We start from the raw sequence: 57,150 nt of genomic DNA, 5'->3' as shown, positions 1-57,150 counted from the left end.
CTCGGGGGAGTAGGACGAGATGCCGACGTAGAGTGCCTTGCCCTGGCGGACGAGAGTGTCGAGCGCTCCGATGGTCTCCTCGAGCGGGACGTCGGGGGTGGGGCGGTGCGAGTAGAAGATGTCGACGTAGTCGAGGCCCAAGCGCTTGAGTGAGGCTTCGGCCGAGGACAGGAGGTACTTGCGCGAGCCCCCGTTGCCATAGGGGCCCGGCCACATGTCATACCCGGCCTTCGAGGAGACGATGAGCTCGTCGCGGTACGGGGCGAAGTCTTTGGCCATCATGCGGCCGAAGTTCTCCTCGGCGCTTCCGTACGGCGGACCGTAGTTATTGGCCAGGTCGAAGTGAGTGATGCCGTGGTCGAACGCGTGCCGCAGGATCTGGCGCTGGGTGTCGAACGGGCGATTGTCGCCGAAATTCCACCACAGTCCCAGGCTCAGCGGCGGCAGGACCAACCCCGAGCGGCCCACGGCGCGGTAGGCGATCGAGTCGTAGCGGTCCTCGGCTGCCACGTAGGGCCGATGCGTTTCGTGCGTGCGGTCGATGCGGTGCTCGGTCACGTGTCCTCCTGGGTGCGGCGCGTATTCATCATGCTATCGGGCGGCGGTGCGGGTCGGCTCAGGTGCCGCGGTGTTAAAAGATCGAAGCACCGACCGCTGCGGACAAGGAGGCGATAAAACCGCCGCGGTCGGTGCTTCGTGATCACTCGCACCTTGAGAAGGTGAATTCAGCTTATGGCCCCTACCTTGAGTTCACCTGAACGCAAGGTAGGAGGCAACTGGGGTTCGAGCGAACTTCAGGTGAATGCTAGTAATTCGAGGGAGGATCCGAGGCCGGAAAGGATTCGTCTTCCCATTCTTCGACCATCTCGTCTTCATGATCGTGCTTCTTCTTGGCAATCTCCTCGTCGGTCCCCTGGGGTGACTCGGCGCTCGTGCCATTGCCGGATTCGTTGGCCGTCATGACTCTGCTCCTCTCGGATCGGGTACCCCTAGTCTGCTTCGTCGCGGTCGCTTTGGCTAGCACCGGCTCGGGAGCTGCTGGAGTCGTTAAACGACGAGCACCGGTCGGCGACTTGGGGGAAAGCCGTTGCTCCGACCGGTGCTCTCATCACTCGCACCTCCATGAGGTACTTAAAAACCTAAGGGGCCAAGCTGTGCCGGGACTGTGCCGGCGCTTCGGCCCCCGTAGGAATCCGCTGGGAGGGCTGCGCGGTGGGCACCTTAACGAGATGAGCACCGGTCGGCGGCTTGGGGGGATAGCCGTGGCCCGACCGGTGCTCTCATCACTCGCACCTTCAAGAGGTGGTTAAAACACTAGAACTGCAACCTGAAAACAGTCTGCGTAGTGCCCATGGGGCGGGTGTGAATTCGAGCCTATGCGGCGAAGGCCGAGTGTCCCGTGATCGAGCGCCCGATGATGAGGGCCTGGACGGTCTCGGTGCCTTCGTAGGTGTGGATCGCCTCGACGTCTGCGAAGTGGCGGGCGACGCGGTGCTCGAGCAGGATGCCGTTGCCGCCGAGCAGGTCGCGCGCCTCGGCCGCGACCCGGCGGGCCGCCCGGGTGCATGTGTACTTGGCCAGCGAAGCCTGCTCGGGGGTCAGCGTTCCGGCCTCGGCGCGGGTCGTCATCTGGCGGGCCATGAGCTGCATCGAGACCAGCTCGGACTGCATGCGGGTCAGGCGTTCCTGAACGATCTGGCTCGCCGCGAGAGGCCGCCCGAATTGCGTGCGCTGGCCTGCGTACTGGACCGCGGTCTCGTAGCAGGCGGTCGCGTGCCCGACGGCCGACCAGGCGACGCCGAGCCGCGTGGCGAAGAGGACCCGGGCGGTGTCCTTGAACGTGGAGGAGCGCTCGAGCACGTGGCTGTCCGGCACGAACACGTTGTCCATCCGGATGTGGGCCTGCCAGATGGCGCGCAGGCTGAGCTTGTTCTCGATGGTCGTTGCCCGGTAGCCCTCCCACTCCTGCTGCACGATGAAGCCGCGCACGTTGCCGTCGTGCTCGCCGCCCTCGACTCGTGCCCAGACGACGGTGATGCCGCCCTCCTCGGTATCGCCCAGCGAGGCGTTGCCGATCCACTTCTTCTCGCCGCTGAGCCGGTAGCCGCCCTCGACCGGGGTCGCCTTCGTCTCCAGGGAGACGGAATCCGAACCGTGCGTGGGCTCGGTGAGTGCGAACGCGCCCCAGACCTCGGCGCGCGAGAGCTTCGGGACCCACGTGTCGATCTGCTCCGGCGTGCCGCAGAGGGCGATCGAGCGCAGCGCGAGCCCCGCCTGCACGCCGCAGATCGTGCCGACCGAGCCGTCTGCCCGGGAAAGCTCCATGTTGACGAGCCCGGCGGCGAGCGTGCTCATGGGCTCGGCACCCTCGATCTCGACGCCGTCGCGCAGCAGGTCCAGCTCCCCGAGGCGACGGCCGAGGTGCAGCGGGTAGTCAGCGCGGTTCCAGTAGTCGGCGATGACCGGGGCGACCTCGTCGCGGCCGAAGGCGCGGGCCCGGTCCCAGTAGGCGCGGTCCGCGTCGGGCACGTCGTCGAAGATGCCCGCGGGGTCCACGTCGACGTCCCCCCACACCTCGTAGGCGGGTGCGGTGACGCCGTCGGGGAAGCTCGCAGCGGAATTCTCGGTCTGGGCGTGGGCAGGCATGGGTGACTCCCGGGTGTCGAGGCGGGTCTGTTGGACACCACTATGGTCTGAAACTCAGTCCCACGTCAAGAAACCGAGTCCCAAAGCGGTCTATTCGCCCCGAGCCCCGTCCTCGAGTTCGCGCACGATATCGAGGTGGCCGGCGTGTCGGGCGTACTCCTGCAGGACGTGGAACCCGATCCACGCGAGCCGCGGCGCCGGTTCCTCGGTGAAGCGCCCGCCGAGCCGGCCGCGGGTCTCGAGCGGCGTGGAGCCGAGGATCTCGGTGGTCCGGCGCCCGATCTCGTGCAGGCGGTGGATCAGCGCGTCGGCCTCTGCGCGCCCGGCGTCCGCCGGCACCGCCCAGGGTCCTGTGGCCGCGCCGCCGGCGTGGTCTCCCCACGGCGCCTCGACGTCTTCTGCGAGGAAGCCCCACACGAACCACCGCTGCTCCATGTGTACGAGATGCGCGAGCAGTTCGATCGGCGTCCACCCTGATGGCAGCCGCGACGTCCGCAGCGCCGCGTCGTCGAGCCCGGCCAGCTTCCCCTCGACCGACGCACGGTAGTAGTCCAGATAGGCGGCGAGCTGGACCGCCGCGTCCGGAGAGTCCAGTCGCGGCTCCCGGCCCCCGACCGCCATCAGGCGCTCGCCCCGCGCCCGTGCGCGCGCAGCTGCGCCCGTACGGCGTCCAGAATCGCGGATTCGTCCGCTCCGGCGTCCGCCACGGCGACGACGACGGCGCCGCCGGCCTGCGCGTTCGGGCCCGCGCTCGTCGTCGTGCCGGTGGGGGAGAGAGCGTCCGCGTAGCGCTCGGAGAGCCGGCGCACGTCGGCCTCGAGGGCGGCCCGCGGGGCCGGCCCGGGGGCGGCGAGCCAGCGGCGCAGGTGGTAGTTGTGCACCCCGACGACGGCGGCGCTGTAGGCGATCCCGGTGCTCGGGTCGCGCTCGAAGATTTCGGCGAGCCCGTGTCGGAAGGCGGATTCGAAGCGGTGGGTGCTCACGAGCTCGCGGTCGCGCAGCGCCGGGACGGCCGACAGCAACTGGTGACGCAGCTCCGCGCGCTCAGCGTCGGCAGTGAGGTGGTCGAAGACGCCCAGGGCGGCGCGCACGACGGCGTCCGCGGTCGGGCCGCGGCCGCGCTCGCCGAGGCGCTCGGAGACTGAGTCGATGACACGCTCCATGTCGGCGAAGACCATGCCCTCCTTGGAGCCGAAGCGCCGGAAGAAGGTGCTGCGGCTCATGCCGGCGGCGGTGGCCAGCTCGTCCACGCTGGTCGCGTCGAAGCCCTGCGTGACCAGCAGGCGGAGGGCGTCGACGGGGATCGAAGAGGTCGTCATGGCCGCGAATCTAGCACGTCGGGCTCGCTCTCGAGGTGGTGGGCGGAGCGACGGAAGCCGAGGCTGAGGGCGCCGCCGAGCAGCGCGACCGCGCCCGGCAGCAGCAGCGCTTCACCCAGCCCCCACGAGGTGGCCGAGCGGATGAGTTCGGGCACGTGGCCGGCCATGACGTCGCTCAGGCCGCCGGCCGCGCTCGCCTGCGTGCCGGACGCGTCGACGTGCGCGGCGATGCGGGCCTCGATGAGCACCGCCATCATCGCTGAGCCGAGAACGGCGCCGATCTGGCGGGTCGCGTTGTAGACACCTGAGCCCGCGCCAGCGTTGGCGGGCCCCAGATCGCGCGTGGCGGTCAATGAGACGGCCGGCCACACGAACGCGCTCGAGGCGCCCATGAGGGCCGCGGGCAACAGGAGCCAGAGCAGCGGTGGTTGGGCGGGCAGGAGCAGGCCGTAGGCGATGATCGTGACGCCGAAGCCGAAGAAGCCGAGCGCGGACTGGCCGCGCGGGTCGCGCCGGTTGACGCGGGCCCCCGCGTACTTCGCGAGGAGGGCCCCGAACAGCGCCATCGGCGCGATGAGCAGCGCCGCCTGGGTGGGGGTGAGCCCGCGGACCGACTGCAGGTAGAACATGATGGGGATGTTTAGCGTGGTGATGACGAGGCCCATGCACGCGATCGCGCTCGTGGCCAGGGCGAAGTTGCGGTCGGCGAAGAGGCCCAGCGGCAGCAGCGGTTCCGTGCGGGTGAACCGCTGGACGAGCACGAACGCGATCATCACGAGCACGCCGGCGACGATCATGTGCCAGATGCCGAACCAGCCGATCACCGGCCCCCAATCGAACGTCTCGGCCTCCTGCACGCCGAAGACGATCAGGAAGATGCCGACGGCGGAGAGGACGACGCCCGGGATGTCGAACCTGCGCGCGTGCGTGGGCAGCGCCGGGACGGCGGCGACGACGCGCCAGAACGCGATCGCCCCGATGGGCACGTTCACGAAGAAAATCCATTCCCAGCCGAGCGAATCGGTCAGGACGCCGCCCAGCAGCGGTCCGGTCAGCGCCGCGATCCCGCCCGCGGCACCCCAGATGCCCATGGCGGCGCCGCGCCGGTGGGCCGGGAAGAGGCGGGTGATGAACGTCATCGACTGCGGCGTCATGATCGCGGCGCCGAACCCCTGGGCGACGCGGGCGGCGACGAGGCTCCCGAGATCCGTGGCGAGCCCGCACCACAGCGAGGCAAGTGTGAAGACGGCCAGACCGATCAGGTACAGGTTCTTCGGGCCGAACCGGTCGCCCATGCGGCCGGTGATCAGGAGCGGGACGACGAAGGCGAGCAGGTAGGAGCTGTGCACCCAGACGACGCCGGAGACGCCCGTGTCCAGCCCGGTCATGATCGCGGGCATCGCCGTCGTGACGATCGTCGAGTCGACGAGGATCATGAAGAACCCGATCACGAGCGCCCAGAGCGCCGCCCAGGCCTGCCGGTCCTCGGGTTCGGCCGTCGTCGTGGGCCCAGCCACGGGTTAAGGGACCAGGACGGTGCCGTCGATGCAGGTGACCGCGTGGCCGGCGATCCACACGCCGTCGTCGTCGAGGCTCGCGAACACGTCGCCAGCGCGGCCCACGCGCGTGCCCTGGCGCACCGTGTAGTTCGGCTCGGCGATCTTCTCGGAGATCAGCCAGCGGGCGAAGCCGGCGTTGAGGCTGCCCGTCACCGGGTCCTCCGGCATGGCCTCACCCGGGCAGAAGGCGCGGACCTCGTAGTCGGCTGGCGCCTGGGCGATCGCCGCAGCGAACGCACCCATGCTGATGGCCCCGGTGTCCGGCAGCGGCTCGAGCTCGGCGCGGGCGCCCTCGGGGCGCTTGGCCTCGTCGCGCGGGTCGCGACCGGTCAGGATGTTGCCCGACGGCGTCTGGAGGTGCGGTCCGATGACGCCGACCTCGAGCCCCTCGAGGGAGGGGAAATCGGGCTCGATCCGCAGGACGGTCTCCGCGTCGCGCAGCAGCAGGCCGGCCCAGTTCGGTCCGTTCACGAGCCACTGGTGGTCGACGACGTCGTCAGGTTCCAGCCCCAGCGCCGTGATGGCCCACTCGAGCACGTCGGCCTCGAGGGGACCGGTACGGGTCAGCTCGGGCGCCTTGAGCGCGAGGCGCGGCGCGACGCCGTCGTTCTCGTCGATCCGGATCTCGATCAGCCCCGCGCCGCACTCCTGCACGACGACGTCGCTGCTCGCGGGCACCCCGCCGCCCTCGAGCCACGCGTGCGCGGTGCCGAGGGTCGGGTGGCCGGCGAAGGGGAGCTCCGTCGTCGACGTGAAGATCCGGACGCGGTAGTCGGCACCGGGCTGCGTCGGCGGGAGGACGAACGTGGTCTCCGCCAGGTTGGTCCACTGGGCGAACGCCTGCATGGACTCCGTGTCCAGGCCCGTCGCGTCGAGAACCACCGCCAGCGCGTTGCCGCGGTAGGGGACGGTGGAGAACACGTCGACTTGCTTGAACGGAACACGGATTGCAGAGACTTCGGCCATGGTTGAATCGTGACACATTCGGGGCCTTGGAGGGGTGAATCCGCGCGAACGTGACCAGATGTTGAGGCTGGGCACCCCACAGGAGGCTGGTCTACGGATCTGGTCTTCAGTGAAGGATCGCGACCGGTGATGAGCCTTGCCCAATGCTCAGCGTGCGTCCGGACGTAGTGCGAGGATGGCTTCGACCTCGTCGTGGACGCTGTCGTGGCTGAAGGGTCGGAACCCCAGACCGTCCGCGATGCGCCTCCCGAGTCTGGCGAACAAGGCGATGGATGTGCGGAGGGCCCTGGCTGAGTCCGCAGCGTCGAAGCGCGCCCAGCACTGTTCAAGCGACTGCTGTATGTCTGCGTCCATCCATTGCCGCATTCGGGAGCCCAGGAAGCGTACGTCGTGCCCGAGCCCGTAGCGCACGTGATGATCCCACTCGACAAGGCTCAGCAGGGATGCTTTCAGATCAGTGTCACGTATCTTGCTTGACCATGGCTCGTCCCGGACGATCGATTTGGCACACATCAGTGCGGCGGCGTAGCCCAAGTTGAGTTGCTCCTGGAATGCTGCCTCGTCAGGCAGAGACGTCCCTGCCGCTGCCAGGCGTAGTGAGCGGGAATGGCCGTCCTTGTCGACGAGGACGGTGAATGGCCGCTCGTAGCGGATGGTGGGCAGCACATCAGCCCTCACAACCGTCAGATCCAGCTTGCCGCCGACGTAGTACACCAGGCGGGCCGGATGCCAGCCGGGGATGGCCAAGCGCTCGACGACAAGCACCGTCCCGAGCTGATTCCACCAGGAATCATCTGCAAGCAGTGGGGCAGGGTCCGTGGCATAGATCTCGATATCGCGATCTGACAGGGAGTGCGTCTCATGTGCGGCGGCTGAACCAGTCATCACCATTGCGCGGACGTTCTCACAGTTCTGCGCCCACGCGGTCAGCGTCTCGATCGACTTGTCGTAGTCCACGGCGCAAGCCTCCCACATGTGATGCTGTCCAGCAGTGTCACCGTCTGCAGCCGAATTGTTCTCGAACAGTGACCGGTCAGGCTAGATCCGCCGTGATCGCCATGATGGCCTCGTGCACTGACGGGAACGCCCGTGTCGGGCTGAATGAGGCGTGCGGCCAGCGACGCCCTCGCATGATCCACGCCGTGTTGAGTCCTGCCTCGCGCGCACCGGACACATCGGACTCGGGGTGGTCGCCGATCATCCAGCCGCCGTCGAGGGTGGCGCCCGCGCGGTGAGCAGCAATGCGGAAGAGGCGGGGATCCGGCTTCGAGATGCCCTCGGCCTCCGAGATGACGATGGCGTTGAAGAAACGCGCCAGATCCAACTGGTCGACCTTCCGTTGCTGTTGTTCGACCGTGCCGTTGGTGATGAGCCCGAGGCTGTGGCCGGAGGATGCTGCCGAATCTAGAGCAGTCGTCGTCGCTGATTCCACCGTGAGGAAGGACAGATGGTCGAAGAGGAGCAGGCCGACGACGGCGTCCACCGATTGGTTCAGCGCGAAGCGGTCCTTCATGGCTTGGGCCACTGCCGAACGATCTGCGTATCCGTCGCGGTCCACTTCGACAAGCCATTCGACGTCGGCTGGATCGCCGTTGATGGAATGGACAAACGCTTCGGCCCACGCGGTGAATCCAGCGCTTCGATCGATCAGAGTGTTGTCGAGGTCCACGAGTATCAGCACGGTCCTAGGCTAGCGGCGCAGTGCGCGACGGCACAGGCGATCCTCTCAGCAGGCGCCCGGTGTGCTGTGGCAGTCTGGGTGCATGCGTTCTCTTGTGTTCACCGCTGCGAGCGAATCCCCCTCGACCGCCGATCCCGTGCCGATGGACGGGGGCATGGGCGAACTGACCGAGTCGGCCGTGCGCGACATGCCCGAGTACCTGCAGCCGTGGGTCGGCGCCGGGATCGCCGTCGTCGTGGCTTTCGTCGTCACCTGGATCGGCGCTGCGCTGGTCAACCGCGTCCTGCGCCGCCGGCCCGAGCTGCGCGATGACATCGGGCGCTCGCGCTGGCCCATCTTCGTGGTCCTCTCCTCCGTGGGGACCGTCGGCTCGCTCGAGGTCACCGCCCCGGAGGCCGAGTGGCGCGGCGCCTCGAATCTGCTGCTGCTCGCCGTGACGATCGCCGCCATCGCCTGGCTCATCGTGGTGCTGCTGCACTTGGTGGAATCGGCACTGTTGTCGAAGTACCGCTCCGAGAACTCGGTGGACGCCCGCCGCATGGCGAAACTGCGGACCCAGGTGGGACTCCTGCGCCGGGTCGCCGTCGCCGTCGTGCTGGTGCTCGCGGTCGCCGGCATCCTGCTGCTGATCCCCGAGGTGCGTGCGCTCGGCGCCGGAATCCTGGCCTCCGCCGGCCTGATCTCCGTCATCGCCGGTATGGCCGTGCAGTCGACCCTCTCCAACGTGATCGCCGGCCTGCAGATCGCGTTCACCGACTCCCTGCGCGTCGAGGACACCGTGTTCGTCGAGGGAGCCCGAGGGAACGTCGAGGAGATCACGCTCACGTACGTCGTCGTGCGCTTGATCGACGACGTCCGCCTGATCCTGCCCTCGACCTACTTCACGACGACGCCCTTCCGGAACTACTCGCGCGGCACCAGCGAGGTCTCCGGCGGGATCTCCCTCGAGCTCACCTGGAAGGCGCCGGTCGAGGTGCTGCGCGCCAAGCTCGAGGAGGAGCTGCAGCAGAACGAATACTGGGACGGGCGCTCCTCGGACCTTTCCGTCACCGACGCCAAGGGCGGGCTGATGACCGTGTACATCTGGCTCAGCGCGCGCAACGCCGGCGACCTCTGGAGCCTGCACAACTCCGTGCGGGAGGCGCTCGTGACAGAGTTGCAGCAGAACTACCCGGACGCGCTGCCCAAACCGGTCATCCAGGCCGCGGGGGAGTAGGTCCGACCGCGGATCCGGGCCTCGGCGGCGCCGCCTGCCGGGGATCGGGCCCGCCCATGGGGCAGAATGGTCGGGTGCCATTCGACGAAACCGCCCCGCAGGGACCCGCCCGCCCGACGGGGGACGGCGCTGCCGGCGTCGTCCCGGGCATCGCCCTGCGGCCGGAGCCGGCCGAGCACCGGTGCATGGGCCGGGTCGTCGCGGATTCGAGCGATCGCGTGAACTGGCTGCGGGCGCGGACCCGCGGCATCACCGCGACCGACGTCGCGAAACTCTCCACCCCGCGCAGCATCGAGGCCGCCGCCGACTCGAAGCTCAACGGCTCCGGGTTCGCGGGCAACCCCTATACCGAATACGGGCGCCGGCGCGAGCCCGTGATCGCCGCCTGGGTGCGCGAGCAGTTCGGCATCGAGCCGAGCTCTTTGCTCTTCCACTCCGCGGACGAGGTGCGGCACCTGGCCACCCCGGACGGCATCGCGCTGCGGCCCGACGGGCGGGTCGAGCTGGCCGAGATCAAGACCACCAACAAGGCGTGGGGGAAGATCCCCAAGCACTATCTGCGTCAGGTCTGGTGGCAGCAGTACGTCATCGGGGCCGAGCGCACGCTCATGGTCTGGGAGGAGCATCGCGACTTCCGTCCGCTGCACGACGTCCCGAAACACGTCTGGGTTGACCGGGACGACGCCGCGATCGCCGACCTCATCGACAACGCGAACCGGCTCATCGACCTGCTGCACTCCAAGACGCAGGCGGCGCGAGTACGCGCCGAGCGGCGGGCGGACTACGGGCCGGCGGCCCTCAACTACTGACCCGCGGCGTAGGCCAGCGCCTCACCGTTCACGCCGACCGCGATGTCGGCGTCGTGGTCCGGGGCCTCGGCCGCCGGAACGAGGGCGGACACCGCCGTCCCGGTCGGCAGCTCGACCGTGAGGACGGCGTCGTACCCGGTGAAGCGCAATGAGGTGACCCGGCCGCGTACGCCTTCTGCACGCGGGACCACCTGTGCGGGCCGGACCATGAGCCGCACCGTCTCGCCGGACGACGGCGGCACCGCACCCATCCAGCGAGCCGGGACCTCGCCGAGTTCGCTGGTGGTTCTCAGAACCGGGTCGTGCCCGGCGCCCGCGGATCGCACGACCGCGTCGAGGAAGACGGCGTCGCCGACGAACCCGGCCACCCAGGGCGTCACCGGGCGCGAGAACAGGGTCCGGGGGGACGCCTGCTGGAGCACTTCGCCGTCGCGCATGACGGCCACATGGTCGGCGACGGAGAGCGCCTCCGACTGGTCGTGGGTGACGAGCACACCCGTCACGGATTCGGCGCGGAGCCACGCGCGGGTCGAGTCGCGCAACTGCTGGCGCAGCAGCGGATCGAGGGCGCCGAAGGGTTCGTCGAGCAGCACGAGGTCGGGGCCCGCGGCCAGTGCCCGCGCGAGCGCGACCCGCTGCGCCTGACCGCCGGAGAGCTGCGCCGGAAGCCTGTCCGCGTGGTAGGCGAGCCCGACGAGATCGATCAGCCGGCGCACCTCGGGGTCCGCGGCCCGGCGCTTGGCCGAGTGCCGCGAGCCACCCGTGCCCTTGAGGCCGAACGCGACATTCTGCGCGACGGTCAGGTGCGGGAAGAGGGTGGCGCTCTGCGGGACCCAGCCGATGCGCCGCTGTTCGGGTCGGACGTGGCGGGTCGCATCGGCGAGCACGCGCCCGCCGACGGTGATCGTGCCGGCGCCGGCGCGCTCGAGGCCGGCGATGGTGCGCAACGCCGTCGTCTTGCCGCACCCGCTCGGCCCGACGAGCGCCAGCAGGTCCCCGGCGGGAACCGACAGGTCGATGCCGCGCAGGACGCGCGTGGATCCGTATCCGACCTCGAGATCGGTGACTCTCAGCTCGCTGATGGGGTGGCTCCTGTCGGGTGGGAGGCGCGGGGGCGCTGTTGGGAGAGGATGAACGCGGGCACAGCGGCCACGGCCAGCAGTGCGAGCGCGTAGGGTGCGGAGGCGCCGTAGGCGGCGATATCGGTGCGGGACCACAGCTCCGTGGCGAGGGTGTTGGTGCCGGTTGGGCGCAGCATCAGGGTCGCGGGAAGCTCCTTCATGGCGGTGACGGCGACGAGGAGCGCGGCGGCGGCGGCTCCGGGCGAGGCGAGCCGCGCGGTGACCTCCCACCAGACGCGGGCCCGCGAGCCGCCGAGGCTGCGCGCGACGTCCTCGAGCTCGGTCGGCACCTGCGCGACGGCGCTGCGCACGCCGCCGATGGCCTTGGGCAGGAAGAGGACGCCGTACGCGAAGGCCAGCACTCCGGCCGACTGGTACCACCACGGGACGATCTTCAGCGAGACGAAGACCAGCGACAGCCCGACGACGATGCCGGGGAGTCCCAGCGGGAGCGCGCCGAGGACCTCGAGCAGTCGCACGCGGCGGCCGGAGTGGCGGGCGGAGAGGATGGCGATCGGGGTGGCCAGTCCGAGCGCGATGAGCGCCCCGCCGGCCGAGAGAGCGACGGTATTACCGAGGGCGGCGGCGAATCGCGCGGGGTCGATCGCGGCCATGTCGGCGGCCTGAACCCACCGCACGACCAATGCCGCAACCGGCACCCCCGCCGTGAGGAGCGGCACGACGACGAGGCCGGCGCACACGGGGACCGTCCACGCACCGAGGCGGACCGGGGCGGAGCGGCGGTGGGATCCGTTGTTCCCGTGCCGGGACTGCCGGCGGGTGAGCTGCTCGCCGACGACGATCAACAGGGCGACGAGCATGAGGATCGTCGCGAGGATGGCGGCGTAGTCGCGGTCGAAGCTGGCCGCGTAGGCGCGGTGGATAGCGGTCGTGAAGACCTGGAAGCGGAAGAGGGCGACGCCGCCGAAGTCACTGAGCGTGTAGAGCGCCACGAGCAGTGCGCCGGAGAGGACCGCCGGGCGGATCTGCGGCAGGGTGCCGGCCACGAAGGCTCCCAGGGGGCCTCGGCCGAGCGAGCGGGCGACGTCGTCGAGGTCGGTGGTCGCGGAGCGCAGGGCCGCCGTCGCGGGCAGGACAACGTAGGGGATTCCCACGAGGGACAACACGAACCACGCGGCCCAGAAGCCGGTCATCGCGGGGAACGCAGCCAGCCAGCCGTAGGCTGCGACGTAGGACGGCACGGCGAGCGGCAGGGCGGCCAGCGCGGCCCACCCGTTGCGCCAAGGCAGGCGGGCGCGCGCGAGCGCCCACGCGATGGGGACGCCGATGACGACGGCGGTCGCGGTGACCGCCGTCGTCAGCAGCAGGGAGTTGAGCAGCAGGTCGGGCAGGCGAGGCCGCGAGAGCGTGGCGGCCAGGCTCTCGGGCCCCGCGGTCGCGACCCTGACCACGAGGTAGATCAGGGGCACGGCCGCGAGCAGACCGCAGCCGGCCGCCGCGAGCGTCAGGGCGCGCGGCAGCCGGCGGGAAGTACCTCGGGGCATCGGCAGGACGGGCTAGAGCAGTCCGGCGTCGGCCAGCATGGACTGGCTCTCCTCGAGCGAGTCGAGGTCGCTCAGGTCGAGCTCCGGGTTGGTCAGCTCGTCGAGGGCCGGGAGGCCTTCCGGGGCAGGGGAACCGGGCACCAGCGGGTACTCGAAGGTCTCTTCCGCGAAGTAGGTCTGCGCGGAGTCGGCGAGCAGGAACTCGACGAAGGCGAGCGCGTTCTCATCCTCACCCGAGCCGGCGAGCACGGCCGCGCCGGTGACGTTGACGATGCCGCCGGCGTCGCCCGGGAGGAACTTCAGCTCCGCGCGCATGTTCTCGGCGCCCTGCTCGGCGGCGAGCTGGTACCAGTAGTAGTGGTTGATGAGGCCGAGGTCGAGCTGGCCGTTGTTGACCATCTCGAGGGTCGGGCCGTTCTTCTCGGTCAGGACCGGGTCGTTTCCGGCCAGGGCCTCGAGCCAGGTAGCGGCGGCGTCTTCACCCTCGAGCACGCGCAGCGCGGTCACGAAGGACTGGAAGCTGGCGTTGCCGGGCGGGAAGCCGACGCGGCCCTTCCATTCGTCCTCCACGAGTGCGTCCACGGTGTCGGGGACCTCGTCGGCGCTGAGCTTGTCGCCGTCGAACGCGATGACACGGGCGCGGCCGGTCAGGCCAACCCACGAACCGTCGGTCGAGGTCAGCTCAGCGGGGACCTGGGAGGCGAGGTTCTCCGGCAGCTCGGCCAGCAGATCCGCCTTGGCCAACGAGCCGAGCGCGCCGGCGTCCTGGGAGAGGAAGACGTCGGCCGGGGTGGCGTCGCCCTCCTCGAGGAGCAGCGCGTTCATCTCGGGGGTGCCGGCGTAGCGGACCTCGACCTCGATGCCCGTCTCGTCGGTGAACTGCTCGACGAGCGGGGCGATGAGCTCTTCGTCGCGGCCCGAGTACAGGACCAGCGACTCGTCGGAGGCCGGCTCGGCGGCGACGGCGGTGTCGTCGGCTTCCGGGGAAGATCCGTTGGAACCGCAGGCGCTCAGAGCTGCGAGTGCGACGAGGGCCGATGCGGCGGTGATCGCCTTCGATAGATTCTTCATGTGCCTCTCCAGAGGTGACAGGTGCGATGTGAGGGGCCCGGCGCATTACGCAACAAGCATCTTGCGTAATGACGAGGGCCACGCTGAATCTATAGCAAGGCTAGCCTCACCTCAAAGTCGCGATCAGGCGGCTGAGGTGGATGGCGGATTGAGATTCGCAGGCGCAATTCATGGCGCCGACCACGGGGGTGCCCGGTGACCGCGCAGAACGAGCCGAGGACGCCGTCGTCTCCTTGGGAGCACGCGGAGCATAATCCCGTTCGGCGATGCGTTCGGGCCGCCGACCTATTGAGTCATGGACTCTACTCAGAGGCTGAAGATTGCGGTGCGGCGGCCTTCGATCTCGTGCACTCGCACGCCGGTGTCGAAGACGTCCGTGAGCACGTCGTCGCGCATGATCTCTTCCGGCGTGCCGGAGTGTGCGATGCGGCCCTCGCGCAGCGCGACGATGTGATCGGAGTAGGCGGCGGCGAAGTTGATGTCGTGGATGACGATCACGATGGTCTTGCCGAGCTCGTCGGCCGCGCGGCGCAGCTGGCGCATCATCAGCACGGCGTGCTTCATGTCGAGGTTGTTGAGCGGTTCGTCGAGCAGCACGTACTCGGTGTCCTGGGCCAGCACCATGGCGACGAAGGCGCGCTGGCGTTGGCCGCCGGAGAGCTGGTCCACGAATCGATCCTGCAGGCCCGTGAGGTTGAGGAAGTCGAGAGCGGAGTCGATGGCGGCGTGGCAGGCGTCGGTGAGCCGGCCCTTGGAATGCGGGTAGCGTCCGAATCCCACGAGGTCGCGGACCGTCAGCCGCGCGGTCATGTGGTTCTCCTGACGCAGGATCGACATCAGCTTCGCCAGGTCTGAGCTTTTCGTCGTGGCGATGTCGTGGTCCTTGACCGTAATGCGGCCGGCCGTCGGGTCCAGGAGGCGCCCGATGATGGTCAGTAGCGTCGACTTGCCGGCGCCATTGGGGCCGATGAGCGCTGTGATCCCGCCCGCGGCGATCCGGCCCGTGACGGGGCCGAGGACGGTGGTGTCGTTGTAGGACTTGTGGACCTCGGTGAAGGCGATCACATCTTGCCCTTTCGGAGCAGGATCAGCAGGAAGAGGGCCCCGCCGACGAATTCGATGATGACGGTCAGGAAGCCGGAGGCGTAGAAGACGTGCTGGAGCACGAACTGACCGGCGACGAGCGTGAACAGGCCCAGCAGGAACGCCATCGGCATGACGTACCGGTGCTCGTGGGTTCCGGTGAGCTGGTAGGCGAGCGTTGCGACGATGAATCCGAAGAACGTCATGGGGCCCGCGAGCGCGGTGGAGAAGGCGACCATGACCGCGATGACGATCAGCATCGCCGTCAGCTCGCGCTTGTGGTTGATGCCGAGGCCCTGGGCGGCATCGCGGCCGAGCAGCAGGACGTCGAGCCGGAATCGCCGGCTCCACAGGACCCACCCGACGGCGGCGCAGACCGCGAACGCCCACGGCAGGTACGTCGCGTCGACCGAGCTCATGCGGCCCATCAGCTCGACCGAGAGCATGTCGTAGTCGGTCGGGTTCAGCAGGCGCTGCAGGAAGATCGAGATCGAGTCGAAGGCCATGCCGAAGACGACGCCGACGAGCAGCAGGATGTAGAGGCTGCCGAACTTTCCGGAGAACAGCCAGCGGTAGAGCACCGTGGCGAACAGGACCATGGCCGCCGTCTGGCCCAGCAGCATCGGGACACCGTCGGCATTGACGAGGAACAGCCCGCCGAACACCGAGACGAGCACGGTCTGCATGAGCGTGTAGATCGAGTCGAACCCCATGATCGAGGGCGTGAGGATCCGGTTGTGCGTGACGGTGTGGAACACGACGGTGCCGACGCCCTGGGTGAACGCGACGACGATCATCGTCCCCCACATCGTCAGGCGTCGCTCGAAGGCGAACTCGAACGATCCGCGGATGAACATCAGCAGGAAGCACGCGGAGGCGACGGCCACGAGCGCGGCGATGATCGCGATCCGCGCGCCGGGCGTGAGCCGCCGCCTGGCCCGCGCGGCGGGAGGTGCGGTGCTGGGGGCCGGGCGCGCCGTCGTCGTGGATGCGGCGGGGCTGGGACTAAGCGTTGACATGCTTGCGCTGCCTGAGAACGAGGGAGATGAACGCGACGGCGCCGACGACGCCGAGGATGACGGAGGCGGGCAGCTCCATCGGTGCGATGATGGTGCGGCCGATGAGGTCGCACGCGAGCAGGAAGACGACGCCGAGCGCGGCGACCCACGGCAGGTTGCGGCGCAGGTCGTCGCCCAGGATCATCGACACGAGGTTCGGCACGATCAGTCCGAGGAACGGGATGAATCCGACAACGACGGTGGTCACCCCCGTCGCGAGCGCCACCATCGTGACGCCGAGGAAGACGACCCGCCCGTAGTGCAGGCCCACGTTGGTCGCGACGTCCCTGCCGAGCCCGGCGACCGTGAAGCGGTCGGCGACGAAGTAGGCCGCGACGCAGACGACGGCGGCCAGCCAGAGCGGCTCGTAGAAGCCCTCCACGATGCCGCTGAACCCGCCCGATCGCCACGCCGACATGGTCTGTAGCAAGTCGAACGTGCCGGCGAGGAACGTCGAGAACGAACCGACGACCGCGCCGAGCATGATCCCGACGAGCGGGACCACCAGAGAGTTCTTCACGCGCACCCGGTTCAGGAACGCGATGAAAACCCACGTGCCGGCGAAGGCGAAGGCGATCGCGACGGCCATCTTGGCCATCGGCGCCGCGCCGGGGTCAACGATGAGGATCGCGAGCATGCCCAGTCCCGCCCACTGGGCGGTCCCGGCCGTGGTCGGCTCGACGAACTTGTTCTGCGTGATCAGCTGCATGATCACCCCGCACACGCTCATCGCCGCCGCGGCGAAGATGAGCGCGAGCGTGCGCGGGATGCGCGAGACGAAGAACATGTGTTGCGCGGCGGGATCGTGCAGCAGCTTCTCGAAGGTGATGCTGTACCCGCCGACGAGCAGCGAGGCCGCGGTCAGCCCGACCGCCGCCAGGACGACGGCGGCCGGGAAGTACCGGGTAGGGAGGTTGCGCATGGCGGGAGGTGTGCTCGGGACTAGTTGGCGGAGAAGGCTTCGGAGATCTGCTCGTAGGCCTCGGTGTAGGCCTGGATGCCCTCGGTCTTGTAGAAGTCGGTGTTGAGGTAGATGATCTGGTCTCCGGCGAAGAACGTCGTCTCGCCCCAGACGTTCTCGAGCGCGGCGACGAGCGACTGCGCCGGGGTGAACTCGTCCTCGGCGGTCGAGACGGCGGCGTCGCGGTCCATCACGATCATCCAGTCAGGGTCGGCTTCGGCGACGGTCTCCGGGGCCAGCCCGGAATCGTTGTGCACCGATTCGCCGTCGAGGTCCTCGCTGGCGAAGACGTCCTCAAGGTTGACGCCCTCGAGCAGGCGCCCGATGCGGCCGGCGCCGTTGTCGATCTTTCCACCCGAGGCGTTGGCGAGGAAGACGGTCTCGCCGTCGGTGGCTTCCTCAGCGGCGGTCTGAGCCGCGTCGAAGTCGGCGACGATTTCGGCCGCCTGCTCCTCGGCGCCGAAGACGGTGCCGAGCGTTTCGGTCTGCGTGCGCAAGCCGTCCAGCCAGGCGCCGGGAGTCTCGGCATCCGGGGTGACGTCGAGGACCGGAGCGATCTTCGCCAGGTCGTCGGTGTACTCGGAGAACCGATAGCCGCCGACGATCAGGTCCGGGGCCGCCTCGTTGAGCGCCTCGAGATTCGGCTCGCGGTGGGTGCCGACGTCGGCGATCGCCTCGTCATCCCGCCAGTCCTCGAAGCCGTTGTTTGGGAGCAGCTGCTTCGGCGCGGCCACGGGCTCGACGCCGAGGGCCTTTAGGGTCGCGAACGAGGTGTTGTCCAGGGCGACGACGCGCTCAGCGTCCGCGGGGACCTCGACGGGGCCGTTGTTGGTCTCGACGGTGATCGTCTCCGCCGGGGTATCGGTGCCTGCCTCGGCCGCGTCGGTGCTGCCGCCGCAGGCCGTCAGCCCCAGAAGTGCAACGGCGGCGAGGCCGCCGATCGATGCGGACGTGCGGGAAAGCTTCATGTTCTTCTCCAGTCTCAGTGGCGGGTGACCTCGATGACCCACGCCAATTAGCGAACGAAACCATTACGAAAATAGGTGTCGGAGTCGAAGCTATAGGAAGGCTTACCTAATCTCAAATCGAACTTCGATGCTTGATTCCGGATCAATTGGGTAACACAAGTTTTGCGTAATCCGGCCCGCTGAGGCTAGCCTTACTTCGTTGGCCCATTGGCCGCGTCACGAATCAACTAGAGACCCCTCAAGGACTTCCCATGGCCTTTTCCCGCCGCGTCGGCCTGCTCGCAGCAGCAGCCGCCACTGTTCTCGCCGCCTCCGCCTGCTCGGGCGCTGCGACGGGCTCCTCCGATTCCTCCGAAGCCGCGACCGGCGCGTTCCCCGTGACCGTCGACAGCATCCACGGGGAGAGCGTGATCCCGGAGCAGCCGGAGCGCGTCGTCACCGTCTCCTGGAGCAACGCCGATACCGCCCTGGCGCTCGGCGTCGTTCCGGTCGGCATGCCGGCCGATGCGTGGGGCGGTGGCGAGGACGGGACCACCGCCTGGGTGGACGACAAGCTCGAGGAGCTGGGCGCCCCGCTCGGATCGGACGGTGCGCCGGAGCTCTACAGCGAGGTCGACGGCGTGAACTTCGAGGCCATCGCCGCACTGGAGCCGGACGTCATCCTCGCGGGCTACTCCGGCCTGACCAAGGAGGAGTTCGACAAGCTCTCCAAGATCGCCCCCGTCGTCGGGCCGCAGGAGGAGAACTACCAGGCTCCGTGGCAGGACGTGGCGAAGGTCACGGGCGAGGCCCTCGGCAAGCCCGATGAGGCCGATCAGCTGGTCTCCGACATCGAGTCCGACTTCGCGGCCATCGCCGAGGATCACCCGGGTATCGAGGACCTGACCTTCATCGCCGCGAACCTGGACCTCGCAGAGAACACGATCAACGTCTACGCCGGCGGCGACACGCGCCAGCGCCTCTTCGAGACGCTCGGCATGACGTCGGCCCCGGTCGTCGAGGAGAACACCGAGGAGGGAGCCTTCTTCTTCGAGTGGTCGGTCGAGCGCGCTGACGAGCTGGACTCCGACATCCTCTACACCTTCATCCCGGAGGGCAACGAGATGTCGGACGTTACCGAGGACGACCTCTACTCGCAGATCCCGGCCGTCGCGAACGGCGGCCTCGTGGCCACACGCTCCAACGAGGAGACGATGTCCATCTCCGCGGCCAACGTCCTGGGTCTGCCGTGGGCGCTCGAGAACGTCATCCCGGACTTCGTCGAGACCGCCGACGGACTGATCAAGTAGCCCTGAAACGCTACCGGTGATCCTCGCCGTGAAGGTACGCCAGCTGGGCGGCGACGGAGTGCTCCGCAGCCGACCGGACCGAGGGGTCGACGTCCGCGTAGACGACGTCGGCCACCTCGGCCACGGTCGCCGCTGCGGGGCCTTCGGCGCCCGCGCGCCCGCCCTCGATCAGTTCGACGGCGGCGCGCACCTGGGCGATCCGCTCCTCGCGGTGGGCACGGTAGGCGCAGGCGATCGACGCGAGGGACGGCAGCGTCCCGCCATGGGCGGGCAGGACCTTCGCGTCCCCGAACCCGGACAGCGTCTCGAGGGTCTCGAGGTAGTCGCCGAGGGTTCCATCCGGGAAGTCGAGGATCGTCGTCCCGCGCCCGAGGATCGTGTCGCCGGTGATCATCGCGCCGTGCGCCCCGTCGTCGGGCAGGAAGAAGCTCATCGAGTCCGAGGTGTGTCCGGGCGTGGCCAGGACCTTGATCTGAACCCCGGCCGCTTCGATCACTTCGCCGTGTCGCAGTGTCCGGCCGGCGTCCGTGCCGTGGGCGGGGTGGCCGGTCGCGGCGGGTCGGCAGAACTCGGCCGCCGCGGCCCGGACGGGCGCACCGGTCAGGTCGTGCAGTCGATCGATGCCCGCCGTGTGGTCGGGGTGATGGTGCGTGATCAAGACCAGGGCGACGTCGCCGAGCGCGGCCAGCGCGGTCAGGTGCGCGTCGTCGGCGGGCCCCGGATCGACCACCACGACGGAGTCGTGACCCGGGAACCGCACGGCGTAGGATTGCGTGCCGTCGAGGGTCATCGGGCCCGGGTTGGGTGCGAGCAGCATCGAGGCGAACGCGGAAACGGGCGTCGGCTGAGAAGAATCGACCATTTGACCAGTCTAGAGAGACGATGAGGAAGAGCGCATGACCGAGACGTTGCGCACCGGGGACGAGGTCACGACGGCGGCCAGCACGTCCGTCGCGGCGAAGCCGGTCCCCGTGGGCCGTGCCCTGGCGACGGGACTCGTGCTGGTCGCGGCCGTCGTCGTCCTCTCCGGGATCTCCCTGGCCGTGGGCGCGCGCGCGACGAGCCTGCCCGTCGTGTGGCAGGCGCTGACCGCCTATGACCCGACGATCACTGACCACGTGGTCATCCAGGCGCGCATCCCGCGAACGGTGACGGGGCTCGTCGTGGGTGCGGCCCTCGCCCTGGCGGGCGCCGCGATGCAGGGCATCACCCGCAACCCGCTGGCCGACCCGGGCATCCTCGGCCTGAACGCCGGAGCCGCGCTCGCGGTCGTCCTCGGCATCCACCTGTTCGGGATCACGAGCGTCTCCGGATACTCCTGGTTCGCCTTCGCCGGTGCCGCCTTCGCCGCGGTCGTCATCTACCTGGTCGCCAGTCTGGGTCGCGAGGGTGCCACCCCGGTCAAGCTCGCGCTCGCCGGCGCCGCGCTGGCTGCCGGGCTGGCGTCGATCATGCACGCGGTCCTGCTCATGGACCAGACGGCGCTCGACGGGTTCCGCTTCTGGCAGGTCGGCGTGCTCGGCGCCCGCAGCGTCGCCGAGGTGGCGACCATGGTGCCGTTCATCGCTGTCGGGACGGTGCTCGCGCTGGCCTCGACGCGCCTGTTCAATGCGCTGGCCCTCGGCGACGACGCCGCGACCGGGCTCGGCGTGCGCGTCGGGCGCGGCCGTATCGTCTCGGGGCTCGGCGTCGTGCTGCTCGCCGGCGGCGCGACGGCGCTGGCCGGGCCGATCGCGTTCCTCGGCCTCGTCGTCCCGCACGCCCTCCGGCTCCTGGTCGGCGCCGACTACCGGCATCTGCTGCCTCTGAGCATCCTCGCCGGCCCGGTGCTGCTGCTCGGCGCAGACGTGCTCGGCCGCGTCGTCCTGCCGCCGAGCGAGGTGCAGGTCGGCGTCATGACCGCGGTGATCGGCGCCCCCGTCTTCATCTGGCTCATCCGGACCCGGAAGCAGGTGACTCTCTAGTGCTCAAGCGTGCAGAAAGCGCTCCGGCGCCCGCGGACGCCCACGCGAGCGGCGGTGTTCTCCCGAGCGCTGCGCGCAGTTCGGCGCGCCGCGTGCGCCGGGTGGCGGCGATCCTCGCGGGCGTCGTCGTCGTGCTCTTCATCGCCCGGGTGATGCTCGGCAGCCCGTTCGTCTACGTCGACGAGCTCGTGCGCATCTTCGCCGGCGAGACCTTGCCGGGGCTGAGCTTCATCGTGCTGGAGCACCGGCTGCCCGCCGCGACGGTCGGCGCGATGGCCGGGGCCGCGCTGGGCCTCTCCGGCACCGTATTCCAGACCCTGCTGCGCAACCCGCTGGCCAGCCCGGACGTCATCGGTGTCGGCTACGGAGCGGCGACGGCGGCGGTGACCGGCATGCTCGTGTTCGGTCTGGCCGGCCCGTTGCTGAGCCTCGTGGCGTTCGCCGGCGGCCTCGTCGTGGCCCTCTTCGTGTACTTCATGGCCGACTCCGGCAAGCACACCGGCGGTCGTTTCATCCTCATCGGCATCGGCGTCGCCGCGATGCTGCAGGCGGTCATGAACTACCTGCTCACGCGCACCGACGTCCGCGCCGCGGGCGACGCCCTGCACTGGCTCGTCGGTTCACTCTCGACGAGCACGTGGGAACGGGCGGGAACGATGCTCGTGAGCCTCGTCGTGCTCGTGCCGCTGACCGCGCTGGCCGTTTCCAAGCTGCAGATCCTCGAGCTCGGCGACGACGCCGCCAGCGGGCTCGGCCTCGACGTCCGCCGCACCCGCGCCGGGCTCGTCGTCCTTGGCGTCGCCCTCAGCGCGTGCACGATCGCGGTGACCGGCCCGATCGCGTTCGTGGCGTTCCTCGCGGGCCCGCTCGCGAGGCTGCTCGTCGGCCGCACCAATTTCGCCTGCTCGGCGCTCGTGGGCGCGGTCCTCGTCCTCGCCGCCGACTTCGCGGGCGCCAACCTCTTCGGCGATATCAGCCTCCCCGCGGGAGTGATCACGGGCGCCCTCGGCGCACCGTTCCTGCTCTGGCTGCTGGTGCGCTCCAACAAACAAGGAATGGGAGGCTGACATGGCCCAACTTACTGCCCGGTCGCTGAGCCTGGGATACGACAAGTCCACCATCGTCGCCAACCTGTCGCTGGATCTGCCGGCCGGTGAGGTCACGATGATCGTCGGCGCGAACGGCTGCGGGAAGTCCACGCTGCTGCGCGGCATGTCCCGCCTGCTCAAGCCCTCCGGCGGCTCCGTTGTGCTCGACGGCAAAGACATCCACTCCCAGCCCGCCCGCGAGATCGCCAAGGTGCTCGGCCTGCTGCCGCAGACGCCCGTCGCCCCCGACGGCATCACCGTGCGCGAGCTGGTCGGCCGCGGCCGCTACCCGCACCAGGGCTGGTTCCGCCGCTGGTCCGCGGAGGACGACGACGCCGTCGCACGCGCCATGCACGCAACCGGCACCGAGGAACTCGCCGACCGCGCGATCGACGAGCTCTCCGGCGGCCAGCGCCAGCGCGTGTGGATCGCGATGGCGCTCGCCCAGGAGACGGACCTGCTGCTGCTCGACGAGCCGACCACCTACCTCGACGTCGCCCACCAGCTCGAGGTGCTCGACGTCGTCGCCGACCTCAACCGCCGTCGCGGCACCACGGTGGCGATCGTCTTGCACGACCTCAACCTCGCGGCGCGCTACGCCGACCACCTGATCGCCCTCAAGAGCGGGGAGATCTACGCGCAGGGCCACCCGGCCGCCGTCGTGACCGAGAAGATGGTGCAGGAGGTGTTCGGCATGCCGAGTCGCGTCATTCCCGACCCGGTCGCCGGGACGCCGCTCGTGTTGCCGATCGGGCGCAACCGGGTCGTGCGCGACGTCAACCACGACGAGAACGCCTCGCGCGCCGCGGCCGGCCGGCCGACGGGGACGCTGCCCTCCGTTGCCTCCGCGCCCCAGGGGGGCGACGACGTCGCACCGACAGGCGGGCTGCGCCCGGCCCTCGAAGCCTGCCCCACGCTGGCGTTCACCCTGCGCGCCGTGGCGACGACGACGCTGAGCCCGAGCTACCGCCGGGTCACGTTTACCGGCGAGGACCTCGCGCACTTCGGCACCGGCGGGCACCCGCTGGATCTGCGCATCAAGCTCGTCATCCCGGGTGACAGCGGGGGAGTGGACCACTTCGCCGCGCTGCGCCCCGACGGGCAGATCGACGACGCGGACGTCACGGCGTGGTACCGGACCTGGCTGCAGATCGAGCCGGCCGAGCGCGGCTGGCTGCGCACGTATTCGATCCGCTCGTACCGGCCCGCGGGGCACCCGGGGAACCTGGGCGAGTACCCGGAGATCGACGTCGATTTCGTCCTGCACGTCGAGCGCGTCGACGGCGAACTCGTCGGCGGCCCGGCCTCGGTGTGGGCGGCGACGGCCGAGCCCGGGCAGACGATCACGATGCTCGGACCGAACGCCGCGCTGTGCGGGACGGACTACGCGGGCATCGAGTTCCGCCCGGGAACCGCCCGGCGCATCCTGCTCGCCGGCGACGAGACGGCGGCTCCGGCGATCTGCTCGATCCTGGAGACGCTGCCGCCCGGCATGACGGGCAACGCGTTCATCGAGGTCCCGTCGGTCGACGACATCCAGGGGTCCTTCACGCGCTCCGGGGTCTCCGTGCAGTGGCTGCCGCGCGGGTCTCGGCCTCACGGCGAGCTCCTGGAGACGGCCGTGCGCTCGGCTGTGGCGATCCCGGCGGCCGGCGCGGTCGTCGCGGGCCGCGAGCCGGAGGACATCGACGTCGACGAGACGATCCTGTGGGAGACGGCCGGCGGTGGAAACCAGCCGTTCTACGCGTGGCTGGCCGGCGAGGCGGGGACCATCAAGGAGTTGCGCCGGTACCTCGTGCGCGACGCCGGCATGAACCGCAAGCAGGTCTCGTTCATGGGCTACTGGCGGCGCGGCAAGTCCGAGATGTAGCAGCGCACTCCCGGCGCGTCAGCGGGTGCTGGACCAACCCTCCGGCCCCTGCGAGCCGGCAGGGTAGGTCTCCAGCGGGACGTCGTCGCGCGACCACGCGGCGAGTACCGGTTCGACGATCCGCCAGCACTCCTCCGCAGCATCCCCGCGCACGGCGAGGCGCGGATTGCAGTCCAGCATCGAGGAGAGCACCTCGCCGTAAGGTTCGAGCTGGCTGCCACCGAGCGCGCCGACCAGGTCCGTCCTGCCGAGCGTGAACGCGTCGCCCGAGCCGTTGGTCGTCAGGGACAGCGTGAACGTGTCCGGGCGCAGGTCGATCGTCAGGGTGTCCGGGGTGTCGCGGCCGAGGAGGCCGTCGGGGATGTGCGCCGGCGGCTTGAAGTGCACCACCACCTGCTTGCGGACCGCGGCGAACGACTTGCCGCTGCGCAGGATGAAGGGGACCCCGGCCCACCGCTGGTTCGCGACCTCGACCTCCACCTCGGCGAGGGTTTCGGTGCCGAGCTCCGGGTCGACGCCCTCCTCCGCCGCGTAGTCGGGCACCGCGCGCTCGCCGATCGACCCGGCCGTGTAGCGGGCGCGCCGCGAATCGGCGACGGGATCGACGACCCGGGCGGCCCGCAGCACCTGTCCGATCGCGTCGCGGAGGTCCCGTTCGCCGACGCTCGCGGGCGGTTCCATCGCGACGACGGCCATGACCTGCAAGAGGTGCGACTGGATCATGTCCCGCAAGGCGCCGGCCCGGTCGAAGTAGCCGGCCCGGCCTTCGAGGGTGACCGTCTCGTCGTAGAAGATCTCGACCTTCTCGATCGAGTCCCGGTCCCAGACGGGTTCGAAGAGCCGGTTCGCGAAGCGCAGGCCGAGCAGGTTCAGGACCGTGTACAGCCCGAGGAAGTGGTCGATGCGGAAGACCCGGTCCTCGGGCACCGACTTGGAGAGCAACACGTTGAGGTCCTTGGCCGACTGGGCGTCGTAGCCGAAGGGTTTCTCGAGGGCGAGCGTCGTGTTCTCCGGCAGGTCCAGCCCGGCCAGCGTCTCGCAGACCGCTGCGCTGACCTGGGGAGGCAGCGCGAAGTAGATCACCAGGGGAGAGTCCGAGTCGACCTCGAGGGATTCGAGCAGCCTGCCCAAGAGGTGGGGATCGGTGGCGTCGCCGGCAACGTAGCGGGTGTCGCCGAGCACGCGCGGCAGTGCCTCGGCGGCATCCGCACGCCCGAACGCAGCCGTCACCCGCTCCCGCCACGCGTTCTCGGACATCTGAGGCAGGTCCGCGCCGACCAAGGTCACGCGGCGGTCGGTCTCAATGCTCAGCAGCGTTGCGAGGCCCGGCAGGAGCAGGCGCGAGGTCAGGTCGCCCGAAGCGCCCAGGATCAGCAAGGTGGTACCTGTCATACGCCTACTTTTGCACGCCGGCTCGAACGGCGGAACAGCCACGCCGCGGCTAGCTGGTCGGACGTCCCCTCCTGACGGCGCGGGCGGAGCCCGTTAGGCTGGCACCATGAGCGATCTGGAGCGCGCCCCCGAGGCCGTGACCTGCCAAGCCGGCGACCCGTGCGACGGCGTCGTCTTCCTCGAGCCGCGCGATGTGCCCCTCGGCGGACTGCGCAGCATGGATGTGCGCCGCACGCTGCCCCAGCGCGAGCGCAGCCTCATCGGCGCGTGGTGCTTCCTCGACCACTACGGCCCCGACCACGTCGCCGCGACCGGCGGCATGAACGTCGCCCGGCACCCGCACACCGGCCTGGCCACGGTCAGCTGGCTCTTTTCGGGCGCGGTCGAGCACATCGACTCTGCCGGCCACCAGGCGACCGTGAGGCCGGGCGAACTCAACCTGATGACCGCCGGGCGCGGCATCAGCCACTCCGAGTTCTCCACCCCCGAGACCGACCTGCTGCACGGCGCCCAGCTGTGGCTCGCCCTGCCGGACGCGGCTCGGGGCAAGGAACCGGATTTCGAGCACTACGCGCCGGAGCCCGTCGCCGGCGAGGGCGCCGAGCTGCGCGTCTTCCTCGGCTCACTCGGCGGGAGCATGTCTCCGGTCGTTACGGACCATCCGACGCTCGGCGCGGAGATCCTGCTCGAACCGGGGGCGGAGATTGTGCTCGATCTCGACCCGTCCTTCGAGCACGGCCTGCTGCTGGACGACGGCGACCTGTCGCTCGATGACGAAACCCTGCCCCGTGATCACCTGGCGTACTTGCCGACCGGACGCGACGCCGTCGTCCTCTCGGCGGGAGAAAAGCGCGTGCGGGCGCTCATCATCGGCGGGGAGCCGTTCCCGGAGAAGATCGTGATGTGGTGGAACTTCGTCGGCCGCGCGCACGAGGAGATCGTCGCCCACCGCGCCGCCTGGCAGGCGGAGATCGACGCCGATCCGGCCCCCGCGCCGAACGGCGGGGAGTACGACGACGGCGCGCCCTACCCGCGATTCGGCACCTTCCCCGAGGGCACGCCGGCGCCGCTGCCCGCACCGGCGATGCCCCACGCGCGACTGCGCGCCCGTGAACAGTAAGACTGGAGAGAGGACGGAAATGACCGAGCAGGAGAGCAACGCCGCGATCGTGGTGCGCGAGAACACCGAGAAGCTCCGCTATGAGCTGGTGGACACCGAAGCCGAGGGAGGTGCCGTGATCGGCGGGGCGTACTACCTCGGGTACGGCGAGAACGAGCGGATCTTCTACCACACGGTGGTCGACGAGGCCTATGGCGGCCGCGGCCTCGCCGGCGTGCTGGCGCAGACCGCGCTGGAGGAGACGGTGGCCGCGGGCCTGAAGATCGTGCCCGTGTGCCCCTACATCAAGCGGTACGTGACCAAGCACGCGGAGGAGTTCGCGGGGCACGTAGTCTCCGTCAAGCCGGTCCACCTCGATGCGCTGAAGTAGGGGGCGCAGGCACTGGCCAGTTAGATGCAAAAGCATGTAAGTTGGTGGTAGAGCCACATCGACGCAGGAGGTTTGCATGACCAGGATCGCTGTTCTGACCGGATCGACCCGCCCCGGGCGGCTGAATCCCCAAGTGGCCGAGTGGACGCTGACCGAGGCCCGGAAGGCGAGGCCCGACATCGAGTTCGAGCTCGTCGACATCGCCGATTACAACCTGCCGCTGCTCGACGAGCCGTACCCGGCGTCGAAAATGAAGTACCAGCACGAGCACACCAAGGTGTGGTCGGCGAAGATCGGCTCGTTCGACGGGTTCGTGTTCGTCACCGCCGAGTACAACCACGCCCCGTCGCCGGCGCTGATGAACGCGATCGACTACCTCTTCGCCGAGTGGGGTGACAAGGCGGCGGGCATCGTCTCCTACGGCGGGGCGAAGGGCGCCCGCGCCGTGGAGGTCCTGCGCGGAATCCTCTCCGCCGTCGGCGTCGCCCACGTCCAGAAGACCGTCATGTTCGCCCTGGGCGCCGATTTCGACGACGGGACGTTTGCGCCGTCCGACCGCGCCGCCGGAGCGCTGGCGTCGATGCTCGAGCAGGTCGTCGCGTTGACGCGCGCCCTGGAAACCGTTCGAAAGCAGGAGGTCACGGCATGAGCGGGAAGCAATCCCCGACCGAACACTCGACTCGCGGCGCGTACGTCACGGGTGGCGAGTTCACGCGGGACACCAACTACATCGAGGACCGCATCGTCGCCGACGTCGAGGCCGTCTCCGCGCTGTCGACCGCGGAACCGAGCACGATCGGCCAACTCGGGGCCGGACTGACCGAGGGGGCGCGGGCGTGGCCCGTCGAGGCCGGGCGCTACCGCCTCGTCGCGGCCCGCGCGTGCCCGTGGGCCAACCGCGCGATCATCGTCCGCCGCCTGCTCGGGCTCGAGGACGTCATCTCGCTAGGCACGCCGGGACCTACGCACGACGTGCGCTCCTGGACGTTCGACCTCGACGAGGGTGGACGCGACCCCGTGCTCGGCACGGAGCGCCTGCAGGAGAACTACTTCGAGCGCTTCCCGGACTACCCGCGCGGCATCACCGTCCCGGCGATCGTGGATGTCTCCTCCGGCGGGGTCGTCACCAACGATTACCCGCAGATGACCCTCGACTTCGCGACCCAGTGGCGGCAGTTCCACCGCGAGGGCGCACCGGACCTGCTCCCAGCCGACAAGGCGGAGGAGATGTTCGGTGTCATCAAGCGCGTCTTCACCGAGGTCAACAACGGCGTCTACCGTTGCGGCTTCGCCGGGGACCAGACGGCCTACGACGAGGCCTACGACCGCCTCTGGGCCGCGATGGACTGGCTCGAGGAACGCCTGAGCACGCGCCGCTACCTCATGGGCGAGTCCATCACGGAGGCCGACGTGCGCCTCTTCACGACGCTCGTGCGCTTCGACCCCGTCTACCACGGCCACTTCAAGTGCAACCGCAACAAGCTTGATCAGATGCCCGCGCTCTGGGGCTACGCCCGCGACCTGTTCCAGACGCCCGGTTTCGGCGACACGGTCGACTTCGACCAGATCAAGCGCCACTACTACGTCGTGCACGAGGACATCAACCCGACTGGCATCGTCCCGGCGGGCCCGGACCTCTCCGGCTGGCTCACCGAGCACGGCCGCGAGGCGCTCGGCGGCACGCCCTTCGGCACCGGCACCGCGCCGGGCCCCGTCCGCCCGGGCGAGCAGGTCGCCCCTGGAGCCAACCCGCTGACCGCCTGAGGCGTCGACGGGAACGCGAAAAGCCGGCGCCCCGCCGTCGTACGGATCAAGTACGACGGCGGAACGCCGGCTTTCGTCTGTGCGAGTGATGCCGCGCGCCCCGGGATGAGCGGGGCGCACGTCGTGCGGGGGACTACAGTTTGGCCTTTTCCTTCTCGCGGTCCGTCTTGTAGGTCTCCCAGAACGTGGCGCCGACGATGTTCAGGACCTTCGGGTCGAAGACGGGGTCCAGCCCCAGCTTCTTCTGCGCCTCGAAGTCCTTGAGCGCCTTGAACGCCGGCTGCTGCAGGATCAGGATGCCGATGATGTTCAGCCAGGCCATGAGGCCCACGCCGATGTCGCCCATCGCCCACGCGTTGTCCGCGGTGTTCACACAGCCGTACGCGACGGCGATGAGGATCGCGACCTGCAGGGCCATGGTGGTCACGCGGCCGATGCTGGCCTTGATGCCCGGAATGAGCGTCTTCGAGGACTTGCCCACGAGGAAGCGCAGGTTGGTCTCGGCCATGTAGTAGTACGCGATGATCGTGGTCAGGCAGAAGAACATCAGCGTGACCGCGATGAACGAGGCGCCGAAGCCGGCGAAGACGCTGTCGAAGCCGGCCTGCACGAACTGCGGTCCCACGACGGCGGTGCTCGAGAGCAGCCCGCCCTCGGCGAGCACCGGGCCGTCGGAGCTTCCGCCCTCATGCACGCGGTAGGCGCCGGTGGAGAGGATCAGGAAGCCCGTGGCCGAGCAGACGAACAGGGTGTCGATGTAGACGGCGAAGGACTGCACGAGGCCCTGCTTGGCCGGGTGCGAGACCTCGGCGGCTGCGGCTGCGTGTGGGCCCGTGCCCTGACCGGCTTCGTTCGAGTAGACGCCGCGCTTGACGCCCCACATCACGGCCAGACCGACGACGGCGCCGAAAGCGGCGTCCATGCCGAATGCTGCGCGGAAGACCATCGAGAACATCTCCGGCAGTGCAGAGGCGTTCGCGAACACCACGATCAGAGCCAGGACGATGTAGGCAACGGCCATGAACGGCACGACGAAGGAGGCGAAGTTGGCGATGCGCTTGACGCCGCCGATGATCACGAACGCCAGGACGATGACGGCGCCGACGGCGACGGACCACGAGGGCAGGGCCCAGGCGCCGTCGATCGCGGTGGCCATCGAGTTGGCCTGAACGCCCGGCAGCAGGACGCCGCAGGCGATCACGGTCACGGCGGCGAAGACGTAGCCGTAGACCTTGAAGAACGGGGCGCCCCTGGTGTGGGCGAGCGCGCGGGAGAGGTAGTAGGCGGGGCCGCCGCGGTACTCGCCAGTCAGCGGGTCGCGGGTCTTGTAGATCTGGCCGAGCGTCGACTCGATGAAGGAGGTCGATGCGCCGAGGAAGGCGACCATCCACATCCAGAACAGTGCGCCAGGGCCGCCGAAGGCGATCGCAGTGGCGACACCGGCGATGTTGCCGGTGCCGACGCGGCCGGAGAGGGACATGGCGAGGGCCTGGAAGGAGGAGACGCCGGACGGCGAACGCTCGCCCCGCACCAGCTGCTCGACCATGCCCTTGATGTGCCGCACCTGCAGGAAGCGGGAGCGGACGGAGAAGTAGACGCCGCTGGCGAGGCACAGGTAGACCAGCCAGTCACTCCAGATAACGTCGTTGATTGCGGATAAGACTTCGCTCATTGTGTGAGGATCCTCCATGAAGGTTCAAGTGATGCGTCCAATGATGCACGTCATTGATGTCATCTATGTTGCACACCACAGCAAAACCTGTGAAGCTTCTCACATTTTCTTCGAATGCGTCCAATCGTCGGCGGGGAGGCGACCCGCTCCGCCCCGCGCCCCGATGACCGCCCGCACCTGTTCTGCGGGTCCGACATGGCAGGATTGACGCCATGACGATCACCGCTGCCGCCGATGGATCCGCGCTCGGCAACCCCGGCCCGTCCGGTTGGGCCTGGTACATCGACGATGCGAACTGGCGCGCCGGCGGGTGGGACCACGGCACCAACAACATGGGTGAGCTCATGGCGGTGCTGGACCTGCTCAACGCCACGGCCGACCGCCCGGACGAGCCGCTGCACATCCTCTGCGACTCGCAGTACGTCATCAACTCCGTGACCAAGTGGATGCCCGGCTGGAAGCGGAAGGGCTGGAAGAAGGCCGACGGCAAGCCGGTCCTCAACGTCGAGCTGCTCAAGCAGATCGACGCCGCGCTCGCCGGCCGCACCTACACGTTCGAATGGGTCAAGGGTCATGCCGGCCACGACCTGAACGAGGCCGCCGACGTCCGCGCCCGCGCCGCCGCGACCGCCCACCAGCGCGGTGTCGCTCCGGACGCCGGTCCCGGCCTCGTCGGCGCCCCTCCGGCGGCCGCCGGCGCACAGGGCACGACGACGGCGCCCGCGTCGTCAGTGCCGACGCGGGCCGCCCCGTCCTCGGCCACCGCTGTCGCGAACGGCACGGAGCCCGACCTGTTCTCCTCGCTCGAGGGCGTCCAGGAGACCGGGACGGGCAACGCGGTGCTGGACGCCGTCGTCACCCTTGAGCGCGAGCTGCTCGAGCCCGAGGTCCGAGCCGACGCCTCGGCCGTCTCCTATCTGCTGCACGCCGACTTCCGGCAGATCGGCTCCCACGGGGACTTGCACGACCGAGACACCGCGATCGCCGTCCTTGAAGAGTCCGCCGCGGCCCCCGCGGGCACGTTCGAGCTGCTCGACGCCGTGACGATTGCCGACACCGTGCTGCTCACCTACCGGCTCTCGGGCACCGGTTACGCCACCATCGTCGCCTCGCTCTGGGTGCAGGCAGACGGGCGGTGGCGCCTGCGCTTCCGCCAGTCCACGCCCGAGCGCTAGGCCGCCCGCTGGCCCGCACTGCTCGCAGACCACACATCGGAAGGAAACCCGTGACCGAGACCGACCCGCGCTTCACGTCCGTCGCCGAGCTCTTCGAACGCTTCGGCCAGGAGGATCCGGACTACGCCGGGCAGCTGGCCGTGTACTACGAGGGTGAGCTCGTGCTCGATCTCGCCGTCGGGCCCGATTGCGCGCCGCAGGCCGGTGTGGGCGCCGATGCGGGCCCCGACGACCCGGCGTTCGGGGCCGAGGCGCTGACCGGCGTCTTCTCGTGCAGCAAGGGCGCCGGCGCGATCGTGATCGCTCTGCTCGTGCAGGACGGGCTGCTGGATCTCGACGCGACCGTCGCGGCCTACTGGCCCGACTACGGGCAGGCCGGCAAAGAGACCACGACCGTCCGCCAAGCCCTGAGCCACCAGGCCGGCTCCCTCGGCGTCGCCGGCGGCTTCACCGCGGAGGAGTACAACAACTCGGCACTCGCCGCGGCCCGACTGGCCGCAGAGCCGCCCAACTGGCGCCCGGGGATCGCGTTCTCGTACCACGGGTTGAGCATCGGCATCCTCATGGAGGAACTCGTCCGCCGCATCACCGGCCGGACCCTGCAGGAGGTCTACGAGGAGCGCGTCCGCGCCCCGCACGGCGTCGACTTCTACCTGGGGCTGCCGGAGTCCGAGGAGCCGCGCTACCGGGACGTGCTCAAGCCCGCGGCCGCGCCCCTGCCCTTCATTGACCCGTACGGCTACCTCGGGACCGCGTTCAACTCGACCGGCGGCTTCACCCGGGAGGACGGGCAGCCCGGCGATCTGCTCGACCTGCCGAACAGCCGCGAGATCCGCGCGGTCGGCATGACCTCGGCCGGCGGCGTCGCCAACGCCCGCGGGCTGGCGAGGCTGTACGCGGCCGCGAGCACCGGCGTCGTCCTCGAGGACGGCACGCGCAGCGCGCCCCTGCTGACGGAGCACACTCAGACGATCATGGCCGAGGATCAGGTCTTCGGCCTCGACCGGGCCGATGGCGGGCTCAAGGCGTTCGGCGTGGTGTTCATGAAGCCGACCCCGGAGAAGGACTTCGGGTCCTGGCGGGTCTTCGGCCACGAGGGCGCGAACGGGGCGTTCGGCTACGCGGATCCCGCCTACGGGATTGCGTTCGGCTACGTCCCGGCACGAGCCGAGGAGATGGGCACGCTCGGGCGCAACGGCCGACTGAGCCTCAGTGTGCGCCAGGCCGTGTTGAAGGCGCTCGTCGCGTAGAGCCCCGATTGCGGCCGCGCGTGCCGCAATGGCGCGGGGCCGGTGCGCAGTGGTCTATCGTGAAGGACGTGGATTTCGAGAAGCGATACGTTGCCATTGGAGATTCCTTCAGCGAGGGTGTCGGGGACCCCGCGCCCGACCGGCCCAACGGGGTACGGGGCTGGGCCGACCGCGTCGCCGAGCAGCTGATCACCGCCGACCCGGCCTGGGGCTACGCCAACCTGGCCATCCGCGGGCGGAAGCTGCCCCAGATCGTCGCCGAGCAGGTGCCGCAGGCCATCGCGCTAAAACCGACACTCGTGACCGTCTCCGCCGGCGGCAACGACATCCTGCGCCCGCGCGTCGACGTCGAGGCCATCGTCGCCCAGCTGGACGACGCCCTGGGCGAGCTCAAGGCGACCGGAGCCGACGTCGTCGTCTTCACCGGGTTCGACGTGTCCGAGTCGCCCATCTTCAGTGCCACCCTGGGGCGCGTGGCGCTGTTCAACGAGCGTCTGCGCGAGATCGCCGACCGGCGCGGGATCGTGATCGCCGACTACTGGCGCTGGCGCGAGTTCCAGAACATCGGCTACTGGGACGAGGACCGGCTGCACATGAACACCTCGGGCCACTGCCTCATGGCCACGCACATCCTCGAACTGCTGCGTCTGGACCACACGATCGAGGTCCCGGAACTGCACACGTCCGCCTCCCGCGGCCGCGTCGAGGAGATCAAGCAGAACGCGCAGTGGGCGAAGACCCACCTGCTGCCGTGGGTGCAGCGCCGCCTGACCGGCAAGAGCTCGGGCGATCGGATGGACCCGAAGTACCCCGACTACGTTCAGGTCTACCCGGAGTAGGGGAGGACCCCGGGGCTCGGCTCGGGGAGGACCCGGGTCCGGCCGGGGTTCGCCCTGAAATCGCCGGATAAGCCTTGGAATCGGCCCGCGGCCGGCGAACCATGGTGGACATGACCACCACCTCATCGCCCGCACCCGCCGCCGCCGTGCGCCTGCCCTCCCGCCGCGACGGCAACCTGCCCGCCTGGGCGCCGCGCTTCCTGACGGTGTTCGGAGCCGTCATGCTCGCGCTCGTGCTCGCTCTCTGCGCGCCCGCGCTCGCCGGCGCCGATTCCGGCTATCTCGGAGTGCTCACGCCAGCGGTCATGTGGGCGCCGGCCGTCGTCGTCCTCGCCTTGCACTTCGCGTTCGGCCGGCCGGTGCAGCTGCTGCGCTGGGCCGGGCTGCGCGGCGCGTCGCCCGGGCGGATCGCCGGGACGACGGCGGCGCTGCTCGGTCTCATGATCGCGATTCCGGCCGCCGTGATCGCCGCCTCATCCGCCCTCGGGTTCGTCGAGTTCGCCCCGGGCGCGGATGCGCGCGGGCTGGCAGTCTGGGTGCTGCCGCTGGCCGCCGCCACGATGCTCTTGACCTTCGGCGAGGAGTTCGCCTGGCGCGGGTACCTCGCCTCGACGCTCGCGGCCTGGGGGTTCTGGCGCTCCACGGCAGCGATCGGCGCGTTCTGGGCGCTCTGGCACGTCCCGCTGACCGCGGCCTACGCGCTCGACGGCGTCTCCTCCTGGCGCGAGGTCCTCGCCACCACCGTCAATCTCTTCCTGGCCTCCTTCGTGCTCGCCGGCGTGCGCTGGCTGAGCCGGTCGGTGTGGCCGGCGGTCGCCGGCCACGCGATGCTGAACACGGTGCTGGTCTTCGCCTACTCGAACCTCATGTCGGAGACGTCCGCCCTGCCCGACGGCGCCTACTGGGGCCACCAGGGCCTCAGCTGGGCGGTGTGGGGCGCCGCCGTCGTCGTGGTGTGGGCGCCCGTGGCACGCCGGACGCGCGCCGCCGCCCGCTGACGCCCCCGCCGTGCACGGGCGGCGCCGGGCGGCTAGGATCCTGAAGCGATGTCCATGCTTCTTCTCGATCTCCTCGGCACCTTCTTCTTCGCGGTCTCCGGCTCCCTGCTGGCCGCGCGCAAGAAGTTCGATGTCGTCGGCTCCCTCCTGCTCGCCTCGCTCGTCGGCCTCGGCGGCGGTGTGTGCCGCGATGTGATCATCGGCCAGGGCGTGCCCAACGCGTTCGCCCAGCCGGTCTACCTCCTGCCGCCCGTGCTCGCGACACTGCTCGTGGCGACCCGCGTGGTCCACGAGACGCGGGTGCGCCGCCCCCTGCTGCTGTTCGACGCCGGCGGGCTGGCCCTGTTCTGCATCGTCGGCACGATCACGGCGCACGAGGCCGGGCTGCACGCCGTGTCGGCCGCGCTGCTGGGCCTGACGACCGCGGTGGGCGGCGGCGTCATGCGCGACGTCGTCGCCAACGAGGTGCCGCAGGTCTTCAACCCGCGCGGCGTCTACGCGATCCCCGCCATGCTGGGGGCGGCCCTGACCGTGCTGACGCTCGAGCTCGGGTGGTTCGGCGTCGTCGCCGGCTGCCTGATCGCGGTCTTCGTCTTCGTCCTGCGCGTGCTCTCCATCCGGCTTGAGTGGCACGTTCCGCTCGCCGGCGGCGGGACGATCCGCACCAACGACGTCTGACGAACCGGCCCTCGTGTTGGCGGTGCCCGGGCCTCCAACTATGATGGAGCTGTGACCGGCGGCATTGCGCCGCCGGACGCACGCTTTCGACACGCGGCGGGAGAGTCCCGGCCGAAGCCACGGTCGGGCGCCGTAGGAGCAATTTCCTCCCCGGGAATCTCTCAGGCACCCGCACCGCCGCGAGGAGGCGACTCTGGAAAGCAGTGGGCCAGCCGCGTTGCGCGGCCGGCACGCTCACCGAAGGTGCAAGCGCATGGCAGTCAGGCGCGGAAACTCTCAGGTTCACTACAGAGCGGGGAGGGAAACAGCCTCCGGCGTCCTCAGCGGCGCCGCGATCGCGACAGCCCGCTTCGCCGACCAGGAAGTCTCCACCGATGACAGTCATCCCCGCCACGCCGTCCGTGCACCTGCACGACGACGCCGCCACCTTCGCCGACCGCCACATCGGACCGCGCGGTGCCGCCACGGAACACATGCTTGCGACCGTCGGCTTCGAGAGCCTCGAGGCCCTCGTCGACGCCGCCGTCCCGACCGACATCCGCCAGGGAACCGCGCTCCAGCTTCCGCCGGCCCGCAGCGAAGCCGAGGTCCTCGACGACCTGCGCGCGATCGCCGCCAAGAACGTCATCAAGACCCAGATGATCGGCCAGGGCTTCTACGGGACCGAGACCCCGCCGGTCATCATGCGCAACGTCCTCGAGGATCCGGCCTGGTACACCGCGTACACGCCGTACCAACCGGAGATCTCGCAGGGCCGGCTCGAGGCCCTGCTGAACTTCCAGACCATGGTCGGCGACCTCACGGGCCTGCCCGTGGCCAACGCCTCGCTGCTCGACGAGGCCTCCGCCGTGGCCGAGGCCGTCCTGCTCATGCGCCGGTCCAACAAGAAGAAGGCCAACGCCAAAACGGTCCTCGACGCCGACCTCTTCCCGCAGACCCTCGCGGTCGTTGCCGGCCGCGCCGAGGCCCTCGGCTTCGAGCTCGAGGTCGCCGACCTGTCGCAGGGCCTGCCCGACGGCGAGATCTCCGGGATCGTCCTGCAGCAGCCGGGCAACTCCGGCCGTGTCGCCGACCATTCCGCCGTGATCGCCGCCGCCAAGGAGCGCGGCGCGATGGTCACCGTCGCCGCCGACATCCTCTCCCTGGCGCTCATCACGCCCCCGGGCGAGCAGGGCGCCGACATCGCGGTCGGCAACACCCAGCGCCTCGGCATCCCGCTGTTCTTCGGTGGACCGCACGCGGCCTACATGTCCGTGCGCACGGGCCTCGAGCGCAACCTGCCGGGCCGCATCGTGGGCGTCTCCTACGACGACGCCGGAACCGCCGCCTACCGCCTCGCCCTGCAGACCCGCGAGCAGCACATCCGCCGCGAGAAGGCCACGAGCAACATCTGCACCGCGCAGGCTCTGCTCGCCATCGCCGCCGGCATGTACGGCGTCTACCACGGGCCGGCGGGCCTGAAGAAGATCGCGCAGCGCACCCACCTGCGCGCCCGCACGCTCGCGACCGTGCTCTCCGGCGCCGGCTTCGCCCTGGCCGCCGAGAACTACTTCGACACCCTCACGGTCACCGCCGAGGACCGCGCCGTCTCGATTGTCGCCGACGCCGAGGTCGAGGGCGTGAACCTGCGCCTCATCGATTCGAACACCGTCGCCGTCTCCACGGACGAGACCACGACGCCGGCCCACCTGGCCGTCGTCGCCGCCGCCTTCGGCATCGCGGACGCCACGCAGGCCATCGCCGAGGCCGAGGCCTCCCTCGCCGGGGCGGGCACGGCCCTGGGCGACGACGTCGTGCGCTCCTCCGAGTACATGACGCACCCGATCTTCCACACGGTGCGCTCCGAGACCCAGATGCTGCGCTACCTGCGCCGGCTTTCGGACCGGGACCTCGCCCTCGATCGGACGATGATCCCGCTCGGCTCGTGCACCATGAAGCTCAACGCCACCGCCGAGATGCAGGCCATCTCGTGGCCGGAGTTCTCCACGATCCACCCGTACGCGCCCGAGCACCAGACCGCCGGGTGGCGCCACCTGATCCACGACCTCGAATCGCGGCTCGCCGCGATCACCGGCTACGCGGGCGTCTCGATCCAGCCCAACGCCGGCTCGCAGGGCGAGTACGCGGGCCTGCTCGCGATCCGCCAGTACCACGTCGCCAACGGCGACGACGGGCGCGACGTGTGCCTCATCCCGGCGTCCGCCCACGGCACCAACGCCTCCTCGGCCGTCCTCGCCGGGCTCAAGGTCGTCGTCGTCAAAACCGCCGCCAACGGCACGATCGACGCGGAAGACCTCGACGCCAAGATCGACAAGCACCGCGACTCGATCGCCGGCATCATGGTTACCTACCCGTCCACGCACGGCGTGTACGACGCCGACGTGCGCGAGGTCTGCGACAAGGTGCACGCCGCCGGCGGCCAGGTCTACATCGACGGCGCCAACATGAACGCCCTCGTGGGCCTCGCCCAGCCGGGCCAGTTCGGCGGCGACGTCTCGCACCTGAACCTGCACAAGACCTTCTGCATCCCGCACGGCGGCGGCGGACCCGGCGTCGGGCCGGTGGCCGTGGCCGAGCACCTGCTCCCGTTCCTGCCGGGCGCACCGACCGGACCGCACAACGGCCACCACGGGACGCCTGTTGCCTCGACCGCGTACGGCTCGGCCGGCGTGCTGCCGATCTCCTGGGCGTACGTCGCGATGATGGGTGCCGAGGGCCTCACGGCTGCGACGTCCAATGCCCTGCTCACCGCGAACTACGTGTCCAAGTCGCTGGCCGAGTACTTCCCGACGCTCTACACGGGCAACGGCGGCCTCGTCGCCCACGAGTGCATCCTCGACCTGCGCGAGCTCACGGCCAAGACGGGCGTGACCGCCGAAGACGTCGCCAAGCGCCTCATCGACTACGGCTTCCACGCCCCAACCCTGGCCTTCCCGGTCGCCGGCACCCTGATGGTGGAGCCGACTGAGTCGGAGGACCTGGGCGAGATCGATCGCTTCATCGAGGCCATGATCGAGATCCACGCTGAGATTCAGCAGGTCGCCCACGGGGAATTCACCGTCGAGGAGTCCCCGCTGCGCCGCGCGCCGCACACCGCGGTCGCCGTCGCCTCGAGCGACTGGGCCCGCGCCTACAGCCGCGAGCAGGCCGCCTTCCCGGTGGACCGCCTCCGCCAGGACAAGTACTTCCCGCCCGTCGGCCGCATCGACGGCGCCCACGGCGACCGCAACCTGGTCTGCTCCTGCCCGCCGCCGGAGGCCTTCGAAGCCCCCGCCGAGGACGCGAACTAACCGAGAGGACACGCACATCATGACGCAGAAAACCGCGCTCCACGCAGAACACGGTGCCCTCGGCGCCTCCTTCACGGACTTCGGCGGCTGGGACATGCCTCTGAAGTACGCCTCCGAGCTGGCCGAGCACCAGGCCGTCCGTGAGGCCGCCGGGTTGTTCGACATCTCCCACATGGGCGAGATCTGGATCGAGGGACCGGCCGCCGCCGAGTTCCTGAACTACGCCCTCGTCGGCAACCTGGCCGCAGTCAAGGTCGGCAAGGCGAAGTACACGATGATCGTCAACGCCGCCGGCGGCATCATCGACGACCTCATCGTCTACCGCCGCGGCGAGACGACGTTCCTCGTCGTCTCCAACGCGGGCAACGCACCGACAGTGGCCGCCGACCTGTCCGAGCGGGCTGCGAACTTCGAGGTCGAGGTGCGCGACGCGTCCGCCGAGACCTCGATGATCGCGCTGCAGGGGCCGGCCGCGGAGGGGATCCTGCTCACGCAGGTCGCGGCCGAGTCTGCGTCCATCGTCACCGATATGCCGTATTACGCGGCGGACGACATCACGGTCGCCGGCATCGACGTGCTGCTCGCCCGCACCGGCTACACCGGCGAGGACGGGTTCGAGCTCTACGTCTCCAACGACGACGCCGTCGCGCTGTGGCGCGCGCTGCTCGCCGCCGGAGACGGCTCCGGGCTGATCCCGGCGGGCCTGGCGGCGCGCGATTCGCTGCGCCTCGAGGCCGGCATGCCGCTCTACGGCAACGAGCTGGGCCTGGAGACCACCCCGTACGACGCCGGCCTCGGCCCGATCGTCTCCCTCAAGAAGGAGGGCGACTTCGTCGGGCGCGCCGCGCTCGAGGAGGCCAAGGCCGCGGGCACGAGCCGGCGGCTCGTCGGGCTCAAGGGCCTCGGACGTCGCGCCGGGCGCACGGGCTACGCGGTGCTCAAGGACGGGGCCGAGATCGGCGTCGTCACCTCGGGCCAGCCGTCGCCGACCCTCGGCTACCCGGTCGTGATGGCCTACGTCGATGCCGAGTTCGCCGAACCCGGCACCGCCCTGGACGTTGACCTGCGCGGTAAACCACAGCCGTTCGAGGTCGTCGCCCTGCCGTTCTACAAGCGTGAGAAGTAACGTAGAACCGTCCCCACCGTCGCAAGCACCACCAATCGAAAAGGAACGCCCATGAGCAAGGTTCTCTCCACCCTCCGCTACTCCGCCGAACACGAGTGGATCGACGCGGCCTCCCCGGCCAGGATCGGCATCTCCCAGATCGCCGCCGACGCCCTCGGCGACGTCGTCTACGTCGACATGCCCGAGGTCGGCGCCGAGGTCACCTCCGGCGAGCCGTGCGGCGAGGTCGAGTCCACCAAGTCCGTCTCCGAGATCTTCTCCCCGGTCACCGGCACGGTCGTCGAGGTCAACCAGGAGCCGGTCGACAACCCGGGCATCCTCAACGAGGACCCCTACGGCGCCGGCTGGCTGTTCACCGTCGAGGTCACGGAGGAGGGCCCGCTGCTCTCCGCCGAGGAGTACGCCTCCGCCAACGGCGGGGACGTCGAGTAAGGACCCCGCTCCACCCGCAGCGGTGCGGGGATCGCCTCCCCGCACCGCGCACCCTGTCGACGACGCCGGCGCCACCCACGCCGGCGTCGTCGTGGTTTTCCGATCCATCCACTGTCGCAAGGATCCCCATGGCACTCAGCGTCTTCGACCTCTTCAGCGTCGGGCTCGGCCCCTCGTCCTCCCACACGGTGGGCCCCATGCGGGCCGCAGCGCAGTTCGCCAGGCACCTCGCGGACACCGAGGCGATCACCCGCCTCGCAGACCTGCGCATCGACCTCTACGGGTCGCTCGCCGCGACCGGCCGCGGCCACGGCACCTTCACGGCGATCCTGCTCGGGCTCGAGGGCTACGCCGCCGAGGAGATCCTCCCGGACGAGGCCGAGGCGCGGATGGCCGCGCACGCTGAGACCGGCCGCGTCGACGTCGCCGCGCAGCTCGAGGCGCCGACCCGCACGCTCGAGTACGGCGTCGCCGACATGGTCCTGCACCCGCTGACGGTGCTGGCGCGACACACGAACGGCGTGCGCTTCGTCGGACTCGACGCCGCCGGCGAGACGGTCGCCGATCAGACCTACTTCTCGATCGGCGGAGGATTCATCGTGCGCGAGGGCGCCGAGGACGCCGTCGTGCAGGAGATTGAGGAGGACCTGGCCAGCGTTCCGCACCCGTTCCGCACCGCCGTCGAACTGCTGGGCCATTGCCGCGAGCAGGACGCGAGCATCAGCGAGATCATGTTCGCCAACGAGTGCGCGGTGCGCGACGGCGACGAGGTCCGCGCAGGGATCCTGCACCTCTGGGACGTCATGGAGGCGTCCAAGGACAACGCGCTCGAGCGCACCGGGCTGCTGCCCGGGGGCCTGAAGGTACGACGACGGGCACCGGCCTGGCACACGCGCCTTACCGAGCAGGACCCGAACCGGGATCCGGGCTTCTGGCAGGAGTGGGTCAACCTGGTCGCGCTCGCGGTCAACGAGGAGAACGCGTCCGGCGGTCGCGTCGTCACCGCCCCGACCAACGGCGCGGCCGGGATCATTCCCGCTGTCATGTTCTACGCGACGCACTACTCGCCGGCGGTGCGGGGGGCCGGCGCGGAGGAGTTCGAGGCGGTCAAGCGCGACGTGATCGTGCGGTTCTTGCTCACCGCCGCGGCCGTCGGCGTGCTCTACAAGGAGCAGGCGTCGATCTCGGGCGCCGAGGTCGGCTGTCAGGGCGAGGTCGGGTCGGCGTCGTCGATGGCGGCCGCCGGACTGGCCGAGATCCTCGGCGGGACACCGAAGCAGGTGGAGAACGCCGCGGAGATCGCCATGGAACACAACCTGGGCCTGACGTGCGACCCCATCGGCGGCCTGGTGCAGATCCCGTGCATCGAGCGCAACGCGATCGCGGCCGCGAAGGCGATCAACGCGGCCAAGATGGCGCTCATGGGCGACGGGGACCACCGGGTGAGCCTCGATGAGGTGATCGTGACGATGCGCGAGACGGGCAAGGACATGAGCCACAAGTACAAGGAAACGGCCCTCGGCGGTCTCGCCGTCAACGTCGTCGAGTGTTGAAGCGCGCGAAACTCCTAGTCAAACATGGACGTTTCCCTGCGCAACCAACACGACCTGTGTCAGAATTGAGCGCATGACGGAACCACGGTGGTTGACGCCCGACGAGCGGGAAGCATGGCTGGCGCTCTGGGCCGTCATGCTCAAGCTGCCCAGCACGCTGGACAGCGAGCTGCACAAGCAGGCGCGGCTGACGATCTTCGACTACAACGTGCTCGCCATGCTCTCCGAAGAGGACGATCGGACGCTGACGATGAGTCAGCTCGCCGGCAAGACCAACGCGTCCCTCTCGCGGCTGAGCCACGTGGTCAAGAAGCTGGAGAGCCGCGGCTGGGTCGAGCGCAGGCGGTCCCCGGTCGACGCGCGCGTGACGACGGCGACCCTCACCGACGAGGGCATCGACTCCGTCGAGGCCCTCGCCCCCGAGCACGTGGAGTCCGTGCGCCGGCTCATGTTCGATCAGCTCGAGGACCGGGACATCGCGGACCTGACCCGCATCGGGCAGAAGATCGTACGGGGTCTCGATTCCGACCACTGGATCTTCCACGACCGGGGTGACTGAGCGCACCACCTCCCGTTTTGCGCTGCGGGCCCCGGCGCTCTAGGATAGTAAGGCGTTAAGTCATGCCTGCCGTCATGCGCGAACCACGTTCGTGCGCGCAGGCATGGTTGCCCGTAAACCGAATAAAGCGGCCTGTGGGATAGGGAAACATCGCAAGATGATCCCACTGGGCCGCCGAATTCACCGTATATCGCGCAAGACAGGGCGCTTCGGTTGGATCTCACCCAGCCTGGTTACCTTCAAGCAGTAAAGAACGGTGTCACAACTGGTGGCGGGACGCTTCAACGCATTAACAGGTGCAAGCCGCTTCCGTGGCGCGCGCCTGCTTGAAGAGTACCGCCGTTTTACTACTACTACTGAGGAGTGATCATGGCAGCAGTTTGCCAGGTGACCGGTGCAGTGCCGAACTTCGGCCACAGCATCTCCCACTCGCACCGCCGCACGAAGCGTCGGTTCGACCCGAACATCCAGAAGAAGCGCTACTGGGTTCCGTCCCTGCGCCGCAACGTCACGCTGACGCTGTCGGTCAAGGGCATCAAGACCATTGACGTCCGCGGTATCGACGCCGTGGTGACCGAGCTGCTCGCGAAGGGAGTGAAGCTCTAGTGGCTAAGGACAAGGACGTACGTCCGATTATCAAGATGAAGTCCACCGCTGGGACCGGCTTCACCTACGTGACCCGCAAGAACCGTCGTAACAACCCGGACCGCATGGTCCTGAAGAAGTACGACCCGGTCATCCGCAAGCACGTCGAATTCCGAGAGGAGCGCTAAGACATGGCCAAGAAGTCCAAGATTGCCAAGAATGAGCAGCGCAAGGTCATCGTCGAGCGTTACGCCGCGAAGCGTGCCGAGCTGAAGAAGACCCTGGTTGACCCGAACGCGACCGAAGAGGCCCGCGAAGAGGCCCGCCTCGGCCTGCAGAAGCTGCCGCGCAACGCCTCGCCGGTGCGCGTCCGCAACCGCGACGCCATCGATGGCCGCCCGCGCGGTACGTTCCAGAAGTTCGGCATCTCCCGTGTTCGCTTCCGCGACATGGCCCACAAGGGCGAGCTGCCGGGCATCACCAAGTCCTCCTGGTAAGCCGCACGCGCACCTCGGTGCGTTAGCCGCCGGCTGAACCGGATTCGAAAGGCCCCCGCTCTGTTGAGCGGGGGCCTTTCGCGCGTCCGCACTCAGGCCCAGGGGTCCAGAGGCGCACCTCATCGCCGATGTCGCCCGGAGGGGACGGCGCGTGGCCACCACTTTCGAAAGACCACAAGCTGGCGGTCGTCCACGTGCAGCGCTGGCAGCGAGCGGGGGCCGGATTCGGTCGAATCCGGCCCCCGCCAATGGTGCTGTGCAATCTAGTCGTCGACTCCGTAGAGGTGCTCGATGGTCTGGTCGATCGTAGTACCGTTGGCGTCCTCGATGGTCAGACGAAGCGTCACGAAACCGTTCACCGCGGCCGAGTTGTCGACGAGAACCTTCCACCGCCCATCCTGTTCGATCACTTTCGCCTCGCTCCAGGTGGAATCCTCGACCAGCAGGTCGTCGGCCCCTTGGAGATTCTCGTAGTTGACCCGAGCTGTCATCGCGGCGATGCCACCCGGGTTGTAGCCGTTCTGACCTTGCAGGTTGACAGATACCGGGTACTCCGCCTCGGAGGGCGCCCGGTTGAAGTCGTCAACCTCAGCGTCCAGCCTCGGCAGCGCGATCGGCAGCGGCACGACCTCATCGCCGGCCGGGGCCTGCGAATCGAAGCTGAACGAGGTGCTGGTTCGCAGGCCCAGGTCCCAGTAGTTGTCACGACGCAGCCGGCGCTGGTCGACGACAGCGGTCACCTTGGAGCTCTCGAGGGCGAGCTGCGAGGCACCTGACGGAGTCGAAAAGCTATCGAGCAGCACACCGTTCTCGTAGATCGATAGATTTCCGACGTCGGCGAGGCCGCCGAGTCCGACGCGGCCGACTTCGGAGTCTTTCCACTGCGGAAAGCTGAAGCCCACCAAGTTTCCCTGACGCTCCGCGACGCGGCTGGGTTCACCGGAGGCCGTCATAGCCATCCCGGTGTTCGTCGGGAGCTTGAACCAATCCACGATCGAGTCGGAACCTGCCTTGTACCGGCGTACCGGATCGAACCAGATTTCAGGGAACTGATTGATCTGACCCGATTGGGCCAGCTGCTGCCAGGGAATGTCTGCGGAGTAGTAGGCGGTGCGCTTCATCGGCGAGGTCAGCGGCGAACTGACGGCCGTAAAGAAGGGGTCGGCGCCGGCCTCTTCTGGCATGACACGCGTCCAGTCCTGGGAGTTCCACGGTCCACTGGATTGGGCGTGCCAGCTCTCCGAGACCAGACCGAGTGCCGAATCGGGCACCTCGTGAAGCTGGTCCCTAGACACTCTGTCCTCTTCGGTGAAGGCCAAATTGTAGACGTAGGAGCTGTCCGCAGTGGACACGGCCGGATCGAAGGCGCGCAAGTAGGTGCCGAAGCTGAACGTGCCGTACTTGACCTTGTCGGTGGGCGAAACGTAGAGCTCGGTCGCCGAACCGGCCACGTAGGAAGCGGCCAGCCGCCACTTGTCATCCCAGCTGCGGTCGAAGCCCAGTGAACCAGAGCGGATCTGCATCGGGCGGTCTCCGGCCAGCTCGACCCGAGTGGTCTCTCGGGCGTCGAGCACCACCGTGGTGTCTTCGGTCAGGCTCATCTCCGGGTCGCCGACGTAGGCGTACGAGTCTGCGCCCCCTCCGCCCTGCGTGCCGATGAATGATGAGACCACGTAGTCACCGGCGCGTACGCGCAGGGTCAAGTCTTCGCCGGAGAAGTAGTTCATGGTTCGAGCCGGCTGATGCATGTCGGTCAGGTCGAGGTAACCCCTGACGGCGTTGTCGCCGTTGCGGTCGATGCTCTTGAAGGTTACATCGACGGTTTTCGGTTCCAGCCAGAAGCCGACCGACGTGACCGCGCGGGTCTCCTTGTCGCCTATCTGGGTAGCGACGATGCGTGCTCCGATCTCGCCGTAGGCCCCTTCGCGTAGATTCTTCGCGTCGCCACTGGCGGTGACCTCGACGCTCGCGCTGCCGTTGGCCGGAACGGTGATCTGCCCGGCGCCGAGCTTGATCAGGTGCGCCGGGACCTTCTGACCATCGGCGCCGGTGAGGTCCTCGACCTTAAGCTTCAGCTTGATCGGCGCCTCGGAAGTGTTGTTGTAGGTGACCTGCTCGGTGGACCGCTGGAATTTTCCGTGCGGCCAGTCGAAGTCACCAAGTTCGACGCTGACATCGCTAGTCAACTCTGTGGTGATGGCATCCGGTGTCCACAGTTCGCCGGAACCTGAGGTGTAGACGTCGCCGGATGCGTCCGGCTTGGCCGAGGAGACCAGGGCTGATTTGAGCTGTTGAGCGGAGTAGTCGGGGTGGGCCTGGCGCAGCAGTGCAGCGGCTCCTGCCACGTGCGGCGCGGCCATCGAGGTGCCGGACATCTTCACATAGGCATCACCCTCGGCGCCTCCGGCCTTGGCACCCAGGATTTCCACGCCGGGGGCGGCCAGGTCAGGCTTGATGTTGTGTCCCCCCAGCGTTGCTCCGCGGCTGGAGAATGCTGCCGGAGCGCCCTCGGAGTCCACTGCGCCCACAGTGAGTACCCCTTCGGCACAGCCCGGGGCGCTCACCGTTTCGCGAGCGCCGGAGTTGCCGGCCGCTACGACGAACAGGGTCTGGCTCTGCGTGGAGAGTTCCTCGCTGGCGAGGGACATCGGGTCGGTGCAGTCGGTTGGCTGGGACGAGCCGAGGCTCATGTTGACCACGTCGGCTTCTTGCTCAACGGCCCATTCCATGCCGGCGATGATCCAGGAGGTCTGGCCTCCGTTGGTGCCGAGCACTTTGCCGATCAGTAGCTCGGATTCGGGTGCCATGCCCGTCTTGGAGGGGTCAGCGGCCCCGGCTCCACTGATGGTGGAGGCCACGTGGGTGCCGTGTCCCTGACCGTCCTCGATACCTTCCCCGGTGAAGTCCTTGGTGTCGGTGACCTGGTCGGTCAGATCCGGGTGATCGGCATCGTAGCCGGTATCAAGCACCGCGACCTTGGTCCCCTGGCCGTTGAAGCCCAGGTCCCAGGCTTCTTCGGCGCCGGCCTGGGCCACGCCGGTGGCAGGATCGAGATCGACCTCGCTTGGCTCCACGCGCGCATCGAGCCAGATCTTCTTTTCGGAGTCGCTGCTGAACACCTTGGCGTCCACGAGCTGTTGGTAACTGCGGGCCGCGGTGTCTTTACCCAGTGTGAGGGCAGTGGCGTCGATGGAATCGAGAGTGGTCACGACGTCGATCCCGGCGGTGCGGGCGACGGCGGAGGTAGCGCCCTGCATGATCAGCGGCAGCGAATCGGAGTCGGCATCAGCGTACCCCTGGCGGATCAACCCGGTGACGTTGAACAGCTCGCTGTCCAACTGGCCCGAGGCAAGGAAGCCTTGGGCGTCCGCGGGGAACACGTAGAGGTCTTCATTGACGATGCGGGTGAAGTAGTCGCGTCCGCTGGGCACGATGGCCGTCGGGTGACCGTCGGAAGACGTGCTGACGAAGATCGTGTCGCCGTTGATCAGAGTCACGGCGGCCGGGCCCCCGGCGTCGTTCTGACCGACGATGGGGTTCTCTGGACCCTGCGGGGTGGCTGTCGCCGTAGGCGGGGTCAGGCCTAGCAGGCTAGCGCCAAGAGCCAGCGCTGCGACGCCAGCTGTTGTTCGTTTGATTCTGGGCATGAGGGCCTTTCGGGGAACATGTGGCGATGTGTGGTTGACAACAATGTGCCAAACTTGAGTTCCAACCACAATGGCGGATAAGTGCCATGGCCACTTTCTGTCATCATTGGGTTCAAAGGCCGATGTCGTAAAGGTGCAATGATGCTGAGTGTGCTGGGACTAACCGAACTGCAAGAGCTGGTCTATCGCCAGCTTGTGGCGATGCCCTCTGCCGCGGCAGAGGACATCGCCGACGAACTGAATGCAGGCCTCGGCGACGTGAGCTTGACCCTGGAATCGTTGGAATCCCTGGGGCTGGTGGCTCGCTCGGTGGCCAAACACGACCATTTCATCGCCTCGCCGCCGGAGCTTGCGTTGGGTTCGCTCATTGTCGAGCGGCAGCAGGATATTCGTCAGGCCGAGCTTGAGCTCCACGCGTTGACCGACTTGTTTCACAAGTCGGCGGCCGGGCGGGTCAGCCTGGATGTCATTGACGTGGTCCGTGGGCCTCAGGCGGTGGCCCAGCACTTCGCGCAGCTGCAGCGTGGAGCCAAGCAGTCGGTATGGGCCATGGTGAAGCCCGATGTGCTGGTTATGGATTCCGCTGAGAACGTGGACGAAGCAGCTGCGATCGCGCGGGGGGTCAACTACCGGGTGATCATCGAGTCACAGGCGCTCAACAAGCCGGGATTCGCCCAACAGGTGGCAACTACCGCGGCTACCGGCGAAGAAATCCGCGTGACCGATGCATTGCCGCTGCGCATGCTGATAGCCGATCAGGAACTGGCCCTGCTTCCGCTCTCCAGCGAAGGGGCCACGAGCAATGAAGTCGGCGCGCTGCTGCTGCGGCGGAGCGGGCTGCTCGATGCCATGTGCGCCCTCTTCGAGTTGTGCTGGCAACGGGCCCAAACGACGTATCTGCCCGCCGAACGGGTAGCCGAACGTCCGGAGCTCGACGGCGCGGACCAGCACCTGCTCGTGCTTCTCCGCGCCGGCTTGACCGACAAGGCAATCGCCGGGCAATTGGGGACGAGCCTGCGCACCGTGCAGCGACGGTTGCAGCTGCTGATGACCAAGGCGGAGGTTGCCACTCGTTTCCAGCTGGGCGTGGCCGCCGCCAGCAAGGAATGGCTCTAAAGGTGTGCATGCGCGCCTAGTGGCAGCGATTGACCCGACGCGGCCATGTCGGGTCGAGCCCAGGGCAACGGCCGGTAGGGCTGTATCCCCCGTCCGGCCGCCATCGGTTCTCAGGCCCAGGGGATCCAGCGGCGCAGACGGCGGGCGCGGCGCTCGGCCCGCTCCCGCTCCTCGAGCTCCGCACGACGCCGGCGCTCATCCTCGGCCGCGGCGGCCTTCTCCTCGCGCCGCTGCCGCCAGAGGCGCACCTCGTCGTCTTCGTCGCGCGTGTCCGTGACCACGGGCGGGCCGCCGAGCAGCTGCCGGCGCGCCTCGACGATCCGGTCGTTGAAGTCCCGCAGCACCTCGCGGACCTGCCGTTCGCCGCCGAGCCCGTCCAGCCGCTCGCGCAACTCGGCGGCCTCCTGACGGAGGGCGATGGCAGGCGGGCCGAGCCCGCTGATGCGCTCGCGCTCGATGAGGCCCTTGATCCACCAGTCGGGGTCGTGGGTGCCGCCCAGGCCGGGCAGCGGCTTGCCGGCGTAGGCCAGGTTGTCGAAGTCGCCGCGGGCTACGGCCTGGTCGATCGCACCGGCCGCGACCTCGCCGACGTCGTCGTGCTCGTGGAACCTGGGGCGGATCTCCGGAGCAGTAGACCCGTCGACGAACTCCGGCGCTGCAGGGCGGCTCTCGAGGTCCTGCTCGTCCCGGTATCGCGCGGCGCGCAGCAGCGGGTCGGTGTCGCGCAGCGGTGGCCTACCGCGCTGCTCGTCGTCGTTTCGTGGTCTCATCGCGCACCTCCTGCACAGGGTGTCTGATGACTCCCAGCCTAGTGTGATCAGGATCAAACCGAAGGGGTCAGGCGGAGAAAACAGGGCCCGAACCTCCGAAAATCCTTGGAATTCCGGGGAAAATCAAAAAAATCCGGCCAAATCGCCGAGATCTGGGCGTGTCAGGGGCCTATGGCTGATAGTTTTCACTCAGAAGTCCCCGCGACCGCGGGGCATCCCGGCCCGTAAGGCCCGGGGGAAGAGCAGTCCAGGAGGACACACATTGGCTATGAACCGTAGTGAGCTTGTTGCAGCTGTCGCCGAGAAGACCGGCAACTCTCAGGTCGCCGTGAACGGCGTTCTGGACGCCGTCTTCGACGCATTCGTCGAGCAGATCTCCCAGGGCGAGAAGGTTTCGATCCCGGGCTGGATGGCTGTCGAGCGCACCGACCGCGCCGCCCGCACCGGCCGCAACCCGCAGACCGGCGAGGCCATCCAGATCCCGGCCGGCCACTCCGTGAAGCTGACCGCCGGCTCCAAGCTGAAGGCCGCTGTCGCCAAGTAAGGGCTCCGCGCCTGTTTTCTTCCCCACACCGGGAAGCCGAAAGGCCCACTCAGTCGTCGCGGCGACCGGGTGGGCCTTTCTACGTGGCGTAGAATAGATACGCCTTCGATCTCGTTAGGACGCCATGATCTTCACCCGGAACACCGCTCGTTCCACCGTGCTGCTCGCCCTCTTCGCCGCGCTGCTCCTGGCCCTCGGCGCCGCGGCCGCGGCCTCACTCGCGGGCGCCCCCGCGGCCCACGCGCACGACCAGCTCCTCTCCACGGATCCAGCCGACGGAGACGCCTTGGAGACCGCCCCCGAGCAGCTGACTCTCACGTTCAGCGGCGAGATTCAGGACATCGGTGCCCGGGTCGACCTCGTCGACGGCGACGGGGCGACCCACGAGACCGAATTCGCCGCGGAGGGTGGCGACTTGGTCGTCACGCCGAACGAGGCGCTGCCGGCCGGGGACTACACGCTCTCCTGGCGTGTCATCTCGAGCGACGGCCATCCGATCGAGGGCACCGTGGACAACGACGGCGCCTTCGGCTTCGAGGTCGCCTCCGGCGGCGACGCCGCGGCCGAGCCAACCCCCGAGCCGAGCGCCTCCTCCTCCTCCTCCTCCTCCTCCTCCTCCTCTGACCCCGCGATGAATCCGGACGAGCCGGCCACGAGCGGCCCGCTCGAACTCGAACTGGACAATGCCAGCGGCTGGGCCGGGCCCGCCGTCGTGATCATCCTCGCGCTCGCCGCGATCGCCGCCGTCGTCGTCGTGATCGCCAAGGTCCGCAAGCAGCAGAAGTAGCCTGGAGCCGTGAAGCCGACGCAACTGACCGTCCCGGCGTTCGCCGCGGGCCTCGTGGCCCTCGTGGCCGCGCTGCTCTACACGGGCGCGGCCGCGGCCGGCACGCTCGCCGACCCCGGCGCTGTGACCCGCTGGGGCCTGCCGCTGGCCCGCACCGTGCACCACACGGCGATGGCGACGAGCATTGGCGCCCTGGTCTTCGCCGCGGCGATCCTGCCGCGCGGGCTCAAGCCGACCCGCGCCGACGCCGACGCCGGCGGAGCACATCCCGCGTTCGAGAGGGCGATGAACGTGGCCGCCGGCGCCGCCACGGTCTGGACGCTGTCCGCGGCGGCCGTTCTCGTGCTCACGTTCTCCGACGTCTCCGGCCTGCCCGTCGCCGCCTCCGACGCGTACACGAGCGGCATGCTCGACTTCATCCTCAACATCGGCACCGGCCAGGCGTGGGCGTGGATGATCGTCATCGCGGCGATCACGGCCACCTGGGCGTTCGGGGTCCGTGCGCCCGCGGGCATCGGCCTCGGCGCCGTGTTCGCGATGATCGGGATCCTTCCGCTCTCGCTTATCGGTCACGCCGGCGGCGCCGACGACCACTGGGCTGCCGTCAACGGCATGCTGCTGCACCTCGCGGGCGTGTGCCTCTGGGTCGGCGGCATCGCGGTGCTCGCGTGTCTGGCCGGGACGCTGGACGTGCCCGCGCCGGGCCGCGCCCCCGGCGCCGGGAAGCAGACGACGCCGGTGCTCACCGGCGTCGTGCTGCGTCGGTTCTCGTGGCTCGCGACGGTAGCCATCCTGCTCGTCGCGGTCTCCGGTGTCATCAGCGCCGCGCTGCGCGTCAGCGAGCCCTCCGACCTGACGACGCCGTACGGCATGCTCATCGTCGTCAAGACCGCGCTGACCCTGCTGCTGGCGGCGCTCGGCTGGATGCATCGCCAGCTGACGATCCCGCACCTGCTCGCCGGCAAGCTGACGGCCGCGAAGGCCGCCTGGCGGATCGTCGGCGTCGAGGCGGCCATCATGGCGGTCGTCATGGCGGTCGCGGCCGTGCTCGGCCGGACGGCACCGCCGGTTCCGCAGCTCGAGCCCGAGAGCCCCAGCCCCGCCCGCTACCTCACCGGCTACGAGCTGCCGGGCGAGCTGACGGCCAGCTCATGGGTGACGGAGTGGCGCTTCGACTGGCTGTGGGTCGCCATCGTCGCGATCCTCGCCGCGTTCTACGTGATCGGTTTCGTCACCGTCCGCCGCCGCGGGGACAGCTGGCCCGTGATCCGCCTGGTCTGCTGGTTCGTCGGCCTGGCCGCGCTGTTCTACATCACCTCGGGCGTCCTCGCGGTCTACGGGATGGTGCTCTTCTCCTCCCACATGATCGGGCACATGGCCCTGACGATGGTCGCCCCGTTCTTCCTCGTCATCGGTGCGCCGGTCACGCTCGCGCTCAAGGCGGTTCCGGCGCGCACCGACGGCACCCGGGGCCCGCGCGAGTGGATCCTCGCGATCGTGCACTCGTGGTTCTCCAAGCTCGTCACCAACCCGCTCTTCGCCGCCGCGAACTTCGCTGGCTCGATCATCATCTTCTACAACACCGACCTCTTCTACTTCGCGCTCTCCGAGCACGTCGGGCACGAGCTGATGAACGTGCACTTCCTGCTCACCGGCTACATCTTCGCGCTGAACATGATCGGATCGGACCCGCTGCCGCGCCGGGCGCCGTACCCGTTCCGACTGGTGATCCTCCTGGCCACGATGAGCTTTCACGCCTTCTACGGGGTCTCCATCATGAGCAGCGAGTCCCTCATGCAGGCCTCCTGGTTCGGCAACATGGGCCGTGAATGGGGCGCGAGCCCGATGGAGGACCAGAAGTTCGGCGCGGGCGCGATGTGGGGGATCGGAGAGGTGCCGACCCTGCTGCTCGCGCTCGGGGTGATGTTCCAGTGGAGCCGCTCCTCGGAGCGCGAGGCCAAGCGCACGGACCGCAAGGCGGAACGGGACGACGACGCCGAGCTCGCCGCGTATAACGCGATGTTCAGCCAGCTCAAGGAACACGACGAGAAACGAGACATCCGTGGCCGCTGACCGTGAGAAAAGAGGCGCATACGCCGCCGCGGCCGTTGTCGCGCTGGCCCTGCTGACCGCCTGCGGCGGGCCTGCCGAGATGCCCGACGACGCCGCCCACGCGCCCGCGAGCGACTCGCCGGCCGCCGAGGGCCCAAACGACGATCGCGCCGTGACGACGCCGCGCGTAGCGGTGGCAGCTGGCGTGCTGCAGGCGGCCGGGCTGGGATTCGATCTCTCCTCCGAGGCGACGAGCGCCCAGCTAGAGCAACTGCGCGAGGACCCGGCGGACCCGATGGCCGGGGTGGTCGTGGCGCCGTCGTCGTGCGCGGAACCGCTGGAGCAGATGAACTGGTCACCCACGCTCGTGGCGGACTCCGCCGAGGAGGCCGCACTGACCCAGTTCCGCAACGAGGATGTCGCCGCGATCGGCTCACTCGAGGTCGCCCGGATCGATGACCGCGAGGGGTTGGACGCGCACTACGCGACCGTGCGGACGCTCCTGGACGAGTGCTCGACGGTGACGCTGAACCTGCAGCGTCCCGGTGACGACGGGGCGGTGGTGCCGACCAGCGGGCCGCTCAAGCACAGCGAGCCGGAGACCGGGTATGAGACGGATTCGGCCGTGTTCTGGTCGTTGCTGCCGAACCACGATCAGCAGCAGCAGTCCCTCGTGCTCATCCGGGAGGCCGGCGACTACGTCGCCATGGTGTCCTTCACCGGGCCCGAGAACATCTCCGACCCCGAGTTCACCCAGATGGCCGAGTCAGTCCTGGAGATCACGGTGCTCGAGCTCGAGGCGCAGCAGGAACGGTAGTCCGCCGCCGGTCTCGCGCCGTCATCGACCCCGGCGCGGGAATGAACGCAGGCGATAATGGGTTGTCCCAGCCAGACGTCAGCCGACACAGAGGAGTCCCCTGGTGACCGAGATCAGCACTGAATCCGTCCGCGCGAACGTCAAGGTTCGCGCCTCCGAACTGGTGGGCCGCAATTGGCTGAACACCGGAGGCGAGACGGTCACCTTGCAGGACCTGCGCGGCAAGATCGTCGTGCTCGACTTCTGGACGTTCTGCTGCATCAACTGCCTGCACGTCATCGACGAGCTGCGCCCGCTCGAGGAGAAGTACCAGGACGAGCTCGTGATCGTCGGCGTGCACTCGCCCAAGTTCGAGCACGAGGCCGACCCCGTCGCCCTCGCCGCCGCCGTCGAACGCTACGAGATCCACCACCCCGTCCTCGACGACCCCGAGCTGGCGACGTGGGAGGCCTACGCCGCCCGCGCGTGGCCGACGCTGGCCGTGATCGACCCCGAGGGCTACCTCGTGGCCAACCTCTCCGGCGAGGGCCACGCCAACGGGCTCGACGTTCTCATCGGCGAGCTCATCGCGGAGCACGAGGGCAAAGGCACACTGCACCGGGGGGACGGACCCTACGTGGCCCCACCCGCTCGGGAAGGCGATCTGCGCTTCCCGGGCAAGGTCGTCGCGCTGGACAATGGCAACTTCCTCGTCGGCGACTCCGGCCACCACCGCCTCGTCGAGCTCGCGTCCGACCTGAGTACCGTCGTGCGCACCATCGGCGAAGGGACCAAGGGCCACGCCGACGGCGGCGCCGCGACCGCGCGCTTCAACGAGCCCCAAGGCCTCGTCGTCCTGCCGGCGGCCGTGGCGGGCGAGGTGGGCTACGACGTCGTCGTCGCGGACACGGTCAACCACCGCCTGCGCGGGGTGAACCTGGAGACTGGGGCGGTGATCACGCTCGCCGGCAACGGCGTGCAGCGCTTGCTCGATTCCGAGCGCTCACGCGAGAGCGGGGGAGAGGAGCCGCGCGAGCTCGGGGCGGACCCGTTGAACACGTCGCTGTCCTCGCCGTGGGACGTCGTCTGGTCCGAGAAGGCCGGCGCCCTGATCGTTGCCATGGCCGGAACGCACCAGATCTTCTCCTTCGACCCCCGAACAGGCGCGCTGGCCGTGTTCGCCGGGACCGGCCTCGAAGGCTTGCAGGACGGCTCGGCGGCTGAGGCGTGGTTCGCCCAGTCCTCCGGCCTCGCGACGGACGCTGCCGGAGACCTCTGGATCGCGGACTCGGAGACGTCGGCGCTGCGCCGGATCGCCTTCGACGACGACGGGGCCGCCGCGGCCGTCGAGACCGCGATCGGCGCCGGCCTCTTCGATTTCGGGTTCCGCGACGGCGCCGCCGACCAGGCGCGCCTGCAGCACCCGCTCGGCGTGGCCGTGCTGCCCGACGGTTCCGTGGCGATCGCCGACACCTACAACGGCGCCGTGCGCCGCTACGATCCGGCCGCCAAAACCGTCTCGACGCTGGCCCGCGGCCTCGCCGAGCCGTCCGATGTGCTGCTCGACGCCTCCGTCGCCGGCGACCCCGTGCTGCTCGTCGTCGAGACGAACCAGCACCGACTGGTCCGGCTGCCGCTGCCGAAGGAGGCGCTCACCGTCGACGAGGGCGCCTCGCAGACTCAGCGGCCGAAGACGCCCGTCGCGCCGGGTGAGCACGGGATCGTCGTCCGCTTCTCCGCGCCGAAGGGGCAGAAGCTCGACGACCGGTGGGGCGACCCGACGCAGCTGAAGATCTCGTCGTCGCCCGAGGAGCTCCTGCTCGACGGCGCGGGCACGTCGGTGGGGCTGACCCGCACGCTCACTCTCGATCCGGAGGTCGGCGACGGCATCCTGCACATCACCGCCCGCGCGGCAGCCTGCGACGGCGAGCCCGGCGGGGAGATCCCCGACCACGCGGCCTGCCACCTCTACCAGCAGGACTGGGGCATTCCCGTCGCCTTCGCCGCCGACGGCGCGACGGAACTCGTCCTGGACCTGCGCGGACTGGACTGAGCGCGGCTCGAGTGTGACGCCCACCCTAGTAGTTGTGATGAGCAACTACTAGGGTGGGGTGCGTTAACCCGCCGTTCACGTCAGTCAGGAGCGTGCCACCAGACGTGCCGAACATGTTCAGAGCTTTGAAGAGCCCGAACTACCGCCTGTGGGTGGCCGGGGCGCTGGTCTCCAATATCGGCACGTGGATGCAGCGGGTCGCCCAGGACTGGCTGGTGCTCACCGAGCTCACGGACAACAGCGGCACGGCCGTCGGGATCACGACCGGCCTGCAGTTCCTGCCCATCCTGTTCCTCGGCGCATGGGCGGGGCTCGTGGCCGACCGCTACGACAAGCGCCGCCTCCTGCTGCTGACGCAGACCGTCATGGGCCTGACCGCACTCGCACTCGGCCTGCTCGTGTTCCTCGGTGTCGCTCAGCTGTGGCACGTCTACGTGATCGCCCTCGTCCTGGGCGTCGCGAGCGCCTTCGACGCACCGGCCAGGCAGGCGTTCGTTTCGGAGGTCGTGGCCAAGCCGGACATCCCCAACGCCGTGGCGCTCAACAGCGCCTCCTTCAACGTCGCCCGCCTGGCCGGCCCCGGCCTCGCGGGCCTGCTCATCGCCTGGGTCGGCACTGCGCCGGCGTTCATGATCAACGCGGCGAGTTTCGTGGCGGTGCTGATCGGCATCTGGCGGATGGACGTCTCAGCCCTGAACCGCAGCGCCCCGGTGCCCCGCGGGAAGCGGCAGATCCGGGAGGGGCTCGCCTACGTCAGGGGGCGCCCGGACCTTGTGGTCATCCTGGTCATGGCGTTCCTCGTGGGCACGTTCGGTTTCAATTTCCAGATCACCAACGCCATGATGGCCACCACCGTGTTCAACCGGGGCCCCACCGAGTACGGCGTGCTGGGCTCGCTCGTCGCCGTCGGGACCCTCGCGGCGGCGATCCTCGCGGCCGCCCGCGGCCGGTTCCGGATGCGCTACCTCATCGGCGGGGCCATCGGGTTCGGCGTCGCCGGGCTCGCCGCGAGCCTGATGCCGTCGTTCTGGTGGTACGCCGCGCTGCTGGTCCTGGTGGGGTTGACCGCGGTGACGTTCCTGAACAGTTGCAACACGTCGATCCAGCTCTCGGTGCAGCCGCGCTTCCGCGGCCGTGTCCTGGCGCTCTACATGGCGGTGGTCCAGGGCGGAACGCCGATCGGCGCCCCGCTCGTCGGCTGGATCGGCGACGTGCTCGGCCCCCGCTGGGCCGTGGGGCTGGGTGCGGGCATCGCGCTGGTCGCCGGGCTCTGGGCGCTCTACCTCGTGCTGCGGGGCCGGTTCGAGATCCGCGACGACAACCCGCCCACCGGTGCGCTGCCGGTGACGAAGACCGACTGAGTCCGCCGGTCGCTACTCGACGACGACGGGTGTCACCGAGACCTTCGACGACGATAAGTCTAGGTTGGCCGTGAAGGTATACGTCTCGTCGACGTCGACCTCCGTCGTCACGCCCGTCGCGAGATCCTGCTCGACAAGTTCGAGGTTCACCTCGACCTCGAGCGGGCGCAGCACCCATCCGCCGTCGAACGCGGTGATCTCGACATCGGGGTACTCGGTGATCTCCCAGTCGATCGTGGCCGGGTCCACCCGGGCGCCCGTGTCGTAGGCCAGGGGACAGCCGGTCGGCATCAGCACCTGCTGCTCGGCGCACCCGTCCAGGTACCCACGCAGCTTCCCGGCGACTTCCTCGGTGAGGGCCTCGGTCGGCTCGGAGACCAGTCGCAGGGGTTCGTCGGTGTCGTCGGAGTCATCGACGATCCTGGTCGTCTCGCCGGCCCGGAAGTACTCCTCCTCGAACGAGGCGGTCACCACCGCCGGTGGCAGCACCGGGAACTTCTGCTCGCCCGCGGCTACCGGCGATTCGACGCCGTTGACGAGAATGTCGGTG

Annotated in this window: 52 protein-coding genes and 1 riboswitch (2 of these 53 cut by a window edge); of the genes, 30 read left to right on the top strand and 22 right to left on the bottom strand. The window is 69.1% G+C overall.

Features of this window, described 5'->3' with window-relative positions; all coding sequences use genetic code 11:
- The 9 genes from EV380_RS10400 to EV380_RS10365 all read right to left on the bottom strand — a co-directional run.
- Positions 1–558, bottom strand: the 5' portion of a protein-coding gene (locus tag EV380_RS10400) for an aldo/keto reductase (RefSeq protein WP_242607579.1). It extends 480 nt beyond the left edge of the window; 558 of the gene's 1,038 nt are visible here — the first part of the coding sequence; its start codon is at positions 556–558; its stop codon lies off the left edge, out of view.
- Between the two features lie 247 nt (positions 559–805).
- Positions 806–961: a hypothetical protein gene (locus tag EV380_RS16620; protein WP_165391937.1), complete on the bottom strand. Its 156-nt coding sequence runs from the start codon at positions 959–961 to the stop codon at positions 806–808.
- A gap of 413 nt (positions 962–1,374) precedes the next feature.
- On the bottom strand, positions 1,375–2,646 hold the full coding sequence (locus EV380_RS10395; RefSeq protein WP_130451084.1) for an acyl-CoA dehydrogenase family protein: 1,272 nt from the start codon (positions 2,644–2,646) through the stop codon (positions 1,375–1,377).
- 90 nt (positions 2,647–2,736) lie between these two features.
- A complete protein-coding gene (locus tag EV380_RS10390) occupies positions 2,737–3,267 on the bottom strand; it encodes a mycothiol transferase (RefSeq protein WP_130451083.1) in 531 nt (176 codons plus the stop codon).
- Entirely contained in the window at positions 3,267–3,965 is a 699-nt protein-coding gene (locus EV380_RS10385) for a TetR/AcrR family transcriptional regulator (protein WP_130451082.1), read from the bottom strand. Before EV380_RS10385 ends, EV380_RS10390 begins: the two co-directional genes overlap by 1 nt.
- Positions 3,962–5,482 carry a DHA2 family efflux MFS transporter permease subunit gene (locus tag EV380_RS10380; RefSeq protein WP_242607578.1) on the bottom strand — a complete coding sequence of 507 codons (1,521 nt, stop codon included), beginning with the start codon at positions 5,480–5,482 and terminating at the stop codon, positions 3,962–3,964. The genes EV380_RS10385 and EV380_RS10380 overlap by 4 nt, the downstream gene beginning before the upstream one ends.
- A gap of 3 nt (positions 5,483–5,485) precedes the next feature.
- On the bottom strand, positions 5,486–6,490 hold the full coding sequence (locus EV380_RS10375; protein ID WP_102157986.1) for a PhzF family phenazine biosynthesis protein: 1,005 nt from the start codon (positions 6,488–6,490) through the stop codon (positions 5,486–5,488).
- Between the two features lie 147 nt (positions 6,491–6,637).
- Complete coding sequence (locus tag EV380_RS10370) at positions 6,638–7,447, bottom strand: aminoglycoside 6-adenylyltransferase (protein WP_130451081.1); 810 nt, start codon at positions 7,445–7,447, stop codon at positions 6,638–6,640.
- A gap of 76 nt (positions 7,448–7,523) precedes the next feature.
- Positions 7,524–8,171: an HAD family hydrolase gene (locus EV380_RS10365; RefSeq protein WP_130451080.1), complete on the bottom strand. Its 648-nt coding sequence runs from the start codon at positions 8,169–8,171 to the stop codon at positions 7,524–7,526.
- 82 nt (positions 8,172–8,253) lie between these two features.
- On the opposite strand from EV380_RS10365, the gene EV380_RS10360 reads away from it, so the two are divergent.
- Together EV380_RS10360 and EV380_RS10355 are read left to right on the top strand one after the other, a co-directional pair.
- Positions 8,254–9,387, top strand: coding sequence for a mechanosensitive ion channel family protein (locus tag EV380_RS10360; RefSeq protein WP_130451079.1), 1,134 nt, complete (start codon positions 8,254–8,256; stop codon positions 9,385–9,387).
- A gap of 185 nt (positions 9,388–9,572) precedes the next feature.
- Entirely contained in the window at positions 9,573–10,196 is a 624-nt protein-coding gene (locus EV380_RS10355) for a YqaJ viral recombinase family protein (protein WP_130452184.1), read from the top strand.
- On the opposite strand, the gene EV380_RS16880 is transcribed toward EV380_RS10355, so the two are convergent.
- The 7 genes from EV380_RS16880 to EV380_RS10320 form a co-directional block, all read right to left on the bottom strand.
- Complete coding sequence (locus EV380_RS16880; RefSeq protein WP_242607732.1) at positions 10,190–11,185, bottom strand: ABC transporter ATP-binding protein; 996 nt, start codon at positions 11,183–11,185, stop codon at positions 10,190–10,192. The genes EV380_RS10355 and EV380_RS16880 overlap by 7 nt on opposite strands.
- A gap of 80 nt (positions 11,186–11,265) precedes the next feature.
- Positions 11,266–12,822 carry an ABC transporter permease gene (locus EV380_RS10345; protein WP_130451078.1) on the bottom strand — a complete coding sequence of 519 codons (1,557 nt, stop codon included), beginning with the start codon at positions 12,820–12,822 and terminating at the stop codon, positions 11,266–11,268.
- A gap of 12 nt (positions 12,823–12,834) precedes the next feature.
- Entirely contained in the window at positions 12,835–13,893 is a 1,059-nt protein-coding gene (locus EV380_RS10340; RefSeq protein ID WP_130451077.1) for an iron ABC transporter substrate-binding protein, read from the bottom strand.
- Positions 13,894–14,199: 306 nt separating this feature from the next.
- Positions 14,200–14,958, bottom strand: a complete 759-nt coding sequence (locus EV380_RS10335) for an iron ABC transporter ATP-binding protein (RefSeq protein WP_130451076.1) — start codon at positions 14,956–14,958, stop codon at positions 14,200–14,202.
- Complete coding sequence (locus EV380_RS10330; protein WP_130451075.1) at positions 14,955–15,995, bottom strand: iron chelate uptake ABC transporter family permease subunit; 1,041 nt, start codon at positions 15,993–15,995, stop codon at positions 14,955–14,957. The genes EV380_RS10335 and EV380_RS10330 overlap by 4 nt, the downstream gene beginning before the upstream one ends.
- The gene (locus EV380_RS10325; protein WP_130451074.1) at positions 15,982–16,956 is read right to left on the bottom strand and encodes an ABC transporter permease; all 975 of its coding nucleotides are present in this window, start codon (positions 16,954–16,956) and stop codon (positions 15,982–15,984) included. The genes EV380_RS10330 and EV380_RS10325 overlap by 14 nt, the downstream gene beginning before the upstream one ends.
- Positions 16,957–16,976: 20 nt before the next feature.
- Positions 16,977–17,963: an ABC transporter substrate-binding protein gene (locus EV380_RS10320; protein ID WP_130451073.1), complete on the bottom strand. Its 987-nt coding sequence runs from the start codon at positions 17,961–17,963 to the stop codon at positions 16,977–16,979.
- Between the two features lie 251 nt (positions 17,964–18,214).
- Here EV380_RS10320 and EV380_RS10315 point away from each other — a divergent pair, with 251 nt between their 5' ends.
- Positions 18,215–19,252, top strand: a complete 1,038-nt coding sequence (locus EV380_RS10315; RefSeq protein WP_130451072.1) for an iron-siderophore ABC transporter substrate-binding protein — start codon at positions 18,215–18,217, stop codon at positions 19,250–19,252.
- Positions 19,253–19,262: 10 nt separating this feature from the next.
- On the opposite strand, the gene EV380_RS10310 is transcribed toward EV380_RS10315, so the two are convergent.
- Positions 19,263–20,114 carry an MBL fold metallo-hydrolase gene (locus EV380_RS10310; RefSeq protein ID WP_130451071.1) on the bottom strand — a complete coding sequence of 284 codons (852 nt, stop codon included), beginning with the start codon at positions 20,112–20,114 and terminating at the stop codon, positions 19,263–19,265.
- Positions 20,115–20,148: 34 nt separating this feature from the next.
- On the opposite strand from EV380_RS10310, the gene EV380_RS10305 reads away from it, so the two are divergent.
- The 3 genes from EV380_RS10305 to EV380_RS10295 are packed head-to-tail and all read left to right on the top strand — an operon-like array spanning position 20,149 to position 24,174.
- Positions 20,149–21,216, top strand: coding sequence for a FecCD family ABC transporter permease (locus EV380_RS10305; RefSeq protein WP_130451070.1), 1,068 nt, complete (start codon positions 20,149–20,151; stop codon positions 21,214–21,216).
- Positions 21,216–22,283, top strand: coding sequence for a FecCD family ABC transporter permease (locus tag EV380_RS10300; protein WP_242607577.1), 1,068 nt, complete (start codon positions 21,216–21,218; stop codon positions 22,281–22,283). Before EV380_RS10305 ends, EV380_RS10300 begins: the two co-directional genes overlap by 1 nt.
- 1 nt (position 22,284) lies before the next feature.
- A complete protein-coding gene (locus tag EV380_RS10295) occupies positions 22,285–24,174 on the top strand; it encodes an ATP-binding cassette domain-containing protein (RefSeq protein WP_130451069.1) in 1,890 nt (629 codons plus the stop codon).
- 18 nt (positions 24,175–24,192) lie between these two features.
- Here the strand turns inward: EV380_RS10295 and EV380_RS10290 are convergent, their stop codons facing one another.
- Positions 24,193–25,566 carry a glucose-6-phosphate dehydrogenase gene (locus EV380_RS10290; RefSeq protein ID WP_130451068.1) on the bottom strand — a complete coding sequence of 458 codons (1,374 nt, stop codon included), beginning with the start codon at positions 25,564–25,566 and terminating at the stop codon, positions 24,193–24,195.
- A gap of 106 nt (positions 25,567–25,672) precedes the next feature.
- On the opposite strand from EV380_RS10290, the gene EV380_RS10285 reads away from it, so the two are divergent.
- From EV380_RS10285 to EV380_RS10270, 4 genes are all read left to right on the top strand, one after another.
- On the top strand, positions 25,673–26,686 hold the full coding sequence (locus tag EV380_RS10285; RefSeq protein ID WP_130451067.1) for a pirin family protein: 1,014 nt from the start codon (positions 25,673–25,675) through the stop codon (positions 26,684–26,686).
- A 19-nt stretch (positions 26,687–26,705) separates the two neighbouring features.
- Positions 26,706–27,056 (top strand): GNAT family N-acetyltransferase, encoded by a 351-nt coding sequence (locus EV380_RS10280; protein WP_130451066.1) that lies wholly within the window; start codon positions 26,706–26,708, stop codon positions 27,054–27,056.
- Positions 27,057–27,132: 76 nt separating this feature from the next.
- Positions 27,133–27,705 (top strand): NADPH-dependent FMN reductase, encoded by a 573-nt coding sequence (locus EV380_RS10275; RefSeq protein ID WP_102157965.1) that lies wholly within the window; start codon positions 27,133–27,135, stop codon positions 27,703–27,705.
- Positions 27,702–28,820, top strand: coding sequence for a glutathione S-transferase family protein (locus tag EV380_RS10270; RefSeq protein WP_130451065.1), 1,119 nt, complete (start codon positions 27,702–27,704; stop codon positions 28,818–28,820). Before EV380_RS10275 ends, EV380_RS10270 begins: the two co-directional genes overlap by 4 nt.
- Before the next feature lie 133 nt (positions 28,821–28,953).
- Here EV380_RS10270 and EV380_RS10265 read toward each other — a convergent pair whose 3' ends face one another.
- Entirely contained in the window at positions 28,954–30,492 is a 1,539-nt protein-coding gene (locus EV380_RS10265; RefSeq protein ID WP_130451064.1) for an alanine/glycine:cation symporter family protein, read from the bottom strand.
- Between the two features lie 212 nt (positions 30,493–30,704).
- Between EV380_RS10265 and EV380_RS10260 the strand changes: the two genes are divergently transcribed.
- The 13 genes from EV380_RS10260 (at position 30,705) to rpsN (ending at position 43,474) form a co-directional block, all read left to right on the top strand.
- Positions 30,705–31,667: a ribonuclease HI family protein gene (locus EV380_RS10260; protein ID WP_130451063.1), complete on the top strand. Its 963-nt coding sequence runs from the start codon at positions 30,705–30,707 to the stop codon at positions 31,665–31,667.
- A gap of 50 nt (positions 31,668–31,717) precedes the next feature.
- A complete protein-coding gene (locus tag EV380_RS10255; protein WP_130451062.1) occupies positions 31,718–32,917 on the top strand; it encodes a serine hydrolase domain-containing protein in 1,200 nt (399 codons plus the stop codon).
- A gap of 68 nt (positions 32,918–32,985) precedes the next feature.
- Entirely contained in the window at positions 32,986–33,756 is a 771-nt protein-coding gene (locus tag EV380_RS10250; RefSeq protein ID WP_130451061.1) for an SGNH/GDSL hydrolase family protein, read from the top strand.
- A gap of 110 nt (positions 33,757–33,866) precedes the next feature.
- A complete protein-coding gene (locus EV380_RS10245) occupies positions 33,867–34,754 on the top strand; it encodes a CPBP family intramembrane glutamic endopeptidase (protein ID WP_165391936.1) in 888 nt (295 codons plus the stop codon).
- A gap of 48 nt (positions 34,755–34,802) precedes the next feature.
- Entirely contained in the window at positions 34,803–35,432 is a 630-nt protein-coding gene (locus EV380_RS10240; protein ID WP_102157958.1) for a trimeric intracellular cation channel family protein, read from the top strand.
- Between the two features lie 87 nt (positions 35,433–35,519).
- Positions 35,520–35,619: riboswitch (glycine riboswitch) on the top strand.
- Between the two features lie 187 nt (positions 35,620–35,806).
- The gene (gene gcvP, locus EV380_RS10235) at positions 35,807–38,722 is read left to right on the top strand and encodes an aminomethyl-transferring glycine dehydrogenase (protein ID WP_130451059.1); all 2,916 of its coding nucleotides are present in this window, start codon (positions 35,807–35,809) and stop codon (positions 38,720–38,722) included.
- A gap of 19 nt (positions 38,723–38,741) precedes the next feature.
- Positions 38,742–39,848, top strand: a complete 1,107-nt coding sequence (gcvT, locus tag EV380_RS10230; protein WP_130451058.1) for a glycine cleavage system aminomethyltransferase GcvT — start codon at positions 38,742–38,744, stop codon at positions 39,846–39,848.
- A gap of 51 nt (positions 39,849–39,899) precedes the next feature.
- Entirely contained in the window at positions 39,900–40,280 is a 381-nt protein-coding gene (gene gcvH, locus EV380_RS10225; RefSeq protein WP_130451057.1) for a glycine cleavage system protein GcvH, read from the top strand.
- Positions 40,281–40,408: 128 nt separating this feature from the next.
- Positions 40,409–41,833 (top strand): L-serine ammonia-lyase, encoded by a 1,425-nt coding sequence (locus EV380_RS10220; protein WP_130451056.1) that lies wholly within the window; start codon positions 40,409–40,411, stop codon positions 41,831–41,833.
- 73 nt (positions 41,834–41,906) lie between these two features.
- On the top strand, positions 41,907–42,392 hold the full coding sequence (locus tag EV380_RS10215; protein ID WP_130451055.1) for a MarR family winged helix-turn-helix transcriptional regulator: 486 nt from the start codon (positions 41,907–41,909) through the stop codon (positions 42,390–42,392).
- Positions 42,393–42,761: 369 nt separating this feature from the next.
- Positions 42,762–42,998 (top strand): 50S ribosomal protein L28, encoded by a 237-nt coding sequence (gene rpmB / locus EV380_RS10210; protein WP_102157952.1) that lies wholly within the window; start codon positions 42,762–42,764, stop codon positions 42,996–42,998.
- Positions 42,998–43,165 (top strand): 50S ribosomal protein L33, encoded by a 168-nt coding sequence (gene rpmG / locus EV380_RS10205; protein WP_102157951.1) that lies wholly within the window; start codon positions 42,998–43,000, stop codon positions 43,163–43,165. The genes rpmB and rpmG overlap by 1 nt, the downstream gene beginning before the upstream one ends.
- A gap of 3 nt (positions 43,166–43,168) precedes the next feature.
- Complete coding sequence (gene rpsN, locus EV380_RS10200) at positions 43,169–43,474, top strand: 30S ribosomal protein S14 (RefSeq protein WP_102157950.1); 306 nt, start codon at positions 43,169–43,171, stop codon at positions 43,472–43,474.
- A gap of 263 nt (positions 43,475–43,737) precedes the next feature.
- On the opposite strand, the gene EV380_RS10195 is transcribed toward rpsN, so the two are convergent.
- Complete coding sequence (locus EV380_RS10195) at positions 43,738–46,971, bottom strand: S8 family serine peptidase (RefSeq protein WP_165391935.1); 3,234 nt, start codon at positions 46,969–46,971, stop codon at positions 43,738–43,740.
- A gap of 291 nt (positions 46,972–47,262) precedes the next feature.
- On the opposite strand from EV380_RS10195, the gene EV380_RS10190 reads away from it, so the two are divergent.
- Complete coding sequence (locus EV380_RS10190) at positions 47,263–48,237, top strand: helix-turn-helix domain-containing protein (protein WP_165391934.1); 975 nt, start codon at positions 47,263–47,265, stop codon at positions 48,235–48,237.
- A gap of 110 nt (positions 48,238–48,347) precedes the next feature.
- Here the strand turns inward: EV380_RS10190 and EV380_RS10185 are convergent, their stop codons facing one another.
- On the bottom strand, positions 48,348–49,007 hold the full coding sequence (locus tag EV380_RS10185; RefSeq protein ID WP_130451052.1) for a DnaJ family domain-containing protein: 660 nt from the start codon (positions 49,005–49,007) through the stop codon (positions 48,348–48,350).
- 262 nt (positions 49,008–49,269) lie between these two features.
- On the opposite strand from EV380_RS10185, the gene EV380_RS10180 reads away from it, so the two are divergent.
- The 6 genes from EV380_RS10180 to EV380_RS10155 all read left to right on the top strand — a co-directional run bounded on the left by EV380_RS10180 (position 49,270) and on the right by EV380_RS10155 (position 56,600).
- Positions 49,270–49,551 carry an HU family DNA-binding protein gene (locus EV380_RS10180; protein ID WP_102157948.1) on the top strand — a complete coding sequence of 94 codons (282 nt, stop codon included), beginning with the start codon at positions 49,270–49,272 and terminating at the stop codon, positions 49,549–49,551.
- A gap of 124 nt (positions 49,552–49,675) precedes the next feature.
- Complete coding sequence (locus EV380_RS10175) at positions 49,676–50,338, top strand: copper resistance CopC family protein (RefSeq protein ID WP_130451051.1); 663 nt, start codon at positions 49,676–49,678, stop codon at positions 50,336–50,338.
- 9 nt (positions 50,339–50,347) lie between these two features.
- Positions 50,348–52,411, top strand: a complete 2,064-nt coding sequence (locus EV380_RS10170; RefSeq protein ID WP_130451050.1) for a bifunctional copper resistance protein CopD/cytochrome c oxidase assembly protein — start codon at positions 50,348–50,350, stop codon at positions 52,409–52,411.
- Complete coding sequence (locus tag EV380_RS10165; RefSeq protein ID WP_130451049.1) at positions 52,401–53,207, top strand: hypothetical protein; 807 nt, start codon at positions 52,401–52,403, stop codon at positions 53,205–53,207. Before EV380_RS10170 ends, EV380_RS10165 begins: the two co-directional genes overlap by 11 nt.
- 103 nt (positions 53,208–53,310) lie before the next feature.
- A complete protein-coding gene (locus EV380_RS10160) occupies positions 53,311–55,239 on the top strand; it encodes an NHL domain-containing thioredoxin family protein (RefSeq protein ID WP_130451048.1) in 1,929 nt (642 codons plus the stop codon).
- Between the two features lie 113 nt (positions 55,240–55,352).
- On the top strand, positions 55,353–56,600 hold the full coding sequence (locus EV380_RS10155) for an MFS transporter (protein WP_130451047.1): 1,248 nt from the start codon (positions 55,353–55,355) through the stop codon (positions 56,598–56,600).
- Positions 56,601–56,612: 12 nt separating this feature from the next.
- On the opposite strand, the gene EV380_RS10150 is transcribed toward EV380_RS10155, so the two are convergent.
- On the bottom strand, positions 56,613–57,150 hold the 3' portion of the coding sequence (locus EV380_RS10150) for a hypothetical protein (RefSeq protein ID WP_130451046.1). Its footprint extends 461 nt past the window's final position; 538 of the gene's 999 nt are visible here — the last part of the coding sequence; the start codon falls outside the window, past its right edge; the stop codon is at positions 56,613–56,615.

It is taken from the genome of Zhihengliuella halotolerans, from assembly GCF_004217565.1.
Classification (GTDB): domain Bacteria; phylum Actinomycetota; class Actinomycetes; order Actinomycetales; family Micrococcaceae; genus Zhihengliuella; species Zhihengliuella halotolerans.
Note: the sequence above shows the minus strand (reverse complement) of the source record. Positions and strands in the feature narration are given on the sequence as shown.

Excerpts from the sequence above, each read along its gene's own strand:
- gcvT (WP_130451058.1), top strand. The coding sequence starts at position 38,742 with ATGACGCAGAAAACCGCGCTCCACGCAGAACACGGTGCCCTCGGCGCC.
- EV380_RS10385 (WP_130451082.1), bottom strand. The coding sequence starts at position 3,965 with ATGACGACCTCTTCGATCCCCGTCGACGCCCTCCGCCTGCTGGTCACG.
- gcvH (WP_130451057.1), top strand. The coding sequence starts at position 39,900 with ATGAGCAAGGTTCTCTCCACCCTCCGCTACTCCGCCGAACACGAGTGG.
- EV380_RS10355 (WP_130452184.1), top strand. The coding sequence starts at position 9,573 with ATGGGCCGGGTCGTCGCGGATTCGAGCGATCGCGTGAACTGGCTGCGG.
- EV380_RS10395 (WP_130451084.1), bottom strand. The coding sequence starts at position 2,646 with ATGCCTGCCCACGCCCAGACCGAGAATTCCGCTGCGAGCTTCCCCGAC.
- EV380_RS10305 (WP_130451070.1), top strand. The coding sequence starts at position 20,149 with ATGACCGAGACGTTGCGCACCGGGGACGAGGTCACGACGGCGGCCAGC.
- EV380_RS10155 (WP_130451047.1), top strand. The coding sequence starts at position 55,353 with ATGTTCAGAGCTTTGAAGAGCCCGAACTACCGCCTGTGGGTGGCCGGG.
- EV380_RS10310 (WP_130451071.1), bottom strand. The coding sequence starts at position 20,114 with ATGGTCGATTCTTCTCAGCCGACGCCCGTTTCCGCGTTCGCCTCGATG.
- EV380_RS10290 (WP_130451068.1), bottom strand. The coding sequence starts at position 25,566 with ATGACAGGTACCACCTTGCTGATCCTGGGCGCTTCGGGCGACCTGACC.
- EV380_RS10285 (WP_130451067.1), top strand. The coding sequence starts at position 25,673 with ATGAGCGATCTGGAGCGCGCCCCCGAGGCCGTGACCTGCCAAGCCGGC.
- EV380_RS10330 (WP_130451075.1), bottom strand. The coding sequence starts at position 15,995 with ATGTCAACGCTTAGTCCCAGCCCCGCCGCATCCACGACGACGGCGCGC.
- rpmB (WP_102157952.1), top strand. The coding sequence starts at position 42,762 with ATGGCAGCAGTTTGCCAGGTGACCGGTGCAGTGCCGAACTTCGGCCAC.
- EV380_RS10390 (WP_130451083.1), bottom strand. The coding sequence starts at position 3,267 with ATGGCGGTCGGGGGCCGGGAGCCGCGACTGGACTCTCCGGACGCGGCG.
- EV380_RS10315 (WP_130451072.1), top strand. The coding sequence starts at position 18,215 with ATGGCCTTTTCCCGCCGCGTCGGCCTGCTCGCAGCAGCAGCCGCCACT.
- rpsN (WP_102157950.1), top strand. The coding sequence starts at position 43,169 with ATGGCCAAGAAGTCCAAGATTGCCAAGAATGAGCAGCGCAAGGTCATC.
- EV380_RS10295 (WP_130451069.1), top strand. The coding sequence starts at position 22,285 with ATGGCCCAACTTACTGCCCGGTCGCTGAGCCTGGGATACGACAAGTCC.
- EV380_RS10360 (WP_130451079.1), top strand. The coding sequence starts at position 8,254 with ATGCGTTCTCTTGTGTTCACCGCTGCGAGCGAATCCCCCTCGACCGCC.
- EV380_RS10215 (WP_130451055.1), top strand. The coding sequence starts at position 41,907 with ATGACGGAACCACGGTGGTTGACGCCCGACGAGCGGGAAGCATGGCTG.
- EV380_RS16620 (WP_165391937.1), bottom strand. The coding sequence starts at position 961 with ATGACGGCCAACGAATCCGGCAATGGCACGAGCGCCGAGTCACCCCAG.
- EV380_RS10270 (WP_130451065.1), top strand. The coding sequence starts at position 27,702 with ATGAGCGGGAAGCAATCCCCGACCGAACACTCGACTCGCGGCGCGTAC.
- EV380_RS10260 (WP_130451063.1), top strand. The coding sequence starts at position 30,705 with ATGACGATCACCGCTGCCGCCGATGGATCCGCGCTCGGCAACCCCGGC.
- EV380_RS10340 (WP_130451077.1), bottom strand. The coding sequence starts at position 13,893 with ATGAAGAATCTATCGAAGGCGATCACCGCCGCATCGGCCCTCGTCGCA.
- EV380_RS10175 (WP_130451051.1), top strand. The coding sequence starts at position 49,676 with ATGATCTTCACCCGGAACACCGCTCGTTCCACCGTGCTGCTCGCCCTC.
- EV380_RS10320 (WP_130451073.1), bottom strand. The coding sequence starts at position 17,963 with ATGAAGCTTTCCCGCACGTCCGCATCGATCGGCGGCCTCGCCGCCGTT.
- EV380_RS10280 (WP_130451066.1), top strand. The coding sequence starts at position 26,706 with ATGACCGAGCAGGAGAGCAACGCCGCGATCGTGGTGCGCGAGAACACC.
- EV380_RS10265 (WP_130451064.1), bottom strand. The coding sequence starts at position 30,492 with ATGAGCGAAGTCTTATCCGCAATCAACGACGTTATCTGGAGTGACTGG.
- EV380_RS10325 (WP_130451074.1), bottom strand. The coding sequence starts at position 16,956 with ATGCGCAACCTCCCTACCCGGTACTTCCCGGCCGCCGTCGTCCTGGCG.
- EV380_RS10375 (WP_102157986.1), bottom strand. The coding sequence starts at position 6,490 with ATGGCCGAAGTCTCTGCAATCCGTGTTCCGTTCAAGCAAGTCGACGTG.
- EV380_RS10345 (WP_130451078.1), bottom strand. The coding sequence starts at position 12,822 with ATGCCCCGAGGTACTTCCCGCCGGCTGCCGCGCGCCCTGACGCTCGCG.
- EV380_RS10240 (WP_102157958.1), top strand. The coding sequence starts at position 34,803 with ATGTCCATGCTTCTTCTCGATCTCCTCGGCACCTTCTTCTTCGCGGTC.
- EV380_RS10190 (WP_165391934.1), top strand. The coding sequence starts at position 47,263 with ATGCTGAGTGTGCTGGGACTAACCGAACTGCAAGAGCTGGTCTATCGC.
- EV380_RS10220 (WP_130451056.1), top strand. The coding sequence starts at position 40,409 with ATGGCACTCAGCGTCTTCGACCTCTTCAGCGTCGGGCTCGGCCCCTCG.
- EV380_RS10275 (WP_102157965.1), top strand. The coding sequence starts at position 27,133 with ATGACCAGGATCGCTGTTCTGACCGGATCGACCCGCCCCGGGCGGCTG.
- EV380_RS10245 (WP_165391936.1), top strand. The coding sequence starts at position 33,867 with ATGACCACCACCTCATCGCCCGCACCCGCCGCCGCCGTGCGCCTGCCC.
- gcvP (WP_130451059.1), top strand. The coding sequence starts at position 35,807 with ATGACAGTCATCCCCGCCACGCCGTCCGTGCACCTGCACGACGACGCC.
- EV380_RS10185 (WP_130451052.1), bottom strand. The coding sequence starts at position 49,007 with ATGAGACCACGAAACGACGACGAGCAGCGCGGTAGGCCACCGCTGCGC.